Below are 56,964 nucleotides of genomic sequence, written 5' to 3' on the forward strand. Positions count from 1 at the left end.
GCGCCATCCCCGTAGATGATCCACCAATCTCCGGTGGGACTTGAGTCATTGGCCCATGCGCAAGTAAACACTGATAGGAGCGCAACCAATAGGAGACGACGTTGATTGTTTCCAGAATAAAAAGACATCGGTTGTTCAACTCCTTGAACTTGCGAAGTGGCTATCTAAGGCGTCAAGAAGCTAGCATCATGATGGGGGCAGTAACATAGAACAGATGTGCTAGTGGCATGTTGATGCCTAGGGGGGGGCGGATGCGCCGATTACATCCGTTTGGCCAAGGCATCTACGCAGCCCCAGAACGCTGGCCGCCGGCAGGCCAAGTTTTCAAATCGCACTACGGTACGCATGATCTATCGCTTCCAACAGTGCCTGGGGTGGACGGATACACATGAAAAAGCCCGCATTCGCGGGCCTTTTTCACTGCGTGTTACGGGCTACTTGAACAATCCGCCAATGGCGTTGATAGCATCCGCCGCCTTGTTGACGTTCTGCTGGCGTTGCGGGTTGGTGTCGACCTGCGCCTGGGTGTTGTAGGCAGAGTTGCTGCAGCTTTTGTTGGTTTGCGTGAGCGCCGCCTGGTAAGCGGTTGCGCGCAAGGTGTCGCCCTTGGCATTGGCGGCATTGATGTTTGCCTGCAGGTCGCGAACCTGTTGCTGGCAGGAGGCACTGTTGCTGTTATTGGCGTTGACGGTGCTGTTGTTGGCACCACCGAGGGCAGACGACAGCGCACCCGTGAGGGCACTCAGGTCGGCGGCGTGGGCGGGCAGGGTGAACAGGCTGAACAGGGCGGCGGCGGGTGCGAGTTTGGAAAGACGCATGGCAAACCTCAATGTTTTATTGCCTGCGCAACGCAGAAGTCCCGAGCTGGCGCAGAACAATATCCGTATAAGAGGTGCGCCCGGGCGGGAAAAATACTATTGGGTCGGTTATTGGCCTTCAATGTTGAAGTTCCATAAGTGTGAATCCTTTCACGTTGTACACGATGCATGGCTGCAGGAGTGTCATTACGCCACTATCTAAAGAAGGCTCCTGTGATTGCCCTATCAAATCGGAGAAGTTCTCCTCGCAGTGACGGAGTCATTCGAAGTTTGATGCCTGAAAAGGGTTTCGGCTTCATCCGAGGAACCCCGGCAATTTATCTAAACCAAGGCTCCCGAGCTCCGCGACGCTGAAGTGGTGTCTGCGCTTGCCCGGGGCTGGTTTGAGTCCAGCGCCACCGGGCAATTTTCAACGGGGCCTGCGGTTGGCCTGCATGTTCTTAACATCCTTTGGACCGCACTACGCGCCAGTTTGCCTGGCGGGCGTAATGGGCGCGATTCCAGGTAAACGGCAACAGCCCTCCATGCCGCACCAGCAGCAGAGTTAAAAGGCAGTGACGCACTGCTCAGCAGAAAAGCTGAGCCACCGAAAGCAAGCAAATTACCTGAACAAAGATTTGAGCTCTAATGGGGTGTTTCATCGCCGCGACCCTCCAGTACAGTTGCTGTTAAGAGAGAGATGGGTGTTATCAATCTTCCTTGGCTCGCCAAAGTCACTCGCAACTGTTCCTCTGAGTATAGTGCCTGCGCCGAATTCTTCACGTTTGATCCCCAGGCGTACGGTTTACAACTATCTGCCTGCCCCTATTGCACTTTTTTGCATTTCTCCTATCTATCTTTGTCGCAGCCCCGCCGATCCCCCGCGCGGGGCATGAGAACCAGATCGGGTGCCGATGGATCGCACGTTACTGTTATTCAAGATTCGATGGAGGCGCCAGCCACTGTGGCTGGCGGCAGTGTTAATGCTCTGTGTTGGCGGGTGTACGCAGCAGCAAGGGCAAGATATCGCCAAGCAGTTCAGCAATGGTAAACCCGATGAGTTTTTCCAGACGAGTGTCGATCGCATGGCCACCCTGGGCATGCGCGACAACTTGCAGAGCCTGTATTTGCTGATGAACAAGCTCTACCTGCGCAACCCCAACCAGTGGCGCCAGTCGGGTTACCCGGATGCGGTGAGCGCCGCGCGGGAAATACGCCAGGCCATTGAGCAGCGTCGCTCACTGCCGGCCCTTGGCGACCGCCGCGATTTGGCCGCGTTGAGTTATTCGCTGAGTCCGGAGTTCAAAGGCGACCGGGTCGGCGCCTTTATCTATGCCATCGGCAGCATGATTGTGACGGCCCACGGTGGCCGCACCGAGTTCTACATCACCGACTCGATCAACCCGCAGTTCGTCAGCAACGCCGCGCGCAATATCGAGAAGGCCACCTGGCTGCTCGGCAAGCGCCAGGATGCGAATGGCGTGCTGTTGCTGTTTTCCAACGAAATTTCGGAGGAGGGCAGCAACCTCAGCTTCGCCGTGGAGTTCGGCAAGATCGTCGCGCGCCTCGACCTGTTGACCCAGATGCTGGATGAACGCTACCGGCGCATTGGGCTCAATTACGCGCAGAGCCTGTTGCTGATGAATTTCCTGCCGGTGCAGTGATGCATTTCGTCGGCGTGGATTTAAGCCTCATCGCCAATGGCCGATGCAGGGGTAAGACCTGTCATGTGAGGAGCGTGTTATCAAACATCTAACCATTGAAGAGCTGGACGCGATCACAGAGATCGAAACCACTTCAAATATCTTGCGACTGACTTCGCGTTTGACCGGAATGCGCTTTTCAGCCATTTCCAAGATGACGGACACGCACTGGGTGGCGTGTGCGGTGCATGACGAGTTGCAGTTCGGGCTGGAGGCCGGCGACGAGTTGCTCGTGGAGGCCACGTTGTGTAACCAGTTACGCGCCAATCGCAAGTCGATCGTCATCGAGCATGCCAGTCGCGACCCGGTATTCTGGGAGCACCCGTTGCCCAAGGAGCATGGCTTCGAGAGCTATATCTCGTTACCCATCGTGTTCTCCGATGGCACTTTTTTTGGCACCTTGTGCGCGTTGGACGTGTTGCCCAGGCAGTTTGAAAACACCCAAATGCTCGAAATCCTGAGCATCTTTACGCGGCTTATCGGCACTACGCTGGAATTGCAGCGCAGCAGAGCCTGAACCCATCAAGGTGGTTTGCTGGGCTATGTCTCTTTTCTCTGTAGGAAACGGCCTATCTTGCATCCCGCCGCTTGAATCACCCCTCAGTGCGCAATAGCCTCGGACTTTTCCGAAAAAATGAGGCCCTCCCTTGGGTAAGCGAAAAACGGTTTGGCCGACAGACCGCGAAATACGCCTGCGCTTTATGCTCTTTGCCGTGATCGATGCCGCGAGTGTCCAGGGTGTTCCAGCGGAGCTGTTACTGCCCGCGCACGCACTGCTGCAAGGTTCGCCAACCGAAGCGCAGCTGCTGGGTGCCCTGGTTGAAATCCTCGGCGCCGAAGAAATGTACGGGTTCAGGTTTGCGCCGGGATCAGAAGCGCAAGAATTGCTGGACTTACTGGCGCAGCCTAGCGATTGAACGCCGTCGTTAGACCGTTTATTTCCATAAGATTGGACGACATGCCTGGATCGAATATCCATGACGTCGAATTGGCGCGTGTCACGGACATCCACGACGCGATAACAACGAAATGCCCACCATCACAGCCGGCACAGCTGTCTTGATCGACTAAGCTTCCCTCCGAACATCCGATCCTGCTGCTCTGTCGCCGTCTTGCGCCGCTGCCTGGCGTCTCTAGAATCGGCCCCAGAACTTACTCATTTCCTGTCGATTACGGAGTTTCGAACATGATGAATGCAATGCAGATGCCGATGAACACTTCCATGCCAATGATGCCGATGATGGGCATGCCGATGATGATGGCCACCATGAAATGCGAAATGGCCGCTGACGCCATGATGTGCACCATGAAGCCGGCGGCGGGCATGGACATGGCTCAGTTCAAGACCAACGCCGAAATGATGGCGATGATGATGAACTGCGGCATGCCGATGATGATGCAGTGCGCCAACATGTCGATGATGTGCATGTCCGCCGAAACCATGGCGATGATGTCGGGCATGAATATGCCGATGAACATGCCGATGATGTCGATGGGCATGATGATGCCGATGATGAAGTGCGTGATGGAGTGCACCCTGCAGGCTGACGGCATGATGTGCAAAATGATGCCGATGCCGGGCATGAGCATGGACATGATGAAAAACTGCTGCATGCTCATGAACAAAATGATGAACGACTGCGCGATGCCGATGATGATGAGCTGCAACGGCATGCCGATGATGTGCTGCACCTGCTGACAGGTAGCGCAATAAAAAACGCCCCGATGATTCGGGGCGTTTTTTTTTGCCGGGATTAATCCAGGCGTTCGGGGTAGGTGATCACCAGGAACGCCACGGCTTCGCTGTCCGCCGGGTTGCGGTAGCGGTGGGGCTGGTCGGCATAGAACAGGATCGAGTCGCCGGTGGAAAGCAGGTAGCGCTCATCGTTGACACTGACCTCCAGCACACCTTGCGCCACGACCAGGTTCTCCTGGATGCCGGGGCCGTGGCCTTCGGAGACTTCCTCGCCAAGCGCACGCAGGCGAATCTCGTAGAACTCCGACTGACGCGCCGTATCGTAGGGAAACAACGCGCGGCTGGTAAACGCGCCGTCGGCACTCACCAGGCGTTTGCTCTGGTGTGCCGGCAGCACCTCGACGCCTTCGAACGCGCGGTCCTCCAGGAACGCCGCGACCGACACCTTCAAGCCCTTGGCGATCTTGCACAGCACCTTGATCGACGGCACGCTGCGCCCGGATTCAATCTGCGCCAGCATCGCCCGGCTGACACCGCAGACACGCGCCAAGCCATCCAGTGACAGATGGCGTTTGCTGCGCAGGCGTTGCAGGTTATGCGCGACGCACAAGCTGATCACGTCGTCGTCAACAGTGGGTTTGGGCAGGGGTTCGGGTGGTTCGGGGAGCACGTGCAGGAAATTCATCGGCCTTACGCCCGGCGAGTATCGCTGGACGGTGTCGCCTGTGCGGTAAACACCGCCAGCCCGGCACGCGCCGCGTACATCGCCCACATCAGCTCAGCCGCGGCACGCGCCTGGCGGCGTTTGCGATGGAGCGTGAAGTCGATGACGGTGGCGGATGTTTGCATGGGGGCAGTCTCGTGCGGCGTGGTTGGTTCAGTGGCTCCACAGTAATGCCTGCCGGTTATTTCTTTAAATACTGAGTTTGCATGTGGTAATTCGATTTTGGACTTAACCCATAAATTGGGTCCGACACTGTTGTGGGAAGCGTCTGGTCCGTTAATAAGGCGTGACCTGGCGGGCGCGCCTGCCTTCCCAACACTGTTCGCGTGCCAGGCCCAGCCTGCCACGCCCCCGAATTCCAAGGACCTGCCTCGATGCTGCTGCGCCAACCTCCGCTCTTTTTTGCCGCCCTGACCTTCAGTTCGCTGGTGCAGGCCGAAGACCTGCAACTGGCCCCGGTCGAAGTCACCAGCAGCGAGGCGAGTGCTGGTGAAGTCGCCCAGGCACAACTCAAGAGCGTGCCCGGCGGCACCAATTTCATCGACATGAACAGCGTGCAGCAGGGGCGGGTGAGCACCAACGAAGATGTGTTCAAGTACCAGGCTGGGGTGTACGCCAAGGCGGCGAATAATGAAGGGGTGAAGCTGTCGATTCGCGGTTCCGGCCTCAATCGCAGCCCGGGTTCGCATGCCTCGGGGCTGTATGAAATGTTCGATGGCTTGCCGCTGACCGGCCCCGGCGGGACCCCCTATGAGCTCAAGGACCCCTTGTGGCAAAGCCGCGTCGAGGTGCTGCGCGGTGCCAATGGCTTTGACCAGGGCGCATTGGCCTTGGGCGGCGCGGTCAATTATGTGACCCGCACCGGCTACGATGCGCCCAAGCTGCAGCTGCGCTATGAGGCCGGCAGCCGTGGCTACGCCCAACGCGAGATCAGCTCCGGGCAAGTGCTGGGGGATGCCGACTACTACATCAGCCTCACCGACTCCGAGTCCGACGGCTACCAACGCCAGAGCGCTGCCTCGGGCAAGGGCGTGGCGGCCAACTTCGGCTACCGCTTCAACCCGGACCTGGAAACCCGTTTCTATTTCCGCTACCGCGAAACCACCAACGACACCCCCGGCAAACTTACCCGTGCGCAGATCAGCCACGACCCGCGTGCGGCCAACAGCCTTAACGCCGCCCGCGACTCCAAGCGCCTGCAACCGGGCTCGACCTGGATCGCCAACAAGACCACCCTGCACTTGGACGACAGCTCCCGCGTCGAAGTCGGACTGGCCTACCACGACTATCCGATGGACCTGCGTGAAGGCACCAACCGCCTGAAGGTTGCCTACACCGACATCAGCAGCACCCTCAATTACATTCGCCAGGACACGCTGTTCGGCCACGACAGCACCACCACAGTCGGCCTGCGCACCACCCAGGCGATGCCCAACAACGGCGCGTCGGAATATGTACGCACGCCCGCCGGCAATACGGCCACCTACGCACCCGGAACCAAGACCCGCGACTACAGCTACCTGGGCTCCGACACCGTGCTGCATATCGGCAACGACCTGGAGCTGGTCCCGGACCTGTGGCTGACCACCGGCCTTGCGGCGATCTACACCCGCCGCGAAACCCAGGTGACCTACCCCGAAGGCCAGGCGCCGCTGAGCCAGCATGACTGGGACTACGCCCCGCGCATCGGCCTGCGTTATGACTTCACCCCGCAATTGCAGGTGTACGGCAACCTGAGCCGTTCGGTCGAGCCGCCGCACGCCTGGTCGATGATCTGGGGTTCCAACAAATACTTCGGCCCAGGCAGCGGCCCGGCTACTGGCCTGCAGCGTGAAGGCGTCAGCCTGAAAAACCAGACCGCGACCACCCTGGAGGTCGGCGGCCGAGGCGAAGCGTGGATCGGCCAGTGGGACCTCGCGCTGTACCGTTCAGAAGTGCGCCACGAGCTGCTCAGTGTGGAAACCCAGGCCCAGACCTCTTCCAGCAATGCCATCATTGCCGAATCCAACGCCAGCCCCACCGTGCACCAGGGCGTGGAACTGAGCCTGCTCAGCCCGTTATGGGAAGGCGGCCGCAGCGGCCAGGTGGCCCTGCGCCAGGCCTACACCTTCAGTGACTTCCACTACCGCGACGACGACCGTTTCGGCGACAACAGCTTGCCGGGCATTCCCAAGCACTACTACCAGGCCCAACTGCGCTACAGCCACCCGACCGGTTTCTACACCAGCCTCAACACCGAGTATTCCTCGCGTGTGGCGGTGGACTACGCCAACTCCTACTACGCCGCGTCCTACACGACCTTGGGGGCGACCTTCGGCTACGAAGCGCCCAAGCAGGACTGGCAAGCGTGGGTCGACCTGCGCAACCTCACCAACCGGCGCTACGCCAACACCGTCACCCCCGGCTACGACGACAAAGGCCTGGACACGGCCCGCTCGACCCCGGCAGACGGTCGCGGCATATACACCGGCGTCTCGTGGAGCTGGCGTTAACCCGCCGCGACCGCCCCGCCGTGGTGAGCTTGTCGTGATGAATGCGCTTGTTGTGGCTGCCAGGCTTGTTGTGGGGGGGCGGGCTCGTTGTGATGACCGAGCTTGTTGTGATGATGAGCTTGGCTTGTTGTGGCTACCAGGCTTGTTGTGGCGAGCGGGCTTGCCCCGCGTTGGGTGGCGAAGCCGCCCCATTAAGACCCAACGCAATAAACCTGACACTCATCGCCAGCAGTGACAGGGGCTGCTTCGCAGCCCAACGCGGGGCAAGCCCGCTCACCACAAGGGGGCGGGGCCTGGCCCACTTGATCTCGGCACGAAGCCGTGTCACCGGCGGACCGTGAACGTAGCCTCAACCTGCAGCGACCGCCGCCTATGGTAAATAGGCTTATTGTGATGACGGGCTTGGCTTGTTGTTGCTGGCAGGCTTGTTGCTGCTGCCAGGCTTGTTGTGGCGAGCGGGCTTGCCCCGCGTTGGGTGGCGAAGCCGCCCCATTAAGACTCAACGCAATAAACCTGACACTCATCGCCAGCAGTGACAGGGGCTGCTTCGCAGCCCAGCGCGGGGCAAGCCCGCTCACCACAAGGGGCTGGGCATGGCCCATTTAATCTCTGCAGCGCGCCGTGGCACAGACGGAGCGTGAACGTAGTATCCACCTGCAGCGACCGCCGCCTGTGGTGAATAGGCTCATTGTGATGAAGGGCTTGGCTTGTTGTTGCTGCCAGGCTTGTTGTTGCTGCCAGGCTTTTTGTGGCGAGCGGGCTTGCCCCGCGTTGGGTGGCGAAGCCGCCCCATTAAGACTCAACGCAATAAACCTGACACTCATCGCCAGCAGTGACAGGGGCTGCTTCGCAGCCCAACGCGGGGCAAGCCCGCTCACCACAAGGGGCGGGGCCTGGCCCACTTGATCTCGGCACGGAGCCGTGTCACCGGCGGACCGTGAACGTAGCCTCAACCTGCAGCGACCGCCGCCTATGGTAAATAGGCTTATTGTGATGACGGGCTTGGCTTGTTGTTGCTGGCAGGCTTGTTGTGGCGAGCGGGCTTGCCCCGCGTTGGGTGGCGAAGCCGCCCCATTAAGACTCAACGCAATAAACCTGACACTCATCGCCAGCAGTGACAGGGGCTGCTTCGCCGCCCAGCGCGGGGCAAGCCCGCTCACCACAAGGGGGCGAAACTTTCCCTGGCGCATCGGGCAGGCGCTCTTGCTCCTACACCGATTTACTGGCATTGTTTGCGCAATTGGTAACTCTTCCCATTTGAGATCTTTTTGCGCATGCATGACATTCCGGCCGCGCTGGGCGATTCAGAGCGTCAGCAGACCCTTACGGCGATGTACAGCGAGCACCACGGCTGGTTGCACGGTTGGCTGCGCAAAAAACTCGGCTGCTCCCAGTATGCTGCCGACCTGGCCCACGACGCGTTTATCCGCGTGTTGATGCTTGCCGAACCGCAGAATATCAAGGAACCACGGGCGTTCCTGGCCACCACGGCAGGGCGGTTATTGATCGACGGCGCACGGCGTCGGCGCATCGAAAAAGCCTACATGGAAGCCCTGGTAATCCAATGCGAAGACGCCGGCATGCCCGACCCGGCCGCCATCCATGTGGCGCTGCAAGCGCTGGAGCGCATCGCCGAAATGCTCGCCGGCCTGCCGGCCAAGGCGCGAGAAGCCTTTCTGTTGAGCCGCCTCGACGGCCTGACCTACAGCGAAATCGCCACGCGCCTGGAGGTGTCCTCCAGCACCGTCAAAAACTACATCTCCAGCGCCCTGGTGCACTGCTACCACAGCCTGCATGCGGCAGATCCGCTGGCATGAACTCCGAACAGATCATTCAACAAGCGGCGAATTGGCTGACACGCCTGCACGACGAAGACGTCAGCGACGCCGAGCGCCAGGCATTCAACACCTGGTGCCAGGCCGATCCACGCCATGCGGTGGCTATCGAACGCATGCGCGTCCTGTGGGGCAGCCTCGATGCTGTGCCTGCGCAACCGGCACGCGTGGCACTCAACCGGGCCTTCGCCCCGCGGCGTCCGCGGGCTACTCAGGTGGTGGGGCTGCTTGGCGTCTTACTGTGCGGCTGGCTGGGCCTGGAACACCTGCCGGTATGGATGGCCGACCAGCGCACCGGCGTCGGCGAGCGTCGCCAGATCGCCCTTGAAGACGGCAGCCAGCTGCAGCTCAACAGCAATTCGGCAGTCGACGTGAAATTCGACGGCCACCAGCGCGTCATCGAGTTGTTGCAAGGCGAACTGTGGGTCGATGTCGCCAAGGACGCGCAACGGCCCTTCGTGGTGCGCACTGACCAAGGCACCGCGACCGCCCTGGGCACGCGTTACCTGGTCAAGCGTGCGCCGGACGGCACCACCGTGGTGACCGTGATCGAGTCCACCGTCGCGGTCAAAGGCCAGACCAATGAAGGGGTCAGCGTCACCGCCGGCCAGCGCTCGGTCCTCGACCATGGCCGCGCCCAACCGCCACAAGCCGTCGGCAACACCGACGCGGACGCCTGGACCCGTGGCCTGCTCAAAGTCAACGACCAGCCGCTGAGCGAGGTGCTGCAAACCCTGGCCAGTTACCGTCACGGCCTGGTGCGCTACGACCCGCAGGCCCTGCAGAACCTGCGCGTGTCCGGCGTATTCAAGCTGGACGACACCGCTGCGGCGCTCTCGGCCCTGGCCGACAACCTGCCGATTCAGGTGGAGTACTTCACCGACCTGCTGGTGGTGGTCAAGCCGCGCTAGCCTTCGTGCTGGCGCAGGCGCTTGTACAAGGTGTTGCGGCTCACCCCCAGCTCCCGCGCCAGGTGGGAAATATTCCCGCCGGCCGCTTTCAGGCGCTGGGCCAGGTCGATGCTGTCATCCAGGTACTCGCTGGTGGGCGGCGGCGCGGCGACATTCAGGTCGACAAAGAAATCATCTGGCAGGTGCTCCGGGCGAATCGGCTGCTCCTCAGCCATCGCCAACGCCACCTGCAACACACTGCTCACCTGGCGCAAATTGCCCGGCCAGGGGTGCTGCTCGAACAGGGCCAGCACCTCGGCACTGAGGCCGGCCCATTGGGTCGGCTCGCGATGTTGCTGCCACAGCTGTTGGAACAGCGCGCGCTTGTCGCTGCGTTCGCGCAGCGGCGGTAGCTCGAGGGTCAGGCCACCGATGCGGTAGTACAAATCCTCGCGAAAACGCCCGGCCTGCACCTGCTCGCGCAGCGCTCGGTTGGTGGCCGAGATGATGCGCAGATCCACCGGGAACAGCTCACTGCTGCCCACCGGCTGCACGCAGCGCTCCTGCAACACCCGCAGCAGGCGTGCCTGGGTCGGCAGCGGCATGTCGCCGATTTCATCCAGAAACAGCGTGCCCTTGTCGGCCTTGCGGATCAGGCCAATGCTGCCTTTTTGATTGGCGCCGGTAAACGCGCCTTTTTCGTAGCCGAACAGTTCCGATTCCACCAACTCGGCAGGAATCGCCGCACAGTTCACTGCGATAAATGCCTGCTGACTGCGGGAACTCGCCTGGTGCAGGGCCTTGACGAAAACTTCCTTGCCCACGCCGGTTTCGCCGTGGATCAGCAGCGGAATGTCCTTCTCCAGCAAGCGTTCGGCCTGGCGCACGGCCTTTTCCACGCGCGCATCGCCAAAGTGCAGGGTGTTCAGGCCAATGGCCGCCGGCTTTGGCGGCGTGGGTTGGCTGAACACCCGCGCCTGCACCGGCATTTGCTTGGGCCGTTTCAACAGGCACTGGAAACGGTTGCGTCCAGCCGCCTGCAGCGAAAACGGCAGGCCCTCGGGCTGATTGAGCAACTCCAGCAGCGAGACCTTGAACAAACTGTCGATCATCACCCGTGACAGATTGATGCCCAGCAGGTTGTCGGCGCGACGGTTGGCCGACAGCACCTGGCCGCTTTCATCGAAGATCAACAGGCCGGCCCATTGGCTGTCGAGGTTGCTCAGGCCGGTGTTGAAGGTCAGTTGAAAATGCTCGCCGCGAAACAGGTTGAGGATCAGCCGGTTTTCCACGGTCTGGCTCATCATCTTGACCATGCCCAGGGTGTGGGAGGGCGGCAGGTAGCTGTCGCTGGACACATCCAGTACCGCGATGATCTCGCGCTGCGCGTCGAAGATCGGCGCCGCCGAGCCGGTCATGAAGCGGTTGGCCTTGAGAAAGTGTTCGTCATGTTCGATATGCACCGCCTGCGCACAGGCCAGCGCAGTGCCGATGGCATTGGTGCCGCTGGAGCGCTCCATCCAACTGGCGCCGGCGCTGAACCCCCGGGCCAGCTTGGGTTCGATAAAACGCTGGGTGCCCCAACTGGTCAGCACCTGGCCCTGGTTGTCGGCCAGCATGATCAGGCAGTTGGAGTTGCTGAGGATGTTTTCGTAGTAGGGCAGCACCTCCTGATGGGTGGTCTGCACCAGGGAATGCTGGCTTTCGAGCAATTGGCTGATGCCCTCGGCAGGCAGCTGATCGAAGCTGGGCGTGCTCTGATGGTCCAGCCCAAACGCGCGGCAGCGGCGCCAGGATTCCTGGATAAGGGTGTCGTGAGCCAGTGGTTCGGCCATGGGGTGACCTGCATTTTTATTGTTATGGGGTGTTGCACAATCCAACCATTGAAACCGGGTCAAAATGTCCTGTGTTGGTGGTGAGAGTGTTGTTCAGAACTGTTCATTGTCAACCCCGTGACTGTTCAGTTGTTCACCTGGAGTGTTCAAACACGAACATCGGGTTTTCCCATTTCCTTACACATCAAGCCCTTGCCGTTTTGGCACGAAACTCGCTCTGACAACTGGCCAGATTCATTCCAATAATAAAAAGGTCGTGTCATGTCATTGACCCTGGAAAATGTCTCCCGCGTTGTCGAAGGCCAAACCTGGATCGACGACGCCAGCCTGCGTTTCGAAGCCGGCTCCTTCAACGTATTGCTCGGCCGCACACTCTCCGGCAAGACCAGCCTGATGCGCCTGATGGCCGGCCTGGACAAGCCCGACAGCGGCCGCATCCTGATGAACGGCGTGGACGTCACGCAAAAGCCGGTGCGCTTGCGCAACGTGTCGATGGTCTACCAGCAATTCATCAACTACCCGACCATGACGGTGTTCGAAAACATTGCCTCGCCGTTGCGCCAGGCCGGTGTTTCCAACGAGCTGATCCAGAGCAAGGTGCTGGAAACCGCGAGGATGCTGCGCATCGAGAAATTCCTCCAGCGCCACCCGCTGGAGCTGTCCGGGGGGCAGCAGCAACGCACGGCCATGGCCCGTGCGCTGGTCAAGGATGCCGAGCTGATCCTGTTCGATGAGCCGCTGGTCAACCTGGACTACAAGCTACGTGAAGAGCTGCGTCAGGAAATGCGCGAGCTGTTCAAGGCGCGGCATACCATCGCCATCTACGCCACCACCGAGCCCAACGAGGCCCTGGCCCTGGGCGGCACCACCACGATTCTTCACGAAGGCCGGGTGATCCAGAGTGGCAAGGCCGCCGAGGTCTACCACCAGCCGCAGACCGTGCTGGCCGCCGAGCTGTTTTCCGAACCGCCGATCAACCTGATGCCGGGGCGCATCAGCGGCAACGAGGTGAGTTTCGCCAATTTTGTGCACTTCCCGCTGAACGTCGACCTGCGCCCGATTGGCGAAGGCGAATTCCGCTTCGGCGTGCGCCCCAGCCATATCAGCCTGGTGCCGAGCAACGACGATGACCTGGAGCTGGCAGTGACCGTGGAAGTCGCCGAAATCAGCGGCTCGGAAACCTTCCTGCATGTGCGCAGCGAGCATTTCCTACTGGTGCTGCACTTGCCGGGCGTGCACGAGTACGACGTCGACGCGCCGATCCGCGTGTATATCCCCACCCATAAACTGTTTGTGTTCGATGCCCAGGGCCGTCTGGTCCAGGCTCCCGGACGCCGTGTCGCGAGGGTTGCCTGATGGCCGAGATCCATTTGCAGAACCTGGCGCACAGCTACAGCCCTACACCGACAGGGCCTGAAGACTACGCGATCCGGGAAATGAACCACGTATGGGAGCAGGGCGGTGCCTACGCCTTGCTCGGGCCCTCGGGCTGCGGCAAGTCGACCCTGCTCAATATCATCTCCGGGCTGCTCAGCCCGTCCGAGGGCCAGGTGCTGTTCGATCACAAGGTGGTCAACGAGCTGACGCCTGAACGGCGCAATATTGCCCAGGTGTTTCAGTTCCCGGTGGTGTACGACACCATGACGGTGTTCGACAACCTGGCCTTTCCTCTACGAAACCAGGGCATGGCCGAGGCGAAAATTCACAGCAAGGTGCAGGAAATTGCTGAGGTGCTCGACCTGCAAAACCTGCTGACCAAGAAAGCCCGCAACCTCACCGCCGATGAAAAACAGAAAGTCTCCATGGGCCGTGGGCTGGTGCGCGACGATGTGTCGGCGATCCTGTTCGATGAGCCGCTGACGGTGATCGACCCGCACCTCAAATGGAAGCTGCGGCGCAAGCTTAAACAGATCCATGAGCAGTTCAACATCACCATGGTCTACGTCACCCACGACCAGTTGGAGGCCTCGACCTTCGCCGACAAGATCGCAGTGATGTACGGCGGGCAGATTGTGCAGTTCGGCACGCCGCGTGAGCTGTTCGAGCGGCCGAGCCACACTTTTGTCGGCTATTTCATCGGCAGCCCTGGGATGAATCTGATCGAGGTGCAGGCCGAATCCGGCGGGGTGCGCTTTGCCGGTACTCATCTGCCCCTGTCCGCGGCACTGACCCAGCGTATTGCCGATACGGACTACAAGAAACTGCAGGTGGGCATCCGCCCGGAATTTATCCACGTGTGGGACGAGTACAACCCTGACGCCTTGCAGGCCGCTGTCACACACCTCGAGGACCTCGGCACCTACAAGATCATGACCCTTACGCTGGACGGTGCGCCCCTGAAAGTGCGTCTGGCCGAAGACAAACCGGTGCCTGAAGGCACGGCGTCCATCAGTTTCCCGGCGCAATGGCTGATGGTCTACGCCGACGATTACCTGCTGGAGGTGCTGCCATGAACAAGGTGCAGAACAACAAGGCCTGGTGGCTGGTGTTGCCGGTGTTCCTGCTGGTGGCGTTCAGTGCGGTGATCCCGATGATGACCGTGGTCAACTACTCGGTGCAGGACATCTTCGACCAGTCCAGCCGCTACTTCGTCGGCGCCGACTGGTACAAGCAGGTGCTGCTCGACCCGCGCCTGCATGACTCATTGCTGCGCCAGTTCATCTACTCGGCCTGCGTGCTGCTGATAGAAATCCCACTGGGCATCGCCATCGCCCTGACCATGCCGACCAAGGGGCGCTGGTCGTCGCTGGTGTTGATCATCCTCGCCATTCCGCTGCTGATCCCCTGGAACGTGGTCGGCACCATCTGGCAGATTTTCGGCCGCGCCGATATCGGCCTGCTCGGCTCGACCCTCAACGCCATGGGCATCAGCTACAACTACGCGGCCAACACCATGGACGCCTGGGTCACCGTGCTGGTGATGGACGTGTGGCACTGGACCTCACTGGTGGCGCTGCTGTGTTACTCGGGCCTGCGCGCGATTCCGGATGTGTACTACCAGGCGGCGCGGATTGATCGGGCCTCGGCCTGGGCGGTGTTCCGACATATCCAGTTGCCGAAGATGAAGAGTGTGCTGCTGATCGCGGTGATGCTGCGCTTCATGGACAGTTTCATGATCTACACCGAGCCTTTCGTGTTGACGGGTGGCGGACCGGGTAACGCGACTACCTTCCTCAGTCAGACGCTGACCCAGATGGCTGTAGGTCAATTCGACCTTGGCCCGGCGGCTGCGTTTTCCCTCGTGTATTTCCTGATCATCCTGTTGGTGTCCTGGCTGTTCTACACCGCCATGACCCACTCCGACGCCAACCGCTGAGGCCGCCAACATGAGCAAGAGAAAGCTGATTCCGCTGCTGATCTACATCCTGTTCCTGCTGGTGCCGATCTACTGGCTGCTGAACATGTCCTTCAAGAGCAACACCGAAATCCTCGGCGGCCTGACGCTGTTTCCGCAGGATTTCACCCTGGCCAACTACAAGGTGATCTTCACCGATCCCAGCTGGTACACCGGCTACCTCAACTCGCTGTACTACGTGAGCCTGAACACGGTGATTTCGTTGAGTGTGGCGCTGCCGGCGGCGTATGCGTTTTCGCGCTACCGCTTCCTCGGCGACAAGCACCTGTTCTTCTGGCTGCTGACCAACCGCATGGCGCCGCCGGCGGTGTTTCTGCTGCCGTTTTTCCAGCTGTATTCGTCCATCGGCCTGTTCGACACGCACATCGCCGTGGCCCTGGCGCATTGCCTGTTCAACGTGCCGTTGGCGGTGTGGATCCTGGAAGGCTTCATGTCCGGCGTGCCCAAGGAAATTGACGAAACTGCCTACATCGACGGCTACAGCTTTCCTAAATTCTTCGTGAAGATTTTTATCCCCTTGATCGGCTCCGGCATCGGCGTGACGGCGTTTTTCTGCTTCATGTTTTCCTGGGTCGAGTTGCTGCTGGCGCGCACCCTGACCTCGGTCAACGCCAAGCCCATCGCGGCGGTGATGACGCGCACGGTCTCGGCGTCGGGTATCGATTGGGGCGTGCTGGCAGCGGCGGGGGTGTTGACCATCCTGCCGGGCATGCTGGTGATCTGGTTTGTTCGCAACCACGTGGCCAAGGGCTTTGCCCTGGGCCGGGTCTAGAGGAATCGATGATGGAATGGATGGCCTGGACCACCCCCACCGCGCTGTTCTTTGGTGGTATCGCCCTGATTCTGGCGGGCATGACCACCTGGGAGCTGCGTTCGCCGAGCATCCCCCGGCGCGGTTTTCTGCCGATCAGCACCACCCGTGGTGATCGCTTGTTTATCGGTCTTCTCGGCAGCGCCTACCTGCATTTGCTGGTCATCGGCGTTACCGACTGGAGCATCTGGGTGGCGTCCGCGCTGTCCCTGGTATGGCTGTTGAGTGTGATGCGTTGGGGCTAGTACTCGCCCTGCAGGCGCCGGCAAGCCGGCGCCTGCAGGGATTGTGTTCGCAGGTCCCGTTTGAAACTAACCAGGAGGTCTCTATGTTCGATAAAAACAATAAGCTGCGACATAGCATTTCATTGGCCGCCGTATTGGCCCTCAGCGGTTTGAGCGCCACGGCCTGGGCCGATGCGTACGAAGATGCGGCGAAAAAATGGATCGGCAGCGAATTCAAACCGTCCACCCTCACGGCCGACCAACAGCTCGAGGAGCTGAAGTGGTTTATCAAGGCCGCCGAACCGTTCCGTGGGATGAAGATCAATGTGGTGTCGGAAACCCTTACCACCCACGAGTACGAGTCCAAGGTGCTGGCCAAGGCCTTCACGGAAATCACCGGGATCAAGCTGACCCACGACCTGCTGCAGGAAGGCGACGTGGTCGAGAAGCTGCAGACGCAGATGCAGTCCGACAAGAATATCTATGACGGCTGGGTCAACGATTCCGACTTGATCGGTACGCACTTTCGCTATGGCAAAACCGAATCGATCACTGACCTGATGGCCAACGAAGGCAAGGATTTCACCTCGCCGACCCTGGATATCAAGGACTTTATCGGCATCTCGTTCACCACCGCGCCGGACGGCAAGATCTACCAGCTGCCCGACCAGCAGTTCGCCAACCTCTACTGGTTCCGCGCCGACTGGTTCGAGCGTCCGGAGCTGAAAGCCAAGTTCAAGGAAAAATACGGTTACGACCTCGGCGTGCCGGTGAACTGGTCGGCCTATGAAGACATCGCCAAGTTCTTCAGCGAAGACGTCAAGGAAATCGACGGCAAGCGCATCTACGGGCACATGGACTACGGCAAGAAAGACCCATCCCTGGGCTGGCGCTTCACCGATGCCTGGTTCTCCATGGCCGGCGGCGGCGATAAAGGCCTGCCCAACGGCTTGCCGGTGGACGAGTGGGGCATTCGCGTGGAGGACTGCCATCCGGTGGGCTCCAGCGTGACCCGTGGCGGCGACACCAACGGCCCTGCTGCGGTATTCGCCACGCAGAAATACGTGGACTGGATGAAAGCCTACGCACCACCGGAAGCGGCGGGCATGACCTTCTCGGAATCTGGGCCGGTGCCTTCGCAAGGCAATATCGCCCAGCAGATTTTCTGGTACACCGCGTTTACCGCCGACATGGTCAAGCCGGGCCTGCCGGTAGTGAATGCCGACGGTACGCCGAAGTGGCGCATGGCGCCGTCGCCGGTCGGGCCTTATTGGGAAAAGGGCATGAAGAAGGGCTATCAGGACGTGGGTTCCTGGACGTTCCTCAAGTCGACCCCGGAGAAACAGAAACTCGCGGCCTGGCTGTATGCGCAGTTCGTGACTTCGAAGACCGTCTCGCTGAAGAAAACCATCGTTGGCCTGACACCGATTCGTGAGTCCGATATCAATTCCCAGGCCATGACCGACATGGCGCCCAAACTCGGCGGCCTGGTGGAGTTCTACCGCAGCCCGGCCCGCGTCGAGTGGTCGCCGACCGGCACCAACGTGCCGGACTATCCACGCCTGGCACAACTGTGGTGGAGCAACATCGCCGCCGCCGCCAGCGGCGAGAAAACCCCGCAACAGGCCCTCGACAACCTGGCCAAGGAGCAGGACGCGATCATGATGCGCCTGGAACGCTCCAAGGTGCAGCCGGTGTGCGGTCCGAAGATGAACCCCGAGCGTGACGCGCAATACTGGTTCGACCAACCGGGCGCGCCGAAACCAAAACTCGCCAACGAGAAACCCAAGGGCGAAACCGTGGCCTACGGCGATCTGCTCAAGCAGTGGGAGGCAGCGCGTAAATAAACGCTCCAGTTAGCGGATGTGGGGGCGGGCTTGCTTGCGGTAGCGGTGTGTCAGTCGCTGAATTGGGTGACTGATCCACCGCCTTCGCGGGCAAGCCCGCTCCCACATTTGGTGTGTATTTCAAGGCTGGAATCGAGTTGTACCATCTGCTCAAATGCCAGTGAGCACCTCGAATCCCAAGCCCAACAGCAATCAAAACTGTGGGAGCGGGCTTGCCCGCGAATGCGGTGTGCCAGTCGCTGAAAAGGGTGACTGATCCACCGCCTTCGCGGGCAAGCCCGCTCCCACATTCGGCGTGTATTCCAATGCTGGGATGGGGTTGTACCGTCGTCGAAACTGTTGTCGAAACGCCTCTAATCTCAAGCCCAAACACCAATCAAAACTGTGGGAGCGGGCTTGCTCGCGAAAGCGGTGTGCCAGTCGCTGAAAGGGTGACTGACCCACCGCCTTCGCGAGCAAGCCCGCTCCCACATTTGGCGTGTGTTCCAAGTCTGGAATCGGGTTGTACCACTCGCTCAAATGCCGCTGCAACATCTCGGCCGCCCGCCCCAACAGCAATCAAAACTGTGGGAGCGGGCTTGCCCGCGAAAGCGGTGTGCCAGTCGCTGAAAAGGGTGGCTGATCCACCGCCTTCGCGAGCAAGCCCGCTCCCACATTTTGGATGTATTTCAAGGCTGGAATCGAGTTGTACCATCTGCTCAAATGCCGTTGCAGCTCCTCGGCCTCCAGCCCCAACACCGATCAAAACTGTGGGAGCGGGCTTGCCCGCGAAAGCGGCTTGCCAGTCGCTGAAAAGGTTGGCTGACCCACCGCCTTCGCAAGCAAGCCCGCTCCCACAGTTGACCTTTATGTACCAGGAGCCCAGACCTGTTCCTCGACAAAGCGCCTGGCCAGGAATCCATACAGCAAATACCCGAACGCCAGCACCAGCATCGCGCCAAATACGGCCTCTTCGCCGCAGGCATAAATCGCGTACAGCGAGTACCCCACGGCTACCAGCACTACCAGCGTATTACGCGCCTGCACCGCTGCAGTGGCGCGTGCCTTGTGCATCATTACCAGCAAGCCGGTGAGGGCGGTCACGTAGGGCACCAGGTTGGTCACCACTGCCAGGTTCACCAGTTTGCTGAATTGCGCGCTGGCTGTTGGCGAGATGGTCGACAGGGCAATCAGGCTTTGCAGCGTCGCACACGCGAGCAGTCCGAGTACCGGCGCATTTGTCGCGCTGACCCGGCTGAAAAAGGCCGGAAACAGACGCTGGTCCGCTGACATCTTGGCCGTCTGCGCCAGGGTGAACTGCCAGCCCAGCAGTGAACCGATGCACGCCACCACGGCCAGCGCCATGATCACTTCACCCACCCAGGGCGTGAACATCTGCGCATACACCAAGGCAAACGGCGCCGAAGACTCGGCCAACTGCGCATTTGGCACGATGCCCTGGATCACCGCCGTCGACAGCACGTACACCAACGCCGCGCCCAGGGTGCCGAGCAGGCAGGCCAGCGGCACGGTGCGCTGGGGCTCTTCCACCGCGTCATAGCCTTGCGCCGCCGACTCCATGCCGAGAAATGCCCACAGCGTCAGCGGAATACTCGCACCGATGGCGTCCCACAGTTCCAGCTGATTAGGGTTCCAGGCCGCCACAAACACCTCGGCCTTGAAGTAGAACCAGCCGATCACACACAGCCCCACCACGGGAATGATCACGCCCCACACCGTCACTACCCCGATGCGCCCGGTCAGGCGCGGGCCGCCGAAGTTGGCCACGGTGGTCAGCCAGATCAGCGCCAGGCTGCCGATGAACAACGGCAGCGGCCCGCTGCCCAGCCACGGCACAAACGACGACAGATAACCCACGGCTGAAATAGCAATCGCCACATTGGCGATGATCAGCGACAGAAAATACAGAAACGAGCACAGGAAAAATCCCGACTTGCCGTGGGCCTCTTCGGTATACGCCGACATCCCGCCGGTGCGCGTACAGAACAGTCCGCACTGGGCAAAGCCATACGCGATGGCCATCGAGCCCACTGCCGTGATCACCCACGACAACAACGAAATCGCGCCCAGCTGCGCCATGCTCGCCGGCAACATGATGATGCCCGAGCCCATCATATTGATCGTGACCAGCGTGGTCAGGCCCAACAGGCTCATCTTTTTGCTTGGCTCGGGCATGGTCGTTCCTTGGATTGGCGGGGGAACACTGCCCCAGTGGTGAGGGGCACCTTGTGTAGAGGCAACTTACTGCGTTGCGTGGGCTTTGTGTATCAAGTGAGCTTTTTTTGTGCGGAGTAACGTTTTTCGGGTGCCCATTGGCTCGCCGAAACGCCCATCCCCGCCTCGGCGGGTGTACGGACTGGGCCATCTATAACCGCCGATCCGCCCCTTCTTAACCCCGATTGAATTTTCCGCACACCCCGATGCTCTGCACTGTTAGAAGCGTGTGGTTTTCAGCGCTCTTGTGGGGCTTCCTTGTTGGGAGGCCGGTTGCATCGGACTTTGCGGACACTGCCATCATGACGCTTTTTACAGCGCTGTCGGGCCAACCGGCCTCCCTTACCCAGCCGGGCCAGTGCCAGCGGGTGTATCAACAGCTGCATGGCGAAACTGCGGGTGCAGAAGAGGTCGCGCGGGCATTTATTCGCACGCAATTGGCACAGTTGCGCGACGTGCCCGGCGAGTTGCCCGAGGCGCCCGAGCAATTGCCCGCGTGGGTCGAGCAGCGCTGCGCCGAGGTGGCCCAGACTTATGCCGATTACCTGGAGCAACGCCAGCAAGGCCAGTCACGCCGCTATTTCCAGAACAAGGCCCATGCGTTGTACTTCCTGCAGCGCGTGGCGCCGACCAAACACGTCGACGGCGCCTGGCTCAACGGCCTGCTGCGCTATTGGCAGGACCCGCGTTTCGACGGCCTGCTCACCACCTACCTTGAAGAGTTGGGCGACGGTGAGGCGGCGCAGAATCATGTGCTGATCTACCGCAAATTGCTCAGCGAACACGATGCCGACAGCGACGCCGGCCTGGAAGACAGCCATTACCTGCAAGGCGCGCTGCAACTGGCGCTGGGGCTGTGTGCCGAGGAGTTCCTGCCGGAGATCATCGGCTACAACCTGGGCTATGAGCAGTTGCCCTTGCACCTGTTGATCACCGCGTACGAGCTGAGCGAGCTGGGCATCGACCCGTACTACTTCACCCTGCACGTGACCATCGACAACGCCAGCAGCGGCCACGCGTGCAAGGCCGCGCAGTCGGTGCTGAATTTATTGCCGCTGGGCGAGGGCAGGGCGGACTTCTATCGCCGGGTGGCCGACGGGTACCGGCTCAACGACCTCGGCCTGGGCACCACCGCGGTGATCAGCCGGTTCAATCTGCAGGACGAAGTGGTGGCGATGCTCGAACGCAAGCGCACGTTCGGCCAGCACATGCATTCGGACTACTGCCGCTTCGAGGGCCAGACCGTCAATCAGTGGCTGGCCCAGCCGGGGCAGATCGGCGCCTTTCTCCAGGCCCTGGAAGACAAGGGCTGGATCAAGCGCAACCAGGACCCGGCCGACAGTCGTTTCTGGCAATTGATCGAAGGCGCCGGCGCGGCGATGTTCGGCGTGTTCAGCGGCTACGAAAAACAGCTGCTGCATGACTGGATCGCCGGTGAGTGGGTCAGCAGCCAACGCGTGCCCCCGGTACGGCCAGGGCGCGGTAGCCGCTTCTCGCGCGAGCAGCACCGCCCGGCGGATCCGGACACCCAGGCGCTGGTGGATTCGCTGTGGAACCTGTCCGACGAGCAGCAGCTCCAGGCATTGATTCCCTGGCTGTCGGCGCGGCGCCATTGCACGCCTGCCGGTCTGTACGCCACCCGACGTTTTATCCAATTGCGCGCGCGCCTGCGCTGAGGTCCTTGCCCATGTCTGCACAACAACTCGCCGACCGCGCCTTGCTCAACCTGGGCCGGGGGTTGAAGGAGCACGGCTACCGGTTCATCACGCCGACGCCGTTGACCCATGAGCGGGTCTATCAACGCTTGCCCACGCCACTGGCGGTCGACCTGCGTGATGTCTTTGGCTGGTCGATGCCGTTTGACAATCAACTGTTGCCCGAAGCATTCCGGGAAGAGTTGCAGCAGGCCGATGTGATCGAGAAGCACGACGCGCTGTGGCGCAGCGCGGTGCGTTGGTCGAGCCTGGATGATCTGCTGCTGGCCCACTCGGCGTACCCCACCACACAATCGGATGCGGTGTTTTTCGGACCGGACAGCTACCGCTTCGCGCACCTGCTCGAAGCCCATCTGCAACAGCGCGGCGAGCCGATCACCCGCGCCGTGGACATCGGCTGCGGCGCCGGTGTCGGCGCGCTGGTGGTCGCCCGCGCGCGGCCCGACGCCGAGGTGCTGGCAGTGGACATCAACCCGCGTGCCTTGCGCCTCACGGCGGTGAACGCGGAGCTGGCGGGACTGGCCAACGTCAGTGCCTACCACAGCGATGTGCTGGGCAGTGTCGAGGGCGAATTCGACCTGATCGTCGCCAATCCGCCCTATATGAACGACGACCGTCAGCGCGCCTATCGGCATGGCGGCGGCGCGCTGGGTGAGCAACTGTCGGTGCGTATCGCCAGCGAATCACTCGGGCGCCTGGCCCTTGGCGGCAGCCTGGTGCTCTACACCGGCGTGGCGATCGTTGCCGGTGAAGACCCGTTTCTGGCGGCGGTCAAGCCGCTGCTTACCAGCGACGCTTTCGGTTGGACCTACCGCGAACTCGATCCCGATGTGTTCGGCGAAGAGCTGGGCAAACCGGGGTATGAGCGCGTGGAGCGAATTGCCGTGGTCGCGCTCACCGTCACCCGTTTGCGCTGACCACTCATCAGGTGTGGACGCACGCTGGAGGAACGCTCGCCGGCTCGACCGCCCTTATCTATAACCCCTTCAATGGCAGGAGTGCAGAGCATGCGAGCGATGACTTTCCAGGGAGCCCACAAGGTGCAGGTGGACACGGTTCCCGATCCGATCATTGAGCAGCCGGACGACATCATTTTGCGCGTCACTGCCACGGCCATCTGTGGCTCGGACCTGCACCTGTACCGGGGCAAGATCCCGACGGTGGAGCACGGGGATATCTTCGGGCACGAGTTCATGGGCATCGTCGAGGAAACCGGGCCGGCGGTGACGGCCGTGCAGCGCGGCGACCGTGTGGTGATCCCGTTCGTGATTGCCTGTGGTGATTGCTTCTTCTGCCAGCTCCAGCAGTTCGCCGCCTGCGAAACCACCAACGACGGGCGCGGCGCGATCTTGAATAAAAAGGCGATCCCGCCGGGAGCGGCGCTGTTTGGCTATAGCCGTTTGTACGGCGGCATTCCCGGTGGCCAGGCCGAGCTGGTGCGGGTGCCCAAGGCCAATACCGGGCCGTTCAAGGTGCCTGGCACCCTTGCGGATGAGAAGGTGTTGTTCCTTTCCGACATCCTGCCCACCGCCTGGCAGGCGGTGACCAATGCCGGCATCGGCGAGGGCTCAAGCGTGGCGATCTATGGCGCCGGCCCGGTGGGACTGCTCAGCGCCGCGTGCGCACAGATGCTTGGGGCCGCGCAGATCTTCATGGTCGACGACCACCCGTATCGCCTAGCCTATGCGCAGAAAACCTATGGCGTGATCCCGATCAACTTCGAGGACGACGATGACCCTGCCGACACCATCATCCGCCAGACTGCCGGTATGCGCGGCGTCGATGGCGTGGTCGATGCGGTCGGCTTCGAGGCCAAGGGCAGCACCACCGAAACCATCCTCACCACCCTCAAGCTCGAAGGCAGCAGCGGCAAGGCCTTGCGCCAGTGCATCGCCGCCGTACGCCGGGGCGGCACGGTCAGCGTGGCCGGGGTATATGCCGGGTTTATCCATGGCTTCATGTTCGGCGACGCGTTCGATAAAGGCCTGACTTTCAAGATGGGCCAGACGCATGTGCAGCGGTTCCTGCCGGAGCTGCTGGGGCACATCGAACTGGGGCACTTGAACCCGGAGGCGATCGTCACCCATCGTCTGTCGCTGGAGCAGGCGGCGCGCGGTTATGAGCTATTCGACAAGGCCGAGGAGGATTGCCGCAAGGTGATCCTGCTGCCGGGGATCGACGAGCGGCCATTGGTCGAGCCGCTGGAAGAACTCACGCCGGAGATTCGCGTGCAGGGCGTTCCCGGGTTCTAGGCGATCCCTTGCAGGAGCCGGCAAGCCGGCTCCTGCAGGGAGTTGGTCAGGCAGCAGCTTGTGGCTGCAGGCGCAACTCGCCGTCGACATCCTTGACCAAGCCGCTGGCCAGGAACAGCGGTGCCAGGCGCTTGTGCAACTGCGGTTCGACGAATTCCTTTACCGTGTCCAGCGCCAGCGCACCACTGAGCGGCAGCTCGGCCTTGGTGTACGACAGCCAGGCTTTCTTGAGCATCTGCAACACATCACTGCCGGCCGTCGAAGCGAAGCGGCGGTGGCTCGGTTTACCGTCGAAAGCGAACGAGTGCTGGAACTCATAGCCCGTCTCGTCACCGCCACTGGCCGTGCAGCGCACGCAGGTGCAGGGGCCGTCGCCGAACGCGCTGCGCAGGTAGGCGTTGAAGTCCACCACGGGTTTGAGTGACAGGCGTTTATCCACCTCGAACAGGTCCCCGGTCATTTTTTCGTCAGTGTTCAACGTCCATTTCCTCGCAGTCTGCGGCAGTTTTACAAAGCGCGGCACAATACCAGCCGCACGCCAATTTGGGGATTATTTGCATAACAATAGATCCCAATATTCTTTTGCTGTCTTAAAAACCGCCGCTACGCTCCAGCACCTTCCCGAAAACGCGGCAGCCCCCCATGACCTTCAAGCGTTCCCCCCTGACCCTCCTGGCGGCATCCCTCTCCGCCGCCACGGCCTTGCTCAGCCCCGGTGCGCAGGCCGAAGGCACCATCAGCATCGCCCAGCAATTCGGCATCGGCTACCTGATCCTCGACGTGGTGCGCGATCAGCACCTGATCGAAAAACACGGCAAGGAGCAGGGCCTGGATATCAAGGTGGAATGGAACAGCATATCCGGTGCCACCGCCATGAATGAATCGCTGCTGGCCGGCGCCCTGGATGTGGTCTCGGCCGGTGTGCCGCCGATGCTCACGCTGTGGGACCGCACCAAGGGCAAGCAGAACGTCAAGGCCATCGCCTCCCTCGGCTCGATGCCCAATTACCTGCTGACCAACAATCCCAACGTGAAGACCCTCAAGGACTTCACCGAGAAAGACCGCATCGCCGTGCCCGCTGCCGGCGTGGGCTTCCAGTCGCGTACCCTGCAGATCGAAACCGCCAAGCAGTTCGGCGACGCCAACTACAAGAAGTTTGATGACATCTCCATCAGCCTGGCTCACCCCGACGCCACGGCGGCGTTGATTGCCGGCGGTTCGGAGATCAACTCGCACTTCTCCAGCCCGCCGTTCCAGTACCAGGAGCTGTTGAATCCCAACGTGCACAAGGTGCTCAGTTCCTACGACATCCTCGGCGGCCAGGCCACGTTCAACGTGCTGTACACCACGCAGAAATTCCACGACGAAAACCCCAAGACCTACAAGGCGTTCTATGACGCACTGGCCGAGGCCGAGAAAATCATCAAGGCCGACAAACCGGCTGCTGCCAAGGCGTACATCCGCGTAGAGCAGTCGAAGTTGCCGCTGGACCTGGTCGAGAAAATCGTCCAGGACCCGGAAATCGACTTCACCATCGTGCCGCAGCGCACCTATATCTATGCCGAGAAATTGCAGGAGCTCGGAGTGCTGAAAAACAAGGCGGCGAGCTGGAAGGACTACTTCTTCGAAGAAGCCCATGGCGGCAACGGCAGCTGACCCGCCGAGACCCTGATGTCGAACGCCGCCAAATGTGGGAGCTTTAGCGAGGCCGCGAAAGCGGTGTGTCAGGCACAGCAGGACTGCCAATGCCGCCGCCTTCGCAGCCTCGCTAAAGCTCGACATCTCCCACAGTTGGGCGGAGTGGTAGCTGAAATTTCAACCACATAGCGAAACCGGCTCCTGCTCAAATCCCAGTCACACAGCCGCCCCCCTGCGGGAGCCGTCGAGCCCCGGCGAGGCCGCGAAGGCGGTGTGTCAGGCACAGAAGGACTGCCAATGCCGTCGCCTTCGCAGCCTCGCTAAAGCTCGACATCTCCCACAGTTGACCGGTGTTGTAGCTGAAATTTCAACCACGCAGCGAAACCCGGCGCTTGCTCAAGTCCCAGCCACACAGCCGCCCCCCCTGTGGGAGCCGTCGAGCTCCAGCGAGGCCGCGAAGGCGGTGTGTCAGGCACAGAAGGGCAGTCAGTGCCGCCGCCTTCGCAGCCTCGCTAAAGCTCGACATCTCCCACAGTTGACCGGTGTTGTAGCCGAAATTTCAACCACATAGCGAACCCGGCTCCTGCTCAAATCCCAGCCACACAGCCGCCCCCCCTGTGGGAGCCGTCGAGCCCCAGCGAGGCCGCGAAGGCGGTGTGTCAGGCACAGCAGGGCTATCAGTACCGCCGCCTTCGCAGCCTCGCTAAAGCTCGACATCTCCCACAGTTGGGCGGAGTGGTAGCTGGAATCTCAGCCACATAGCGAAACCTAGTGGTCGCTGGGATCCAGCTCACCCAGCGACACTCTGCAGAAACTGCAATCAGCAAAACCCGGTGCTTGCTCAAATCCCAGCCACACAGCCGCCCCCCCCTGTGGGAGCCGTCGAGCCCCAGCGAGGCCGCGAAGGCGGTGTGTCAGGCGCAGAAGAGCTGTCAGACCCACCGCCCTCGCAGTCGCGCTGTAACTCCACCGCTCCCATCGTTCAAATCGCGCTCTACATCGCGATCAAGCTGCGCTTGATCCAGTCATACAAGTCATTCCCCTCGCTCGACAATTCGCTGTTCGCCCGTCGGCACAGGTAGTACTGGCGGCCGTCGTTGACCTGCAGGTCGAACAGCTTCACCAACTCACCACTGGCCACATGTGGCTTCACCAGCGGCTCGCGCAGCAAGGCGCAGCCGAGGCCGGTGAGGGTGGCCGTGAGGGCCAGTTGGCCATCTTCCAACAGCAACCCATTGAGCGCCGTGGCGTCAACTTCGGCGGCTTCGAACCATTGGCCCCAGGTGCCGCGTTCTTCGTCGTGCAGCAGGGGCAGTTGGCTCAGGGCCTGCGGTGTGTCGATGGGGCCGTGTTGTGCCAGGAATGCGCGACTGCAATAGGGTGTGACTGCGCCGCAAATCAATGGCTCGCTGTGATAGCCCGGCCAGTGCCCGGTGCCGAAGCGGATCGACAGGTCGGCCGCGTCGCTGGGGTAGCTGCGGTGGTTGGCGTAGGTCACGTTGATGTCCAGCGCCGGGTGGTCCTTGAGGAAGTCGGCCAGGCGCGGGATGAACAGGTTGATGCCAAACAACGGGATCAGGCTGATGGTGACCTGGCGCGTGGCGCTTTTCTCGCGCACGTGTTCGGTGGCGCTGCGCAGTACCGCGAACGCCGAGCGAATCGCACGGTAATACTCGCGGCCTTCATCGGTAAGTACCAGGTTGCGGCCCTGGCGCAAGGTCAGCGGCTGCTGCAGGAAATCTTCGAGCAAGTGCAGTTGATGGCTGATCGCCGAGGCGGACACGTCCAGCTCGCGCGCGGCGGCATTCACCCCGCCATGGCGCGCAAACGCTTCGAAGGTGCGCACGGCGCGCAGGGGAGGGTCATTGGCTAACTGTTCTAATTTATTCATGTGTTGAATTAAATACCAACTCTTTGCGTAAATAAAGAGCCATAAATGCCGTAAATATGGCGCAAATAACCTGTTATCGCTTTGGTATAACCATATGACTTTCTGATATTTGATAAAAACAGAATAGATGCTTAGTGTGCCGCCCTTGTACGCACTGAGGTTCAGGGTCCTGATGGATGGGTTTATCCAACAACTGCTCAATGGCTTGATGACGGGCAGTCTCTACGCGCTGGTGGCCCTGGGTTACACCATGGTCTACGGCATTTTGCGCATCATCAACTTTGCCCATGGCGATGTGTTGATGATCGGCGCGCTGGTGGGCCTGTCGGTGATCCGCCTGGTGCAGGCCACCTGGCCGGCATTGCCGCCGGTGCTGGTGTTGCTGTTGGCCACGCTGGTCGCGATGGCGTTCTGTGCGCTGCTGGCCGTGGTGATCGAGCGCGTGGCCTATCGCCGCCTGCGCCACGCCCCGCGCCTGGCGCCGCTGATCAGTGGGATCGGCGTGTCGCTGCTGCTGCAGACCTTCGCCATGCTGGTGTGGACGCGCAACCCGCAGATGTTCCCGCAACTGCTGCCGCTGGAGCCCATCGAAGTGTTGGCCGGCGCTTCGGCGCACCCGGCGATCACCAACGCCACCGCGCTGACCACCATCGCCATCGCGTTGTCGGTGATGGTCGCGCTGCTGGTGCTGGTCGAGCGCACCCGCTTTGGCCGGGCCATGCGCGCCGTGGCAGAGAACCCGCAAGTCGCCAGCCTGATGGGCATCAACCCCAACCGCATCATCGTGCTCACCTTCGCCATCGGCGGTGCCCTGGCGGCGCTGGCCGGGGTGATGATGGCCAGCAACTACGGCAGCGCGCATTTCTACATGGGCTTCTTGCCGGGGATCAAGGCCTTTACCGCAGCGGTGCTGGGCGGTATCGGCAACCTCAAGGGCGCGATGCTCGGTGGCCTGCTGCTGGGGCTGATCGAGGCCCTGGGCACCGGCTATCTCGGTGCCGCCACCAACGGCGTGTTCGGCAGTAATTACCAGGATGTGTTCGCCTTTATCGTGTTGATCGCGGTGCTGGTGTTCCGGCCGTCCGGGCTGCTGGGCGAACGCTTGGCGACGCGCGCATGAGCCACTCTCTGAACGTCAACAAACGCGCGACCCTCGGCCTGCTGCTATTCGCCGTGGCCCTGGTGCTGGCGCCGTGGATCGTCGGGCATGCCGGCGGCAACACCTGGGTACGCACCCTGGATTTTGCCTTGCTGTACATCATGCTCGCCCTCGGGCTGAACATCGTGGTCGGCTACGCCGGGCTGCTGGACATGGGCTTTATCGCGTTCTACGCGGTGGGCGCCTACCTTGCCGCGCTGCTGTCGTCGCCGCACCTGTTGCAGCAGTTTCCGGCGCTGGTGGCGTGGCTGCCGGCGGGGATGCACACCTCGATCTGGCTGATCCTGCCATTGGGCGCTTTGCTCGCCGCCGGCTGCGGGGTGGTGCTCGGGGCGCCGACCTTGCGCCTGCGTGGCGACTACCTGGCCATCGTCACCCTCGGCTTTGGCGAGATCATCCGCATCCTGCTGCGCAACCTCGATCGCCCGGTGAATATCACCAACGGCCCCAAAGGCATTTCGCAAGTCGATCCGGTCAGCCTGCTGGGCGTGAACCTGGGGCGCACCCAGGAGCTGTTCGGCCTGCGCCTGCCGTCGGTGTACCTCTATTACTACCTGTTTGCCGCGTTGGTGGTGCTGATCCTGTTCGCCTGCATTCGCCTGGAGCGCTCGCGCATCGGCCGCGCCTGGGTGGCGATCCGCGAAGACGAAGAAGCGGCGCAGGCCATGGGCGTGAACACCGTGCGCCTGAAGCTGCTGGCGTTCGCGATTGGCGCCGCGTTCGGCGGCGTGAGCGGCGCGCTGTTCGCAGCGTTCCAGGGTTTTGTCTCGCCGGAATCGTTCACCCTCAATGAGTCCATCGCGGTGCTGGCGATGGTGGTGCTTGGCGGCATGGGCCATATCCCCGGGGTGATGCTCGGCTGCGTGCTGCTGGCTGCGCTGCCCGAAGCCCTGCGCGCGAGCATGGGCCCGCTGCAGCAGGCGCTGTTCGGCCAGGTGCTGGTCGACCCGGAAATCATCCGTCAGTTGTTCTACGGCCTGGCGCTGATCCTGGCGATGCTCTACCGACCTGCCGGGCTATGGCCCAAAGGAGTGGCACGATGAACGCACCGTTGTTGCAGATTGACCACGTCAACAAGCACTTCGGCGGCGTCGCGGCGCTGACCGACGTGAGCCTGAGCATCCAGTCCGGCGAAATCTACGGGCTGATCGGCCCCAATGGCGCCGGCAAGACCACCTTCTTCAATGTCATGACCGGCCTCTACACCCCGGATTCCGGGCGCTTCCAGCTGGACGGGCGCGAGTACCGGCCGACCAGCGTGCACCAGGTGGCCGAAGCCGGCATCGCGCGCACGTTCCAGAATATCCGCCTGTTCAATGCCATGAGTGCGCTGGAAAACGTCATGGTCGGGCGCCATGTGCGCACCCGCAACGGCCTGTGGGCCGCCTTGAGCCGCCATCGCCGCGCCCGTGATGAAGAGGCGCAAACCCGCGCGCATGCCCATCGTTTGCTCGCCTATGTGGGCCTGGCCGGCTTTGCCAACTACCGCGCCGACAGCCTGAGCTACGGCCACCAGCGCCGCCTGGAAATCGCCCGCGCGCTGGCCACCGAACCGCGCCTGCTGGCGCTGGACGAACCGGCGGCGGGCATGAACGCCAGTGAGAAAGTGCAACTGCGCGGCCTGCTGGAAAAAATCCGCGACGACGGCCACACGCTGTTGTTGATCGAGCACGACGTCAAGCTGGTGATGGGCGTGTGCGACCGCATCAGTGTGCTCGATTACGGCCAGGTCATTGCCGTCGGGCCACCGGCCGAGGTGCGTCAGCACCCGGCGGTGATCCAGGCCTATTTGGGAGCCAGTGCACATGTCTGAAGCCCTGTTGCACGTCGACGGTTTGCAGGTGCGCTACGGCGCGATCGAGGCGGTCAAGTCCCTGGACCTGCAGATCGCCGAAGGCGAACGCGTGACGCTGATCGGTGCCAATGGCGCCGGCAAGACCTCCAGCCTCAAGGCGTTGACCGGCCTGCTGCCGGCCGCCAAGGGCACGATCCGGTTTGCCGGGCGCTCGATTCGAGGCCAGGCACCGGACCAACTGCTGCGCCAGGGCATCGCCATGGTGCCGGAAGGGCGCGGGATTTTTGCGCGGATGAGTGTGCTGGAAAACCTGCAGGCCGGCGCTTTTGTGCGCCGCGACCACGCGCAGGTGCAGCGTGAAATGCGCCAATTGTTCGAACACTTCCCGCGCCTCGAAGAGCGCCTGCAGCAGTCTGCCGGGCTGCTGTCAGGCGGTGAGCAACAGATGCTCGCCCTGGCCCGTGCGCTGCTGTCGCGCCCGCGCCTGTTGATCCTCGATGAGCCGTCCATGGGCCTGGCGCCGATCATGGTCGAGAAGATCTTCCAGGTGATCGACGACGTCTGCCGCCAGGGCATGACGTTGTTGCTGGTGGAGCAGAACGCTCGGCTGGCGCTGCAGGTCACCGACCGCGCCTACGTGATGGACACCGGGCGCATCAGCCTTGTCGGTCCGTCCGCCGCATTGCTTGAACACCCCGAGGTGCGCAGCGCCTACCTCGGTGAATAGAACCCAACCATGACGCTACCGGACGCCCGGCGTGTTTCGACCCGCCCGAAAAGACACAGGAACGACTGATGAAGACTTTGAAGCAAACCGTATTGATAGGCCTGGCCCTGAGCAGCCTGGCAAGCGCCGTGGCCCAGGCCGACCAGACCGTGTTGATTGGCTTGGCGGGCCCGCTGACCGGCCCGTCCGCGCGGATCGGCAAAGACCTGGAAAATGGCGCGCAACTGGCCATCGACCGGGCCAACGCCCAGCACCCGAAGATCAACGGTGAAGCGGTGACTTTCAAGCTGGTGTCCGAAGACGACCAGTCTGACCCGCGCACGGCCGTGACCGTCGCCCAGCGCCTGGTGGATGAGGGCGTGGTCGGCGTGGTCGGTCACTGGAATACCGGCACCAGCATTCCGGCGGCGCGGGTGTACCACGACGCCGGCATCGCCCAGGTCGCGCCGGTGGCCACGGGGCATGCCTACACGCAGCAGGGTTTCGACACCAGTTTCCGCATCATGGGCCATGACGACGATGGCGGTCAGGTAGCCGGCGCCTATGCCTTGAATACGCTCAAGGCGCAGCGCATTGCCGTGATCGACGACCGCACCGCCTTCGGCCAGGGCCTGGCAGACCAGTTCGTCAAATCCGTCCAGGCCGGGGGCGCCAAGGTGGTTGCCCGAGAATATGTCGACGACAAGACCATCGACTTCAGCGCGGTGCTTACCAATATCCGCAGCCAGAACCCCGACCTGATCTTCTTCGGCGGCGTTGACGCCCAGGCCGCGCCGCTGGCCCGACGCATCAAGCAGTTAGGCATCAAGGCGCCGTTGATGGGTGCCGGCGGGTTTGTCAGCCAGACCTTCCTGCAACTGGCGCAGAACGAAGGCGAGGGCGTGATAGCCCTGGAGCCGGGCCTGGCGGTTGCACAGATGCCGGGTGGCAAGGCGTTCGAACAGGCCTATAAAGAACGCTACAAAACCAATATCGAACTGCACGCGCCGTTTGCCTACGACGGCGTCGGCGTGCTGGTGGCGGCGATTGAAAAGGCCGATTCGGTGGATCCGCAGAAGTACCTGCCGGTGCTGCGCGCCATCAGTTACCCGGGCGTGACCGGCACCATTGCCTTCGATGCCGAGGGTAACTTGAAGAAACCGTCGTTCACCGTTTACCAGGTCAAGGCCAATCAATGGCAGCCGGTAAGTGTGGCAGGCGGTCAATAACCGCCGACGTCTGGCCGGCGAACTGCTGGTGTGGTGAGTGGGCTTGTCCCGCGTTGGGTGGCGAAGCCGCCACAAAATCAGCTGCCGAGGTGTATCTAAGACAGCGCGGCGTGCTTATTGGGGCTGCTTTGCAGCCCAACGCGGGGCAAGCCCGCTCGCCACAGAAAAGCCTCTCAGTGTGGGGGCAATCAATAGGTTTTGTGGAGCTGACGGAGGCACACAATGAGCAATCTGGAAGGTGAACTGGGCATTCTTGCCCGGCGGCGGATCGAAGCCGAAATCATCAAGCCGATCTACGAGATCCTGGTGCGCGAGCAGGGCAAGGCCTTTGCCGCCGCCGTGATCGGCGAGGCCGTGGGCAACGCGGCGATTCAGGCCGGCAAGCATTTTGCCGCGCTGGAAGAGCAGGGCGCCGACCTCAAGAGTTTTGTCGAACTGCAAGTGTTGTGGGAAAAGGATGATGCGCTCAAGGTCGAGATCATCGCCAGCGATGCCGAGCACTATGACTACGACGTCAAGCGCTGCCGCTACGCCGAGATGTACCACGAGATGGGCCTGGGCGAGATTGGCCACTTGCTGTCGTGCAACCGCGACGAGTTGTTTATCGTCGGCTACAACCCGGACATCGAACTGACCCGCACCCAGACCATCATGGGCGGTGCGCACCACTGTGATTTCCGCTATCGGGCCAAACCCCATGAGTAACCTGGCGCGGGTCAATGGCGAACGCCTGTGGGCATCGCTGATGGAAATGGCGCAGATCGGCGCCACCGAAAAGGGCGGCGTCTCGCGCCTGGCGCTGACCGACGAAGACCGTCGTGGCCGCGACCTCTTCGTGCAGTGGTGCGAAGCCGCCGGCTGCACGGTGCGAGTCGACGCCATGGGCAATATCTTTGCGCGCCGCGCCGGCAAACATGACGACCTGGCGCCGGTGCTGACCGGCTCGCATGGCGACTCGCAACCCTTCGGCGGCAAGTACGACGGCATCTACGGCGTGCTCGCCGGTGTGGAAGTGCTGCGGACCCTGAATGACCTGGGCATCGAAACCGAGCGCCCCATCGAGGTGGTCAACTGGACCAACGAAGAAGGCTCGCGCTTCGCTCCGGCGATGATTTCTTCCGGGGTCTACGCCGGTGTGTTCGACCTGGAATACGGGCTGTCCCGCGCGGACAAGGCCGGTGTGACCATTGGCGAGGCCTTGCAGCAGATCGGCTATGCCGGGCCTCATCCGGTCGGCGGCCAGGCCGTGCATGCCGCGTTCGAACTGCATATCGAACAAGGCCCGATTCTCGAAGCCCAAGGCATCACCATCGGCGTCGTCACCGGCGCCCAGGGCCAGCGCTGGTATGAAGTCGAATTGAGCGGGCGCAGCGCCCACGCCGGCACCACGCCGATGGACCATCGCCTGGATGCGCTGCTCGGTTTTGCCCGGGTGGTCGAGGCCGTCAATGGCCTGGGCCTGGAGCAGGGCGCCGAAGGACGGGCGACGGTGGGCATGGCGAACATCTTCCCCAACTCGCGCAACGTGGTGCCGGGGCGGGTGTTTTTCAGCGTGGAGTTTCGCCACCCGGACGAAGCGGTGCTGGCGCGCCAGGACCAGCAATTGCGCGACGCCGTGGCACGCATCGCCGCGGAGATTGGCTTGCAGCACAGCGTGAAGCAGATTTTCCAATACGCGCCGATTGCCTTTGACGCTGACTGTGTCGAGGTGGTCCGGGCCTGCGCGGAAAAGCTCGGCTACAGCCAGCGGCCGATGATCTCCGGCGCCGGGCATGACGCCTGCTACGTGAACCAGGTAGCGCCGACCGCGATGATCTTCGTGCCCTGCGTGGACGGGCTCAGCCACAACGAGGCGGAAGAAATTTCCCCCGAATGGTCGACGGCGGGGGCGGACGTGTTGCTCCAGGCGATCCTGGCCAAGGCCTCTGCCTAGCAGACCATTCAATGTCAAAATGTGGGAGCGGGCTTGCTCGCGAATACGCTGGATCAGCCACTGCATAGGTCGACTGACACACCGCTTTCGCGAGCAAGCCCGCTCCCACATTTGGATTTCCTTCACCTCATGGTCAGCGAAAGAACTCACCGGGCGTCGCATCAAACTGCTGTCGAAACGCATTGATGAATGCCGAGGTGGACTCGTATGCCTGGCAGGTACATGCAATGTAAAAATGTGGGAGCGGGCTTGCCCGCGAATACGCTGGATCAGCCACTGCAGAGGTCGACTGACACACCGCTTTCGCGGGCAAGCCCGCTCCCACATTTGGATCTCCTTCACCTCATGGTCAGCGAAAGAACTCACCGGGCGTCGCATCAAACTGCTGGCGAAACGCATTGATGAATGCCGAGGTGGACTCGTATGCCTGGCAGACACATGCAATGTCAAAATGTGGGAGCGGGCTTGCCCGCGAATACGCTGGATCAGCCACTGCAGAGGTCGACTGACACACCGCTTTCGCGGGCAAGCCCGCTCCCACACTTGGATCTCCTTCATCTTATAGTCAGCGAAAGAACTCACCGGGCGTCGCATCAAACTGCTGTCGAAACGCATTGATGAATGCCGAGGTGGACTCGTATGCCTGGCAGATACATGCAATGTCAAAATGTGGGAGCGGGCTTGCCCGCGAATACGCTGGATCAGCCACTGCAGAGGTCGACTGACACACCGCTTTCGCGGGCAAGCCCGCTCCTACACTTGGATCTCCTTCACCACATAGTCAGCGAAAGAACTCACCGGGCGTCGCATCAAACTGCTGGCGAAACGCATTGATGAATGCCGAGGTGGACTGGTATGCCTGGCAGATACATGCAATGTCAAAATGTGGGAGCGGGCTTGCCCGCGAATACGCTGGATCAGCCACTGCAGAGGTCGACTGACACACCGCTTTCGCGGGCAAGCCCGCTCCCACATTTGGATCTCCTTCACCTCATGGTCAGCGAAAGAACTCACCGGGCGTCGCGTCAAACTGCTGGCGAAATGCATTGATGAATGCCGAGGTGGACTGGTATGCCTGGCAGATACACGCAATGTCAAAATGTGGGAGCGGGCTTGCCCGCGAATACGCTGGATCAGCCACTGCAGAGGTCGACTGACACACCGCTTTCGCGGGCAAGCCCGCTCTCACATTTGGAGCTCCTTCACCTCATGGTCAGCGAAAGAACTCACCGGGCGTCGCATCAAACTGCTGTCGAAACGCGTTGATGAATGCCGAGGTGGATTCGTAGCCACAGCCCAGCGCCACATCCGTCACCCGCTCGCCTTGCTCCAGGGCGGGCAGGGCGGTCAATAGCCTCAGGCGCTGGCGCCAGGCCCGGAACGTCAGGCCGGTGTCCCTCAAGAACAAACGGCTGAGGGTTTTCTCGCTGACCCCCAGCTTCTGGCTCCACTGCCCCAGGGTAGTCTGCTGTTCCGGGTGCAGGTTGAGGCTGCGGTAGATCTGGCGCAGGCGCGGGTCGTGGGGCAACGGCAGCATCAGGTCGACCTGCGGCGCTGCCGCCAGTTGGTCGAGCACCACCTGGGCCAGCCGACCGTCCGGGCCATCCTCGGCGTACTCCACTGGCAGTTCACTGAAGCTGCGGATCAACTCACGCAACAGGTTGCTCACCTCCAGCACCTGGCAACGCTCGGCTGCCCAGGTGGTGACGCTGCAATCGAGGTACAAACTGCGCATCTCCGTGTGCGGCGAGCTGAATACCCGGTGCGGCATGCCCGCTGGGATCCACACCGCGCGTTGCGGCGGGGCGACGAAGCGGCCGACGCTGGTCTGGATCTCCAGCACCCCGGAGATCGCGTAGGACAATTGCACCCACGGGTGGCTGTGCCGGCGCGTCAGTGCGCGGTTGGGCAGCGATTCGGTACGGCCATACACCGGCCGTGGCAGGCTGGAAAGCCCGGGCACGCTGCGGCGCACGGTGTTGGCATGTCCTTTAGGCGGCATTTACTGGCTCATTGGCGTTAGTCGGTAACAGGTCGTTACGTTAGAGTCGCGATGACGCTCTTGGCAACCCCCGGAAGATCCGCTTATGACTCGCCCTCGTTTTCTGCCCGACAACTTCACCCTGACGCTGATCGCCACGGTGATCCTCGCCTCCCTGCTGCCCGCCAGCGGCCAGACTGCCGTGGCCTTCGGCTGGGTCACCAACCTGGCCATCGCGCTGCTGTTCTTCCTGCATGGCGCCAAGCTGTCGCGCCAGGCCATCGTGGCCGGTGCGGGGCACTGGCGCCTGCACTTGCTGGTGTTCAGCCTGACCTTCGTACTGTTTCCGCTGCTGGGCCTGGCGCTCAAGCCGCTGCTCTCGCCGCTGATCGGCAAAGACCTGTACATGGGCATGCTCTACCTTTGCGCCTTGCCGGCCACGGTGCAATCGGCGATTGCCTTCACCTCGCTGGCGCGCGGCAATATCCCTGCGGCGATCTGCAGCGCGGCGGCCTCCAGCCTGTTCGGCATCTTCCTCACGCCGTTGCTGGTGACCTTGCTGCTCAACGTGCATGGCGACGGCGGCTCCACGGTCGATGCGATCCTCAAAATCAGCGTGCAATTGCTGCTGCCGTTTGTCGCCGGGCAGATCGCCCGCCGCTGGATCGGCGCGTGGGTGGGCCGCAATAAATCCTGGCTGAAGTTCGTCGACCAGGGCTCGATCCTGCTGGTGGTGTACGGCGCGTTCAGCGAAGCGGTCAACGAAGGCATCTGGCACCAGATCCCGCTGTGGGAACTGGGTGGCCTGGTTGTCGCCTGCTGCGTGTTGCTCGGCCTGGTGCTGGTGGCGTCGACGCTGTTGGGCAAGGCCTTTGGTTTCAACCAGGAAGACCGCATCACCATCCTGTTCTGTGGCTCGAAGAAGAGCCTGGCGACCGGCGTACCGATGGCCCAGGTGCTGTTCGCCGGGGCGACCATGGGGGTGCTGATCCTGCCGCTGATGCTGTTTCACCAGATCCAGTTGATGGTCTGCGCGGCGCTGGCCCAGCGCTATGCCAAGCGCCCGGAAAGCATTCCCGAGATGATGGGACAGGTGGATCCTTGATCTAGCGCAAACCTTTGGACGCGGCGCCTCAAGTTAACGCTCGGGCAGACGACTTAGTGGGTAAGAGCCCAATAAGGAGTGTCGACATGAGCGTCAAGCGTCTTTCGGTAATGGCAGGCCTCCTGGGTATCTGGGCGAGTACGTGCGGCGCCGCGCAGATCGTGGGGCAGGGCAGCATTGAGTTCCACGGCAGTATCGTCGAAGGCGGGTGTGCGACAAATACGCACAGTGGCGCGGTGATGGAATTGCACGAGTGTGCCGTCGCCAGCCGCGGCAGCCACTTCGATGTACGCGGTGTGGCGCCGGTGGCCAGTGTCGACGCGGCCCACGTGCTGCTGGTCGCGGACAGTGGCAACGGGCGGTATTACGACCAGCGCTATGTGCTCGTCGATGGCGCCGGCAAGCCGATCCGGTCGGGGAACTACGTGGTGACCATGACCTTACCGTGACCCCGCTGAGGGTATTTTGAGGGGGATGGGCGTCAACAGCCGGCCGAGAAACCTATAGAATGCTCCGCGGCGGCGCTTGTCCTGGGTGGCCGCTTGATCATCGCCAGAGTACCTCGCCCTTCAATGAGCATTTCAGCCGCAACCCCCCAAGCCAACTGGCAACCGGTCATCGCCCTGGCGCTGGCCGCGTTTGTGTTCAACACCACCGAATTCGTGCCCGTGGGGCTGCTCAGCGCCATTGGCGCCAGCTTCGACATGCCCATCGCCAGTGTCGGCCTGATGCTCACCATCTATGCGTGGATCGTGTCGCTGACCTCGCTGCCGGTGATGCTGCTGACCCGCAACGTCGAGCGGCGCAAGTTGCTGATCGTGCTGTTCGGCATGTTCATCGCCAGCCATATTCTTTCCAGCGTGGCCACCAGCTTCGGCATCCTGATGCTCAGCCGGGTCGGCATCGCCTTGTCCCATGCGCTGTTCTGGTCGATCACCGCGTCCCTGGCCGTGCGCCTGGCGCCGGAAGGCAAGCAGGTGCAGGCGCTGGGCTTGCTCGCCACCGGCACCTCGCTGGCGATGGTACTGGGCATTCCGCTGGGCCGCCTGCTCGGCGAAGCCATGGGCTGGCGCACGACCTTCCTGGTCATCGGCGCCTTCGCTGCTGCCCTGGTGTTCTGGCTGGCGCGCACCTTGCCGCCGTTGCCGAGCCAGAACTCCGGCTCCCTGCGCAGCCTGCCGCTGCTGTTCAAGCGTCCGGCGCTGGTGGCGCTGTACGTGCTCACGGCCATGACCGTCACCGCGCAATTCACCGCCTACAGCTATATCGAACCCTTCGTCGAAGGTGTAGCCGGCATGAGCGGCAGCGCGGTCACCCTGATCCTGCTGGTGTTCGGCGGCGCGGGCATCATTGGTTCGCTGCTGTTCAGCCTGGTGCACCGCTTCAACCCTCACGTGTTCGTGGTCGGCGCGGTGTTCCTGCTGGCGGCGTGCCTGTCGCTGCTGCTGCCGTTGAGCGGCGCCGAATCCTACCTGGTGATCCTCAGCGTGTTCTGGGGCATGGCGATCATGGGCTTCGGCCTGGCCATGCAATCCAAGGTGCTGGTCCTTGCGCCGGACGCCACCGACGTGGCGATGGCGATGTTCTCCGGCATCTACAACATTGGTATCGGCGGCGGTGCGCTGATGGGCAGCTGGGTCGGCAGCCACTTCGGCTTTGCCTGGATCGGCGCGGCGGGCGGTTTGCTGGCGGCGGTGGCGTTGATCGGTTATTGCCTGGCGATTCGTCGGTTCGGCACGGGTGTGCCCGCAACCCCGCGGTAAAACGCTAAAACCAGACAAGTCTTACAGGGCGCCATGATGCCCATTGCTACCGTCGCCCAGGACCGCCCACGTCCTGTGGTGACGGCACCTGAACAGCAATGGAGTCACTTGTGCAAAGACGTTTGACCGCAGAATTCCTCGGAACCTTCTGGCTGACTTTCGGCGGATGTGGCAGCGCCATTCTGGCGGCTGCGTTCCCTGGGTTGGGGATTGGCTTCGCCGGCGTGTCACTGGCGTTCGGCCTGACCGTGTTGACGATGGCCTACGCGGTGGGCGGTATCTCCGGTGGGCATTTCAACCCGGCGGTGACCCTCGGCCTCTGGGCAGGGCGCCGTCTGTGCGGGGGGAAAGTGCTGCCCTATATCGCGGCGCAAGTGGTTGGGGCCATTGCGGCTGCAGCAGCGCTGTATGTGATCGCCAACGGCCAACCCGGTTTCGAGATGGGCGGCTTTGCTGCCAACGGCTACGGCGAGCTGAGCCCGGGCCTGTTCGACATGAAGGCTGCACTGCTGGCCGAAGTGATCGCTACGTTCTTCTTTGTGCTGATCATCATGCGCGTGACCGCGCCGGGCGCGCCCGCAGGCTTTGCGCCGATTGCCATCGGCCTGGCGCTGACCCTGATTCACCTGGTCCTGATCCCGGTGACCAACACCTCGGTCAACCCCGCGCGCAGCACCGGCCCGGCGTTGTTCGCCGGCGGTGAGTACATTGCGCAGTTGTGGTTGTTCTGGCTGGCGCCGATGGTCGGCGGGGTATTGGGGGCATTGGCAGCTCGTGGCCTGACGGTAAATACACCCCAGAGTTGATAGCTGCCGCCCCAGGCGCGGTCAGGCCACCGGGATCAGCGGGTCAGCCGCCGCCAGCGCGGTGGCCCGATCAGCAGCGGGTGGGTAGATCCACACGGTGTTGATCTGCTGTTTAAGCTCCTTGGCTTCCTGGCCCACCAGTTTGAGCTGACGATCCCAGCCCTCTGTGTACACCGCGCCCCAGGCACCGAGGTCGAGGCAGGTGACGTATTTGGGCTGGCTGTAGGTCATCGGGGCCACACCGATCAGGTCGGCGGCGACGTTGTTGCCGGCGTAGCGGCCCAGGGCAATGGCGTGCTGGCAGGACATGCTGGCGAAGTGACCCAGGTCATCGGTGGCGGCGTAGGCCACATCACCGGCGGCAAAGACATCGGCCAGGCCCTTGACCTTGAGGTTGCCGTCCACATGCAGGCGGCCCTGGGGATCAAGGGTGCCGCTGACCTGTTCGGTCAGCGGGTTGGCGCGAAAGCCGATGGTCCAGATCACGGTACTGGACTCAATGCGTTCCCCATCGGCCAGGGTCACGCCGCCGGCATCCACCGCGGCCACTGAGGTATTCAATCTCCATTCCAGGCCCAGGTGTTCGCTGGCTTCGACGATGGACGGACGAATACCATCGCCCATGGAAGCCGCAATCTGCGGGCCGCGGTCCACCACGATCACACGAATATTGGCGTTGTCACCCAGTGCTTCGCGCAGGCGTGCCGGCATTTCGGTCGCGGTCTCGATCCCGGTAAACCCGCCGCCGGCCACCACCACAGTGTTACGTGCCGGGCTATCGGGCAGCTTGTTCAACCCCTTGATGTGCGCTTCGAGGCGCGTGGCATCTTCGATCTGGTCCACATCGAACACGTGCTGGATGCCTTCCATCTGTGGCCGATTCAGACGGCTGCCAGCGGCTAGAACCAGGCGATCGTACCTGAGGGTGGTGGCTATGCCAGCCGCATTGCGGTAGGTCACCTGCTTGCCATTTTCATCGATGCGGTCGGCGGCGCCCTCGATGAAGTCCACGCCGACCGCCGCAAACAACGGCCCCAGCGGTGCTTGCATGGCATGCACATCGGCTTCGTAGAAACGTGGACGAATACGTAGCGCCGGCTGTGGGGCCAGCACGCTGATCTGCACGTCATGGCGGTCATGTTTATCCAGCAGGCGTGCGGCGCTCAAGGCGCTCCAGACACCGCCGAAGCCGGCGCCGATGATAAGGATGTGCTGCTTCATGGGGATGCTCCAGGGACCAGGTCGATACGATTGCTCAAGGTGCAATGCGTTACCGGCCTACTTTAAGAGCGGCGTTGTTTGTCGGGTAGGACACAAAACCCTGAATTACTGCCAACCGGCCTGCTGTCAGCGGGAAAAGCGCGCGCGGTAGTCGCGAGGGGAAATCGACAGGTGGCGATGGAAGGTGTAGCGCATCCGTTCTTCATCGCCAAAGCCACACAGGTGCGCGACTTGGTCGATGTTGCGCTGGGAGTCTTCCAACAGGCGTCGTGCCGCCTCCACGCGAAACAACTCGATGGCCTTGGCCGGGGTGCGCCCGGTTTTTTGCTTGTAGACCCGGGCGAAATTGCGCGGGCTCATGCGGCTTTGTTCTGCCAGGCGCTCCACCGTAAGCTCGCTGTCGCTGAGGTTATCGGCGATCCACAGGTGCAAGGCGTCGAAACCCGCAGTGTCATCGGTCTGCGCTTGCAGCAGTTGGCTGAACTGGGCCTGGCCACCGGGCCTTTTGAGAAACACCACCAGCTCCCGCGCCACTTGCAGGGCGACGTGACGCCCGCAATCGGCCTCGACCAACGCCAGCGCGAGGTCGATACCGGCACTCACGCCTGCCGACGTCCACACATTGCCTTGCTGGACAAAGATCGCATCCATGTCCACTTCGATGCTCGGGAACCCGCGCTTGAGCATGTCGCACATCGCCCAGTGCGTGGCAGCGCGCCGGCCTTGGAGCAAGCCGGCCTGGGCCAGCAGGAACGTGCCGCTGCACACCGAAGCCGTGCGCCGGGCCTGGGTAGATGCATGACGCAGCCAGTCCACCAGGTCGGTGTTGGCGGCCATCGCCTGTTGAATGGCGGGGGCGCCGGGTACGATCAAGGTGTCGAGGGTGGCGGGGTCAAATTGCGCCAGTGGCAGGGTATCGACGCTCAAGCCTTCGGCTGTTGGCATCAAGCCACCCGCCAGGCTGGCGGTGTGCATCACATAGCCCGGCAGGCCACGCTCGACCATGGCCTTGGTGGCCGCCCAGAACACGGTCTGGGCGCCGGTCAGGTCGAGCAGGCCCATTTGCGGGTAGGCCAGGAACACCAAGGTGCGCGACTGGCCGAGCGGCTGGACGGGGGTCATAGCGCCGACAACACCGCCTCCAGTTTTTCCTGGTCCCGCGCAAACTGGCGAATGCCTTCTGCGAGTTTCTCAGTGGCCATCGCGTCTTCGTTCGAGGCCCAGCGGAACTGTGCCTCGGTCAACTGCAGGCGCGCTTCGCCGTCGGCGCCCGGGGTGAGTTTGCGTGCCAGCGGGCCCTGGTCTTCATCAAGCTTTTGCAGCAGTTCCGGGCTGATGGTCAGGCGGTCGCAACCGGCCAGTTGTTCGATCTGGCTGAGGGTGCGGAAGCTGGCGCCCATCACCACGGTCTTGATGCCGTTGGCCTTGTAGTAGTTGTAGATGCGCGTGACCGACTGCACGCCGGGGTCTTCGGCACCGGTGTAGTCCAGCCCGGTGTTCTTGCGGTACCAGTCGTAGATGCGGCCCACAAACGGCGAGATCAGAAACACGCCGGCGTCGGCACAGGCAGCCGCCTGGGCGAAGGAGAACAGCAGCGTCAGGTTGGTCTGGATACCGGCCTTTTCCAGGCGCTCGGCAGTGCGGATGCCTTCCCAGGTCGAGGCCAGCTTGATCAGCACGCGATCGCGACCGATGCCGGCCTGGTCGTAGAGGGCGATCAACTGGTTGGCCTTGGCCCACAGCGCGTCTTCGTCGAATGACAGGCGCGCGTCGACCTCAGTGGAGATGCGCCCCGGAATTACCTTGAGAATCCCTGCACCCACCGACACCGCGAAGTGGTCGCCGGCCAGGCCCACATCCCCTTTGGCATGGCTCACGGCGCGGCGCAGCAGGTCGGCGTATTCCGGGATGGCGGCGGCCTTGAGCAGCAGCGAAGGGTTGGTGGTGGCGTCCACCGGGCGCAGGCGGCTGATGGCTTCCAGGTCCCCGGTGTCGCAGACCACGGTGGTGAATTGCTTGAGTTGTTCGAGCTTGGACGTCATGAGCGGCAGTCTCCAAAAGAGGTTATTGGTTGAGGGCCTGTGCGGTATCCAGGTCGGTAATCAGGATGTCCAGGTAGCCGCCCTTGAGCGCGCCACGAATCGCCTGGACCTTGTTCAGCCCGCCGGCCAGGCCCAGCACGCGGTGGATGCTGCGCAGCTTGGGCAGCGCCACCGACACCACGAACTCTTCATCTTCTTCCAGTACCGGCTTGCCCTGGGCGTCGAAGTAGCGCAGGCAGATATCGCCGACGGCACCGCGCTCGGCCAGCAGGCGCAGCATGTCTTCGGTGTAGTAGTTGCCGCTGTTGCGCAGCAGTTGCGAAGGCTCCAGGTCGCCGATGCCGACGATGGCCAGGGTGATGCTGTCAAAGCGTTGCAGCACTTCCTTGACCTCTTCCATCTGCACGATGCGCTGCTTGCTCTCCACCGATTGCTCGATGCTTTGCGAGGGCAGCAGGAACGCCGGGCAGTTGAGCAGGGTGGCCAGGCGCTGGGTCAGCAAGGTCGCTTCAAACGCGCCTTTGTTACCGACGCCACCCAACAGTTGTACCACTTCCTGGGCGCCTTGTTTGCCCGGTTGTGCATGCAGGTGGCCGACCATGGCGCGAATGGTGCTGCTCCACGACGAAATGCCGATGTGATCCTGCGGCGACAGGCTGGTCTCCAGGTAATGCGCGGCGGCCGAGCCGATGGCCTGCTTGATGCTTTCGTCATTGCCCGGTTCGGTGGCTTCGACCACGATCACCCGACGCACGCCATAGCGGCGCTGCAACTGGGTTTCCAGCTCCAGGTGCAGGCCTTGCAGGCGCATCACGCTGATCTTCACCACGCCTTCCTGCAGCGCCCGACGCAGCGCGCGGCTGATAAAGGATTGGGACAGGTCGAGCTGTGCGGAAATCTCGGACTGCTTGAGCCCTTCTTCGTAATAGAGGCTCGCGATCTTGGTGATCAGGCGCTGTTCTTCGATTTGGCTCATGAAGGCCTCAGTGGTGACATCAATGCGGGTGAGGATACCAAACCCTTACGACATGATCAGGCCGCCGTCGATATTGATCGCCTGGCCGGTCAGGTAGGCGGCATCGTCGGAGGCCAGGAACGCCACCAGGCCTGCCACATCCGAGGGTTTGCCGGCACGGCGCAGGGGGATGTTCTTGACCCATTCGGCCATCAATTCGCCTTTGCCGTAGCGTTTTTCCTCGGTGCTGAGGATCTCGCCCCACACGCGGTCGTTGTAGTCCCACATTTCGCTTTCGATGATGCCGGGGCAAAACGCGTTGACCGTGATGTTATGCCGTGCCAGTTCCAGCGCCAGGCTCTGGGTGATGCCGATCACGCCCATTTTGCTCGCGGCGTAGTGCGGCGTATAGATGAACCCCTGGCGGCCCTGGCCGGACGAGGTGTTGATCAGCCGCCCGCTGCCTTGCTTGACCATGTACTTGGCCGCTTCCCGGCAGCCCAGCCACACGCCGGTGGTGTTGACCTGCAGCACCTTGTCGAAGTCGGCGCGGGGCATTTTGTCGTAGTGGTCGATGGTGATGATGCCGGCGTTCTGCACCGACACGTCGATGCTGCCAAAGCGCGCGTGGCCTTCGCGGTAGAGCTTTTCAATGTCGTCTTCACGGGTGACGTCGATGGCCAGGGCCAGGGCGTCGACCTTGTATTCCCGGGCCAGTTGGTCGGCGGTGAAGGTCACGCGTTCCAGGTCATTGGAAGCCAGTACCAGGTTGGCGCCTTCCTGGGCGAAGCGCTCGGCAATGCCGGCGCCGATGCCACGGCAGGCGCCGGTGATCACGATGGTTTTACCGCTGAAACGTTGCGACATCACAAGACTCCTTACCAGCAGACGAAACCGCCATCGACCAGCAGGTCGACACCGGTGCAGAAAGACGAGGCCCGGCTGACCAGGAAAATCGCCGGGCCGACCATTTCTTCCACGCTGGCCATGCGGCCCATGGGCGTGGTCTGTTCAAAAATCTTCACCTGGTCGGCGACTTCCGGGCGCGAGTTCATCGGCGTCGCGGTGTAGCCGGGGCTGATGCAGTTGACCCGCAGGCCCTTGTCGGCCCATTCCATCGCCAGGCTTTTGCTCAGGTGAATCACCCCGGCCTTGGAGGTGTTGTAGTGCGCCTGCAGCAAGCCGCGGTTGACGATGCTGCCGGACATCGAGGCGATATTGACGATGGCGCCTTTGCCGCGCGGCAACATGACGGCGGCCTGGGCCTGGCAACTGAGGAAGATGCCCGTGAGGTTGATGTCCAGGGTGGTCTGCCAGCGCTGCAGCTCGAGGTCTTCGGCGGCCTGGGCGTTGGCGATACCGGCGCAGTTGACCGCCACGCTCAGCGGGCCGAGTTCGGTTTCGGTGCGAGCGACAGCGGCGTCCAGCGCGGCGCGCTCGGTGACGGTGCCGCTCAGGGCCAGGGCACGACGGCCCAATGCCTGGATGCGTTCTACGGTGCTGGCAATACCGGGGCTGCCGGGCAGGTCAAAACACGCCACATCGGCGCCGGCCTCGGCCAGCCCGACGGCGATGGCCTGTCCGATCCCGCTGCCTGCACCGGTGACAAAAGCGACTTGGCCCTGAAGACTGAAAAGTTGCATGGATGACTCCGTTATTCATGGTTATCAATACACCCCGCCTCGATCTGTCATTGGGGTGTGTCTGATTCAACGCGGGTGCCTGAGGGTGGGGCTGCTGCGCAGCCCAACGCGGGGCAAGCCCGCTCACCACAAGGGTCGCGCTTTTACCGTTGGATAGATGTCACTGTCGGCACCGCTGACGAAGGCGGCCTGGCCCTGAAGACTGAAAAGTGGCATGGATGACTCCCTTACTAATGGTTAGCAATACACCCCCGCCCCCCCTGTGGTGAGCGGGCTTGCCCCGCGTTGGGCTGCGAAGCGGCCCCTCGATCTGCCACCGGGGTGTGTCTGATTCAACGCAGGGGCCTGAGGGGGGCTGCTGCGCAGCCCAACGCGGGGCAAGCCCGCTCACCACAAGGGGCGCGCTTTTACCGTTGGATAGATGCCACTGTCGGTCCCGGTGACGAAGGCGACCTGGCCCTGAAGACTGAAAAGTGGCATGGATGACTCCCTTATTCATGGTTGGCAATACACCCCGCCCCCCCCTGTGGTGAGCGGGCTTGCCCCGCGTTGGGCTGCGAAGCGGCCCCTCGATCTGCCACCGGGGTGTGTCTGATTCAACGCAGGGGCCTGAGGGGGGCTGCTGCGCAGCCCAACGCGGGGCAAGCCCGCTCACCACAAAGGGTCGCGCTTTTACCGTTGGATAGATGCCACTGTCGGCACCGCTGACGAAGGCGGCCTGGCCATGATTACTGAAAAGCTGCATGGATGACTCCCTTACTCATGGTCGGCAATACACCCCCGCCCCCTGTGGTGAGCGGGCTTGCCCCGCGTTGGGCTGCGAAGCAGCCCCTCGATTCGCCACCGGGGTGTGTCTGATTCAACGCAGGGGCCTGAGGGGGGCTGCTGCGCAGCCCAACGCGGGGCAAGCCCGCTCACCACAAAAAGGGTGGCGCATCCATAGTTCGTGGTCATGCGGTGGCCATTTCCATCACCGAAACCGGTGTGGCCTCGCCACGTTCCAGAATCCCCATCTGTCGCCCCCGGCTCATTACCATCACCCGATGGGACAGCCCGAGCACTTCGTCCAGGTCGGAACTCACCACAATCACAGCCATGCCCTTGGCTGCCAGGTCCGCGATCACTTCATAAATCGCCGCGCGTGCACCCACGTCGATGCCGCGCGTGGGCTCGTCGAGGATGAACACCTTGGGATTGCGTGCCAGCCATTTGGCAATGATCACCTTCTGCTGGTTACCCCCGGACAGGCTGGATATCCGCGACTGCGGTGCCCCTTTAACACCCAGGCGCGCCACCGCCGTGCGCGCGAATTCGCGCAGCGGGGCAGGGAACACCCAACCGCGTTTATCCAGCAGGTCGGTGTTGCCGTAGATCAGGTTGTCTTCGATCCGATGCTCCACCACCACGCCTTGCTGCTTGCGGTCTTCGGGCACCAGCACCACGCCGGCCTGGATTGCCTCGAACGGCGAGCGCAGCTGGCGGACTTCACCGTCCAGCACCATATGGCCTTGGATATCCCGGGCCGCACCGGCGATGGTGCGCACCAGTTCGGTCCGCCCGGCGCCGACTACCCCGGCAATGCCGAACACCTCGCCGGCGCGCACGCTGAAGTCGATGCCGTGCAAGGCAAATTCGCGGCAGGTCAACTCCTTGACCTGCAGCATCACCCGCGCCTGGGGGGCCTGCAGCGTCGGGAAAATCCGCTCCAGGCTGCGTCCGACCATCTGCTCGACCAACTCACGCACCGGCACCTGGGCCGTGGCGTGCAGGGCGATCTGGCGACCGTCGCGCAGCACCAGCACGCGGTCGGCGATGCGCGCGATTTCTTCCAGGCGATGACTGATATAGATAAACGACACGCCCTCGGCCTTGAGCCGTTCCACCTGCTTGAACAGCAGCTCGGTTTCGTCGCCGCCCAATGCCGCGGTGGGCTCGTCGAGGATCAACAGGCTGGCCTTGAGGGTCAGCGCCTTGGCGATTTCCACCAGTTGCTGGGCCGCCACGCTCAGGCCTTCGACCTTGCGCGACGCCGGCACCTTGAGCCCCAGGCGCTCGAGCTGAATCTGCGCCTGCGCCTCCATGTACTCGCGGTCGACCCGCCCGTGACGCATGGGCAGGCGGCCGACGAAGATGTTTTCGGCGATCGACAGTTGCGGCAGCAGACGGATTTCCTGGTGGATCAGGCCGATCCCCGCACCCAGCGCGGCACCCGGTGATGCCGGCGCGTAGGGTGCGCCGAGCCAGGTCATGCTGCCGCCGGCCTCGGGTTGCACCAGGCCGGCGATGATCGACGACAAGGTCGACTTGCCCGCGCCGTTTTCACCGAGCAGGGCCAATACCTCGCCAGGGCGAATATCCACGTTGACCTGCGACAGCACCTGCACCGGCCCGTAGGCCTTGCTGATATTGCGCAGGCACAGCACCGCGTCAGGTTGAGCGGTGTCCAGAGCGGCTGCTTGCATGACGACCTCCGAGGCTTACGGGTGCTGTTGCAGGAACGGCGCGACGTTGTCTTTGGTGGTCAGCACGGTGGGCAGCAGTTGTTCCTTGGGCACGTCTTTGCCAGCCTTCAGGTCAATTGCCGAGGCCACGGCCAGGCGCCCCATTTTCTGCGTCTGCTGGGTCATGGTCGCGTTGAGCACACCACTTTCCACGGACTTGAGCCCGGCGACGTCGCCGTCAAAACCGACTACCACGACTTTGTGATCGAGGTTGCCGACTTTCACTGCCTGGGCCGCGCCCAATGCCATGGCGTCGGCGCGCCCGAAGAATACGGTGATGTTCGGGTCACGCTGGAGCAGGTCCTGGGCCACCGCGAAGCCTTTGTCCTGAGCCCATTCGGCGGGTTGCTGGGCGACCACCTTGAGGTCCGGGAAGGCTTTGAGGCCTTGTTCAAAGCCTTTGGCGCGGTCGTTTTCCGGCGTGGTACCGAGCTGGCCTTGCAGGATCGCAATGCGCCCCTTGCCGTCGGTGATCTTGCCCACGTACTCGGCCAGGGTCTTGGCGCCGGCCACGCTGTCGCTGGCGATAAACGTGTCGCCGGGTGCGTCGGGGGCGTTGCGGTCGACGGCGATCACCGGGATGCCGGCGGCCTTGGCGGCTTTGACCGGCACACCGGCGGCAGTAGCACCGGCCGGAATGTAGATCAGCACGTCGATCTGGCGGGTGATCAGGTCTTCAATCTGGCTGACCTGGGTCGAGGAGTTGCCCTGGGCGTCCACGGTGATCACCTTGATCCCCTTGGCCTTGCCCTCGGCTTCCACCGACTGCTTGATCTGGTTGAAGAAGTCGGCCTGCAGGTTGGCCACGGCCAGGCCGATGGTCAGGTCCTTGGCCCAGGTGGTGCCGGCGGCGCTGAGGGTCGCGGCAGCCAGGGCAGTGGCGATTAGCAGTTTCTTGGGGCTGAACATGTCGGTGACTCCTGGTTTTATTGTTGGAGGGTGTCAACTGTCGAACAGGTTTAACGGGCAGTGCTGGAGCGGCGTCGCAGGGTGTCGATGGTCACGGCGAGGGCGATGACCACGCCGATCACCACTTGTTGAATGAAGGGCGAAACGCCAAGCAGGTTGAGGCCATTGCGCAGCACGCCAATGATCAGCACCCCCACGAGGGTGCCACCGATACTGCCGACGCCACCGCTGAGGCTGGCGCCGCCAATTACCACGGCGGCGATGGCGTCCAGTTCCAGGCTCAGGCCGGCGCTGGGTTGGGACGAGTCGAGGCGGGCAGCCAGGGTCACGGCGGCAATGCCGGCGAGGGCACCGCTGATGGCGTACACCCAGAGCGTGATCGCGCGCACCTTGATGCCCGACAGGCGCGCCACTTCCGGGCTACCACCCATGGCGTACAGGTTGCGGCCGCCGGCACGAAAGCGCAGGAACACCCACGCCACCACCAGCATCACCAGGAACAGCCCGACGGTGGCCGAGAGAAAACCGAAATGCCGCACCGTCGCCAGGCTGGTGAACCAGTCCGGGTAACCGACGATCTGCCGGCCTTCGGTGAGGATATTCGCCAAGCCGCGGGCCACCGACATCATGGTCAGCGTGGCAATGAACGGCGGCAACTTGGCGTAGGTGATCAAGCCCCCGGAGACCAGCCCGGCCAGCATGCCGCTGGCAATTGAAATCGGGATGGCGAAGCCCAGCGGCACCGCCTGGTCCTGATAGAGCCAGCCGAGCATCATCATCGAGAAGGCCAGCACCGAGCCGACCGACAGGTCGATGCCGCCGATCACGATCACCGCCGTCATGCCGATCGCCAGGATGCCCAGCACCGTGACCTGATCGAGAATGTTCAGGCCATTGCGCAACGAGAAGAAGAATTCGGAGCTGAAGGAGAAGACCAGCACCAACAGCACTAGCCCGATCAACGGGCCGCCGATATTGCTGGGCAGCAGTTTCACCAGCCGTGGGCGGTGGGGCGGCTTGAGTTCGGCCGGGTGCTGGACAATCGCTTTGGCGTCCACAGTGTTCTCCTGATTTATTTTTTTTGGAGTGCTTTCAGGTCGCTTGAATATTTATGCGTGCCTGACTGTTAATTCAGATTCCAGTGCCACTGCGTCAAAGTCAAGCGCTTAATTTTTCATGTGTGCCTCTAAACCGCAGCTTTTATACGCCTCAAAGCCACGGGATAGATAACCCCGGGTGGGATTTTCGCCGTCTGTCCGAGCGGCTTTTGCGCGACTTATTTCATTTTTCAGCGAATCACTCACTTGACCTGCTGGCGGATCGGCGTCTAAATAGAAATATATTGTCACTGCTGAATAAATATTCAAAACAGCTTTCGGCACTTTCACCTCGCGTGGTCAGCCCACAGGAGCCGCTGCATGAATGCCTTCCAGTACGACGCCCACCAGATCAAAGAACAGGCCCGCCTGATCCGGCGCCACGTGATCCGCCTGAATGCCGACTCACCGGCCGGCGGGCACACCGGGGCTGATCTGTCGGAAACCGACATCCTCGCCACGCTGTATTTCCGCATCCTCAATACCGGCCCGGAACGCACCGAAGACCCTGAGCGCGATATCTATATCCAGAGCAAGGGCCATGGCGTCGGCGGTTTGTATTGCTGCCTGGCGCAGGCGGGCTACATCCCGACCGACTGGTTGCCTACCTACCAGCACTTCAATTCGCACTTGCCGGGTCACCCGGTGCGGCAGAAAACCCCCGGTATCGAACTCAACACCGGCGCCCTCGGCCATGGTTTGCCGGTGGCGGTGGGGTTGGCGTTGGCGGCGAAAATGTCCGGCAGCAAAAAGCGCATCTACGTGCTGACCGGCGACGGCGAGCTGGCTGAAGGTTCCAACTGGGAAGCCGCAATGGCGGCGGCCAAGTACGGCCTGGATAACCTGTTTGTGATCGTCGACAAGAACAAGCTGCAGCTGGCGGGGTTGACTGCCGAGATCATGCCGCTGGACCCGCTGGATGTGAAATGGGCCGCCTTCGGCTTTCGTGTCAGTGAGTGCGACGGCAACGACGTCGGCCAGTTGATCGACGCCCTCGAAGACATGCAGACCCACACCGGCGCGCCCCAGGTGCTGATCGCCCACACCATTAAAGGCAAGGGCGTGTCGTTTATCGAAGCCCGTCCCGAATGGCACCACCGCGTGCCCAAGGGTGACGAAATCAATGCGGCACTGGAGGAGTTGAGTCATGGCGAGTGAACATCTGGCGAGCGTCATGGTGCAGGCGTTTATTGATGCGGTCGATGCAGGGCTGGACGTGGTGCCCGTGGTCAGCGACTCCACCTCCACGGCCAAGATCGGCCCGTTTTCCCAGCGCTTTCCCGAGCGCCTGATCAACGTCGGCATTGCCGAACAGTCGCTGGTCAGCGTCGCGGCGGGCCTGGCGCTGGGTGGCAAGATTGCCGCCACCTGCAACGCGGCGCCGTTTCTGATCTCGCGCGCCAATGAGCAGATCAAGGTCGACGTCTGCTACAACCAGGCCAACGTCAAGATGTTCGGCCTGAATGCCGGCACCAGCTATGGTCCGCTGGCCAGCACCCACCACAGCCTTGACGATATTTCGGTGATGCGTGGCTTTGGCAATGTGCAGATTTTCGCGCCGGCCGACGCGATCGAGTGCCGCCAGATCGTCGATTACGCGCTGCGCTACCACGGCCCGGTGTACATCCGTCTCGATGGCAAAGCCTTGCCGGATGTGCACGGCGCCGATTACCAATTCGTGCCGGGGCAGGTGGATATCCTGCGCCAGGGCGCCGATGTGAGCATCGTCGCCCTGGGGTCGGTGGTGCACGAGGCAGTGGATGCCGCGGCGTTGCTGGCGGAACAGGGGATCCAGGCGCAGGTGATCAATCTGTCGTCGATCCGGCCGCTGCAGCGTGACGTCCTGCTCAGTGCTTTGAGCGGCACCCACGCGGTCATCACCGTGGAAGAACACAACATCAACGGCGGCATCGGCAGCCTGGTTGCCGAAGTGCTGGCCGAGGCCGGGCTGGGTATCGCGCTGATCCGCCTGGGCATCGGTGACGGCGAATACGCCGCCGCCGGCGCCCGTGAACCGACCCGCGCCTTGCATAACATCGACGCGGCTGGGATCGTGGCGGCTGCCACTCGGTTGCGGTGACCCCCATGAATAACCACACTCCGCTGATCCTGGCGATAGACGAAGGCACCAGCAACGCTAAGGCGGTGCTGGTCAACGCGCTCGGGCAGGTGATTGCCCGCGGCTCGCGGCCGTTGAGCGTCAGCCATCCGCAGGCCGGGTTTTCCGAACAGGATCCGCTGTTCATCTGGCACAGCACCCTGGCTGCGATTGAAGAATGCCTGGCCCAGGTGGATCGTCCGATCACCGCCTTGGCCATCAGCAACCAGCGCGAATCGGTGGTGGCCTGGGACAGGCGCACGGGCGAGCCGGTGTCGCCGTGCATCAGTTGGCAATGTCGACGCTCCACCGCGTTGTGCGCCCAGCTGCATGAGCAGGGGCATGAAGCTGTGATCCTGGAAAAAACCGGGCTGGCGCTGGACCCGATGTTCTCCGCCGGAAAGTTTCGCTGGATTCTCGACACCCTTGAAGACGGTCACGCCCGCGCGGCTGCCGGCGAGATCTGCCTGGGTACCGTCGACAGCTGGCTGCTGTGGAAACTCAGCGGCGGCCAGGTGTTCGCCACCGACTATTCGAATGCCGCGCGCACCCAGCTGTTCAACCTGCACACCTGCGCCTGGGACCCTGAGTTGCTGGCGCTGTTCGACATTCCTCTGGCGGCCCTGGCGCCGATCCGCCCGAGCGCGGGTTTCTTTGCCGAGACCGTCGCGCTGGGCGGCTTGCCTGCGGGCATCCCGGTGATGTCGATGATCGGCGATTCCCACGCCGCGCTGTACGGGCAGGGCGGTTTTGCCCCGGGCTTGGTCAAGGCCACCCTCGGCACCGGTTCTTCGTTGATGACGCCCATGAAGGGGCCGATCGCGTCCACGCACGGTCTTTCGACCACGCTGGCCTGGCATGACGGCAGCCAAGCCACCTTTGGCATGGAAGGCAATATCGTGCACACCGGCGCGGCGGTGCAATGGGCCTCGCGCCTGGTGGCGGGTGAGTCGCTGGATGCGTTGACTGAACAGGCCGCGCAACTGCCGGACAATGGCGGCGTGTACTTTGTGCCGGCGCTGTCCGGGTTGGGCGCGCCGCACTGGAAGGCCGATGCGCGCGGGTTGATCTGCGGGCTGACCGAAGCGACGTCTGGTGCGCATATCCTGCGTGCTTCGCTGGAGTCCATCGGCTATCAGATTCGCGATGTGTTCGAGGCGATGCAGCAGGACATTGGCAGTCCGCTCAAGGAGTTGTGGGTCGACGGCGGCGCCACGCGCAACCGCTGGCTGATGCAGTTCCTGGCCAACCTGCTGCAACGCCCGGTGGTGCGCAGCCTATCGCCGGAAGTCTCGGCGCTGGGCGCGGCGCACCTGGCCGGACGAGCCTTGGGAGTGTGGGCGAGCGATGCAGCGCTGGCGCAATTGGAGCGACAGCGCGAGCGGTTCGAGCCGCAGGATGACCCGGCGATGGCAGGTCGTTACGCCGAATGGAAAAAGGCCCTGGCCCGCACACTGCTCTAAGGGTGTATGCAGCTCAAAAATGTGGGAGCGGGCTTGCTCGCGAATGCAGTCTTTCAGTCGAAGATGTATTCGTTGAACCACCGTTTTCGCGAGCAAGCCCGCTCCCACAGTTGATTGAGTCACTGCTTGGAGAGGGTATGGAGATCAAAAGTGTGGGAGCTGGCTTGCCAGCGATAGCGGTGGTTCAGCAATGAAGAGGTGGCTGACGGGTCGCCATCGCAGGCAAGCCCGCTCCCACAGTTGATCGAGTCACAGCGTGTAGGGTGTATGCAGATCAAAAATGTGGGAGCTGGCTTGCCAGCGATAGCGGTGGTTCAGTAATGAAGAGGTGGCTGACGGGGCGCCATCGCAGGCAAGCCAGCTTCTACAGTTGATCAAATCACGGCTTGGACAGGGTATGGAGATCAAATTGTGGGAGCGGGCTTGCTCGCGAATGCAGTCTTTCAGTCGAAGATGTATTCATTGAACCACCGCTTTCGCGAGCAAGCCAGCTCCCACAGTTAGACCGTGCCCGGCCTCAGGGCTTCCAGGTCTGTACATCCTTGGCGTCTACCGCCTTGGGCAGCAAGCCGGCCTTGAAGAACGCATCGGCAATCTTCTGCTGCTCACCCAACTGATCGAGCGTCACCGGTTGCACCTGATAACTGCGGTGCGCATTGGCCGCTTCTACGGTGGCCACGTCCAGGTTGCCCCACAACGGGCCGAGGATTTTCGCCGCGTCCTGCGGGTTTTTCTTCACCCACTCGCCGGTTTTCTCCAGCTGCGCGTACACCACTTTCAACACCTGCGGATGCGCCTTGGCGTACGGCGTCCCGGTCAGGTAGTAACGCTTGTAACTGGCCAGCCCGGCGCCGTCCGCCAAGGTGCGTGTCGGCAATTGACGCTGCACGCTGGTCAGGAAGGGTTCCCAGGTGACCCACGCATCCACCTTGTTGTTCTCGAACGCCGCGCGACCATCGGCCGGCGACAGGTACGCAGGCTCGATATCCGAGAAGGCCAGCCCCGCCTTGGCCAGCGCCGCGATCAGCAAATAGTGGGTGCCGGCCGCCTTGGTCACCGCGATTTTCTTGCCTTTCAAATCCGCCAGTTGCTGGATCGGCGAATCCTTGCGCACCACGATGGCCTGGGCCGAAGGCGAGGGCGCTTCCTGGGCGAAGTAGGTGAGTTTGGCCTGGGCCGCCTGGGCGAAGATCGGCACGGTATCCGCCACATCGGCGCTGATGTCGACGTTGCCCACGTTCAGCGCTTCGAGCAGCGGCAGGCCGCTGGGGAACTCGTGCCAGCTCACATCAATGTTGTCGGCCTTGAGGGCTTGTTCCAGGGTGCCCTGGGTTTTCAGCAGGGTGATCAGGGTCGAGGATTTCTGGTAGCCGATGCGCAGGGTTTCCTGGGCTTCGGCGCTGATGGCAACGGAAAAGGCCAGCAACCCTAAAACGACGGCGAGGGGACGGCGAATGGACATGGCGAGCTCGATCTTCAGCGAAATATCGCCAAGCATAAAGTTCTAAAAACTATTCGATAAATACTCTTTCGATCTTAGCTTAGGGCGCTTTTCGCACAGTCCTGCGAATTCGGCATAACCATAGAATTATAGAGTTCTTTCATAATTGCTCGTCATTAATATAATCAAGTTCGCTTATTTGCCAGGCCTTATGCCGCGTTTTGGCATATGCAGCTTCTTTCACTTCTTCTATGCCAAGGCCTTTTCATGACGTTCAAAAAACTCATTCTCGCCGCCAGCCTGCTGTTTGCCGCAGCGGCGGCCCATGCCGAGCAGACCCTGGATATCAGCTACCAGCGCTCATCCACCCTGTGGATCCTGCTCAAGCAAAATGGCCAGCTGGAACAGCGCCTCAAGCCGCTGGGGTTCACGGTCAACTGGCATGAATTCAGCACCGGTCTGCTCAGCTCGTTGAACGCCGGCAGCGTCGACCTGCATGCCGATGTGGCCGACGCCTTCGCCTTGTTCACCCAGGCCGCCGATGCGCCGCTGATTTACTACGCGCAGGAAAACGCGTCGCCCGGCGCGCAGGCGATCATCGTGCAGGATAAATCGCCGATCCACAGCGTTGCCGACCTCAAGGGCAAGACCGTCGCCGTGTCCAAAGGCTCGGGCAGCAATTTCCTGCTGATCAGTGCGCTGAAAAAAGCTGGGCTGACCCTTGCCGATATCACCCCGCGTTACCTCGAAGCCCCCGACGGCGGCGCGGCGTTCGCCAATGGCAGCGTGGACGCCTGGGTGATCTGGGACCCGTTCTACGCGACCCAGCAACTCGACCACCACGCGCGCGTGATTGCCGACGGCAGCGACGGCCTGGCCAATTACAACCGCTTCTACCTGGCCACGACCCGGTTCGCGAAGGCGCATCCGGACGTGTTGCAAGTGACGTTCGACACCCTGCGCGAGACCGGCCAATGGGTCAAAGCCCATCCCAAGGAGGCCGCTGAAATTCTCGGTCCGCTGTGGGGCAACATCGCTCCGGCCACGGTGGAGCGCGCCAACAGCCGACGCAGCTACGACATCATCCCGGTCAAGGTGGACAACCTCGCCGAACAGCAACGCATCGCCGATTACTACTACGCCGCCAAGCTGATTCCCAAGCCGCTGAAAGTCTCTGATATCACCGTGTGGACGCCGA

General features: G+C 62.2%; 51 protein-coding genes (2 of these 51 cut by a window edge). 32 read left to right on the forward strand and 19 right to left on the reverse strand.

The window, feature by feature from the left end; translation table 11 throughout:
• Together C9990_RS12475 and C9990_RS12480 are read right to left on the reverse strand one after the other, a co-directional pair.
• Positions 1 to 128, reverse strand: the beginning of a protein-coding gene (locus tag C9990_RS12475) for a hypothetical protein (protein ID WP_106803458.1). The gene continues 430 nt to the left of window position 1, outside the view; only the first 128 of its 558 coding nucleotides appear in the window; it begins with the start codon at positions 126 to 128; its stop codon lies off the left edge, out of view.
• Positions 129 to 434: 306 nt separating this feature from the next.
• A complete protein-coding gene (locus C9990_RS12480; RefSeq protein ID WP_106803459.1) occupies positions 435 to 818 on the reverse strand; it encodes a DUF1090 family protein in 384 nt (127 codons plus the stop codon).
• Positions 819 to 1,711: 893 nt separating this feature from the next.
• On the opposite strand from C9990_RS12480, the gene C9990_RS12485 reads away from it, so the two are divergent.
• From C9990_RS12485 to C9990_RS32740, 4 genes are all read left to right on the forward strand, one after another.
• Positions 1,712 to 2,461: a hypothetical protein gene (locus tag C9990_RS12485; RefSeq protein WP_065907416.1), complete on the forward strand. Its 750-nt coding sequence runs from the start codon at positions 1,712 to 1,714 to the stop codon at positions 2,459 to 2,461.
• 79 nt (positions 2,462 to 2,540) lie between these two features.
• Positions 2,541 to 3,017 carry a GAF domain-containing protein gene (locus tag C9990_RS12490; RefSeq protein WP_065907414.1) on the forward strand — a complete coding sequence of 159 codons (477 nt, stop codon included), beginning with the start codon at positions 2,541 to 2,543 and terminating at the stop codon, positions 3,015 to 3,017.
• A 130-nt stretch (positions 3,018 to 3,147) separates the two neighbouring features.
• Entirely contained in the window at positions 3,148 to 3,417 is a 270-nt protein-coding gene (locus tag C9990_RS12495; RefSeq protein ID WP_106803461.1) for a hypothetical protein, read from the forward strand.
• 269 nt (positions 3,418 to 3,686) lie between these two features.
• Positions 3,687 to 4,199, forward strand: coding sequence for a hypothetical protein (locus tag C9990_RS32740; protein ID WP_083221464.1), 513 nt, complete (start codon positions 3,687 to 3,689; stop codon positions 4,197 to 4,199).
• Positions 4,200 to 4,254: 55 nt separating this feature from the next.
• Here C9990_RS32740 and C9990_RS12505 read toward each other — a convergent pair whose 3' ends face one another.
• Both C9990_RS12505 and C9990_RS32455 read right to left on the reverse strand, forming a co-directional pair.
• Positions 4,255 to 4,881 carry a helix-turn-helix domain-containing protein gene (locus tag C9990_RS12505; RefSeq protein ID WP_106803462.1) on the reverse strand — a complete coding sequence of 209 codons (627 nt, stop codon included), beginning with the start codon at positions 4,879 to 4,881 and terminating at the stop codon, positions 4,255 to 4,257.
• 5 nt (positions 4,882 to 4,886) lie between these two features.
• Entirely contained in the window at positions 4,887 to 5,045 is a 159-nt protein-coding gene (locus tag C9990_RS32455; RefSeq protein WP_168167070.1) for a hypothetical protein, read from the reverse strand.
• A 249-nt stretch (positions 5,046 to 5,294) separates the two neighbouring features.
• On the opposite strand from C9990_RS32455, the gene C9990_RS12510 reads away from it, so the two are divergent.
• From C9990_RS12510 to C9990_RS12520, 3 genes are all read left to right on the forward strand, one after another.
• Positions 5,295 to 7,412 (forward strand): TonB-dependent receptor domain-containing protein, encoded by a 2,118-nt coding sequence (locus C9990_RS12510; protein ID WP_106803463.1) that lies wholly within the window; start codon positions 5,295 to 5,297, stop codon positions 7,410 to 7,412.
• Positions 7,413 to 8,686: 1,274 nt separating this feature from the next.
• Positions 8,687 to 9,229: a sigma-70 family RNA polymerase sigma factor gene (locus C9990_RS12515; protein WP_065907399.1), complete on the forward strand. Its 543-nt coding sequence runs from the start codon at positions 8,687 to 8,689 to the stop codon at positions 9,227 to 9,229.
• A complete protein-coding gene (locus C9990_RS12520) occupies positions 9,226 to 10,158 on the forward strand; it encodes a FecR family protein (protein WP_106803464.1) in 933 nt (310 codons plus the stop codon). Before C9990_RS12515 ends, C9990_RS12520 begins: the two co-directional genes overlap by 4 nt.
• Here the strand turns inward: C9990_RS12520 and C9990_RS12525 are convergent.
• On the reverse strand, positions 10,155 to 11,972 hold the full coding sequence (locus tag C9990_RS12525) for a sigma-54-dependent Fis family transcriptional regulator (RefSeq protein ID WP_106803465.1): 1,818 nt from the start codon (positions 11,970 to 11,972) through the stop codon (positions 10,155 to 10,157). The two genes, C9990_RS12520 and C9990_RS12525, sit on opposite strands and share 4 nt — an antisense overlap.
• 261 nt (positions 11,973 to 12,233) lie before the next feature.
• Between C9990_RS12525 and C9990_RS12530 the strand changes: the two genes are divergently transcribed.
• The 6 genes from C9990_RS12530 (at position 12,234) to C9990_RS12555 (ending at position 18,209) form a co-directional block, all read left to right on the forward strand.
• Positions 12,234 to 13,328: an ABC transporter ATP-binding protein gene (locus tag C9990_RS12530; protein ID WP_065907391.1), complete on the forward strand. Its 1,095-nt coding sequence runs from the start codon at positions 12,234 to 12,236 to the stop codon at positions 13,326 to 13,328.
• Positions 13,328 to 14,425 (forward strand): ABC transporter ATP-binding protein, encoded by a 1,098-nt coding sequence (locus C9990_RS12535; protein WP_106803466.1) that lies wholly within the window; start codon positions 13,328 to 13,330, stop codon positions 14,423 to 14,425. Before C9990_RS12530 ends, C9990_RS12535 begins: the two co-directional genes overlap by 1 nt.
• Positions 14,422 to 15,288 carry a carbohydrate ABC transporter permease gene (locus C9990_RS12540; RefSeq protein WP_005789024.1) on the forward strand — a complete coding sequence of 289 codons (867 nt, stop codon included), beginning with the start codon at positions 14,422 to 14,424 and terminating at the stop codon, positions 15,286 to 15,288. The genes C9990_RS12535 and C9990_RS12540 overlap by 4 nt, the downstream gene beginning before the upstream one ends.
• A gap of 10 nt (positions 15,289 to 15,298) precedes the next feature.
• Positions 15,299 to 16,099, forward strand: coding sequence for a carbohydrate ABC transporter permease (locus tag C9990_RS12545; protein WP_003232361.1), 801 nt, complete (start codon positions 15,299 to 15,301; stop codon positions 16,097 to 16,099).
• 11 nt (positions 16,100 to 16,110) lie between these two features.
• On the forward strand, positions 16,111 to 16,383 hold the full coding sequence (locus C9990_RS12550) for a DUF2160 domain-containing protein (protein ID WP_003232363.1): 273 nt from the start codon (positions 16,111 to 16,113) through the stop codon (positions 16,381 to 16,383).
• Positions 16,384 to 16,466: 83 nt separating this feature from the next.
• A complete protein-coding gene (locus tag C9990_RS12555) occupies positions 16,467 to 18,209 on the forward strand; it encodes an ABC transporter substrate-binding protein (RefSeq protein ID WP_106803467.1) in 1,743 nt (580 codons plus the stop codon).
• Between the two features lie 846 nt (positions 18,210 to 19,055).
• On the opposite strand, the gene potE is transcribed toward C9990_RS12555, so the two are convergent.
• Positions 19,056 to 20,384: a putrescine-ornithine antiporter gene (gene potE / locus C9990_RS12565; protein WP_106803469.1), complete on the reverse strand. Its 1,329-nt coding sequence runs from the start codon at positions 20,382 to 20,384 to the stop codon at positions 19,056 to 19,058.
• Between the two features lie 341 nt (positions 20,385 to 20,725).
• On the opposite strand from potE, the gene C9990_RS12570 reads away from it, so the two are divergent.
• The 3 genes from C9990_RS12570 (at position 20,726) to C9990_RS12580 (ending at position 24,390) form a co-directional block, all read left to right on the forward strand.
• Positions 20,726 to 22,099: an iron-containing redox enzyme family protein gene (locus C9990_RS12570; RefSeq protein ID WP_106803470.1), complete on the forward strand. Its 1,374-nt coding sequence runs from the start codon at positions 20,726 to 20,728 to the stop codon at positions 22,097 to 22,099.
• An 11-nt stretch (positions 22,100 to 22,110) separates the two neighbouring features.
• Positions 22,111 to 23,055 (forward strand): class I SAM-dependent methyltransferase, encoded by a 945-nt coding sequence (locus tag C9990_RS12575; protein WP_106803471.1) that lies wholly within the window; start codon positions 22,111 to 22,113, stop codon positions 23,053 to 23,055.
• Between the two features lie 90 nt (positions 23,056 to 23,145).
• Positions 23,146 to 24,390 (forward strand): zinc-dependent alcohol dehydrogenase, encoded by a 1,245-nt coding sequence (locus C9990_RS12580; RefSeq protein ID WP_106803472.1) that lies wholly within the window; start codon positions 23,146 to 23,148, stop codon positions 24,388 to 24,390.
• Positions 24,391 to 24,436: 46 nt separating this feature from the next.
• Here C9990_RS12580 and C9990_RS12585 read toward each other — a convergent pair whose 3' ends face one another.
• Positions 24,437 to 24,868 (reverse strand): hypothetical protein, encoded by a 432-nt coding sequence (locus tag C9990_RS12585; protein WP_106803473.1) that lies wholly within the window; start codon positions 24,866 to 24,868, stop codon positions 24,437 to 24,439.
• A 164-nt stretch (positions 24,869 to 25,032) separates the two neighbouring features.
• Between C9990_RS12585 and C9990_RS12590 the strand changes: the two genes are divergently transcribed.
• Entirely contained in the window at positions 25,033 to 26,046 is a 1,014-nt protein-coding gene (locus C9990_RS12590) for an ABC transporter substrate-binding protein (protein WP_106803474.1), read from the forward strand.
• 976 nt (positions 26,047 to 27,022) lie between these two features.
• Here C9990_RS12590 and C9990_RS12595 read toward each other — a convergent pair.
• On the reverse strand, positions 27,023 to 27,919 hold the full coding sequence (locus C9990_RS12595; protein WP_106803475.1) for a LysR substrate-binding domain-containing protein: 897 nt from the start codon (positions 27,917 to 27,919) through the stop codon (positions 27,023 to 27,025).
• Between the two features lie 172 nt (positions 27,920 to 28,091).
• Between C9990_RS12595 and C9990_RS12600 the strand changes: the two genes are divergently transcribed.
• From C9990_RS12600 to C9990_RS12630, 7 genes are all read left to right on the forward strand, one after another.
• The gene (locus C9990_RS12600) at positions 28,092 to 29,039 is read left to right on the forward strand and encodes a branched-chain amino acid ABC transporter permease (protein ID WP_106803476.1); all 948 of its coding nucleotides are present in this window, start codon (positions 28,092 to 28,094) and stop codon (positions 29,037 to 29,039) included.
• Positions 29,036 to 30,121, forward strand: a complete 1,086-nt coding sequence (locus tag C9990_RS12605; protein WP_106803477.1) for an ABC transporter ATP-binding protein — start codon at positions 29,036 to 29,038, stop codon at positions 30,119 to 30,121. The genes C9990_RS12600 and C9990_RS12605 overlap by 4 nt, the downstream gene beginning before the upstream one ends.
• Positions 30,118 to 30,891, forward strand: a complete 774-nt coding sequence (locus tag C9990_RS12610) for an ABC transporter ATP-binding protein (RefSeq protein ID WP_106803478.1) — start codon at positions 30,118 to 30,120, stop codon at positions 30,889 to 30,891. Before C9990_RS12605 ends, C9990_RS12610 begins: the two co-directional genes overlap by 4 nt.
• Positions 30,884 to 31,600: an ABC transporter ATP-binding protein gene (locus C9990_RS12615; RefSeq protein ID WP_065907359.1), complete on the forward strand. Its 717-nt coding sequence runs from the start codon at positions 30,884 to 30,886 to the stop codon at positions 31,598 to 31,600. The genes C9990_RS12610 and C9990_RS12615 overlap by 8 nt, the downstream gene beginning before the upstream one ends.
• Positions 31,601 to 31,668: 68 nt before the next feature.
• Positions 31,669 to 32,808: a branched-chain amino acid ABC transporter substrate-binding protein gene (locus C9990_RS12620; RefSeq protein WP_106803479.1), complete on the forward strand. Its 1,140-nt coding sequence runs from the start codon at positions 31,669 to 31,671 to the stop codon at positions 32,806 to 32,808.
• 222 nt (positions 32,809 to 33,030) lie between these two features.
• Positions 33,031 to 33,513, forward strand: a complete 483-nt coding sequence (locus C9990_RS12625) for an L-2-amino-thiazoline-4-carboxylic acid hydrolase (protein WP_106803480.1) — start codon at positions 33,031 to 33,033, stop codon at positions 33,511 to 33,513.
• Positions 33,506 to 34,741 (forward strand): Zn-dependent hydrolase, encoded by a 1,236-nt coding sequence (locus C9990_RS12630; protein WP_106803481.1) that lies wholly within the window; start codon positions 33,506 to 33,508, stop codon positions 34,739 to 34,741. The genes C9990_RS12625 and C9990_RS12630 overlap by 8 nt, the downstream gene beginning before the upstream one ends.
• A 1,213-nt stretch (positions 34,742 to 35,954) precedes the next feature.
• Here the strand turns inward: C9990_RS12630 and C9990_RS12660 are convergent.
• Complete coding sequence (locus tag C9990_RS12660; RefSeq protein ID WP_065907354.1) at positions 35,955 to 36,743, reverse strand: helix-turn-helix domain-containing protein; 789 nt, start codon at positions 36,741 to 36,743, stop codon at positions 35,955 to 35,957.
• A gap of 85 nt (positions 36,744 to 36,828) precedes the next feature.
• Here C9990_RS12660 and C9990_RS12665 point away from each other — a divergent pair, with 85 nt between their 5' ends.
• The 4 genes from C9990_RS12665 (at position 36,829) to aqpZ (ending at position 40,396) form a co-directional block, all read left to right on the forward strand.
• The gene (locus C9990_RS12665) at positions 36,829 to 37,827 is read left to right on the forward strand and encodes a bile acid:sodium symporter family protein (protein ID WP_065907352.1); all 999 of its coding nucleotides are present in this window, start codon (positions 36,829 to 36,831) and stop codon (positions 37,825 to 37,827) included.
• An 86-nt stretch (positions 37,828 to 37,913) separates the two neighbouring features.
• Positions 37,914 to 38,276, forward strand: coding sequence for a type 1 fimbrial protein (locus C9990_RS12670; RefSeq protein ID WP_106803484.1), 363 nt, complete (start codon positions 37,914 to 37,916; stop codon positions 38,274 to 38,276).
• 123 nt (positions 38,277 to 38,399) lie between these two features.
• Positions 38,400 to 39,590: a sugar transporter gene (locus C9990_RS12675; protein WP_065907348.1), complete on the forward strand. Its 1,191-nt coding sequence runs from the start codon at positions 38,400 to 38,402 to the stop codon at positions 39,588 to 39,590.
• Positions 39,591 to 39,688: 98 nt separating this feature from the next.
• On the forward strand, positions 39,689 to 40,396 hold the full coding sequence (gene aqpZ / locus C9990_RS12680; protein WP_106803485.1) for an aquaporin Z: 708 nt from the start codon (positions 39,689 to 39,691) through the stop codon (positions 40,394 to 40,396).
• A 21-nt stretch (positions 40,397 to 40,417) separates the two neighbouring features.
• On the opposite strand, the gene C9990_RS12685 is transcribed toward aqpZ, so the two are convergent.
• The 9 genes from C9990_RS12685 to C9990_RS12725 form a co-directional block, all read right to left on the reverse strand.
• A complete protein-coding gene (locus tag C9990_RS12685; RefSeq protein ID WP_106803486.1) occupies positions 40,418 to 41,617 on the reverse strand; it encodes an NAD(P)/FAD-dependent oxidoreductase in 1,200 nt (399 codons plus the stop codon).
• Positions 41,618 to 41,743: 126 nt separating this feature from the next.
• Positions 41,744 to 42,739: a GlxA family transcriptional regulator gene (locus C9990_RS12690; protein WP_106803487.1), complete on the reverse strand. Its 996-nt coding sequence runs from the start codon at positions 42,737 to 42,739 to the stop codon at positions 41,744 to 41,746.
• Positions 42,736 to 43,659, reverse strand: coding sequence for a transaldolase (gene tal / locus C9990_RS12695; RefSeq protein WP_106803488.1), 924 nt, complete (start codon positions 43,657 to 43,659; stop codon positions 42,736 to 42,738). Before tal ends, C9990_RS12690 begins: the two co-directional genes overlap by 4 nt.
• Positions 43,660 to 43,681: 22 nt before the next feature.
• Complete coding sequence (locus tag C9990_RS12700) at positions 43,682 to 44,635, reverse strand: sugar-binding transcriptional regulator (protein ID WP_065907327.1); 954 nt, start codon at positions 44,633 to 44,635, stop codon at positions 43,682 to 43,684.
• A 45-nt stretch (positions 44,636 to 44,680) separates the two neighbouring features.
• Positions 44,681 to 45,481, reverse strand: a complete 801-nt coding sequence (locus tag C9990_RS12705; protein ID WP_106803489.1) for a glucose 1-dehydrogenase — start codon at positions 45,479 to 45,481, stop codon at positions 44,681 to 44,683.
• A gap of 11 nt (positions 45,482 to 45,492) precedes the next feature.
• Positions 45,493 to 46,257 (reverse strand): SDR family oxidoreductase, encoded by a 765-nt coding sequence (locus C9990_RS12710; protein ID WP_106803490.1) that lies wholly within the window; start codon positions 46,255 to 46,257, stop codon positions 45,493 to 45,495.
• A 950-nt stretch (positions 46,258 to 47,207) separates the two neighbouring features.
• Positions 47,208 to 48,719: a sugar ABC transporter ATP-binding protein gene (locus tag C9990_RS12715; RefSeq protein WP_065907319.1), complete on the reverse strand. Its 1,512-nt coding sequence runs from the start codon at positions 48,717 to 48,719 to the stop codon at positions 47,208 to 47,210.
• A gap of 15 nt (positions 48,720 to 48,734) precedes the next feature.
• Positions 48,735 to 49,667 (reverse strand): sugar ABC transporter substrate-binding protein, encoded by a 933-nt coding sequence (locus C9990_RS12720; protein WP_106803491.1) that lies wholly within the window; start codon positions 49,665 to 49,667, stop codon positions 48,735 to 48,737.
• A gap of 50 nt (positions 49,668 to 49,717) precedes the next feature.
• The gene (locus C9990_RS12725; RefSeq protein ID WP_012724867.1) at positions 49,718 to 50,725 is read right to left on the reverse strand and encodes an ABC transporter permease; all 1,008 of its coding nucleotides are present in this window, start codon (positions 50,723 to 50,725) and stop codon (positions 49,718 to 49,720) included.
• Positions 50,726 to 51,085: 360 nt separating this feature from the next.
• Between C9990_RS12725 and C9990_RS12730 the strand changes: the two genes are divergently transcribed.
• The 3 genes from C9990_RS12730 to C9990_RS12740 are packed head-to-tail and all read left to right on the forward strand — an operon-like array spanning position 51,086 to position 54,325.
• On the forward strand, positions 51,086 to 51,922 hold the full coding sequence (locus tag C9990_RS12730; protein WP_065907316.1) for a transketolase: 837 nt from the start codon (positions 51,086 to 51,088) through the stop codon (positions 51,920 to 51,922).
• Positions 51,912 to 52,844, forward strand: a complete 933-nt coding sequence (locus tag C9990_RS12735) for a transketolase family protein (RefSeq protein WP_106803492.1) — start codon at positions 51,912 to 51,914, stop codon at positions 52,842 to 52,844. The genes C9990_RS12730 and C9990_RS12735 overlap by 11 nt, the downstream gene beginning before the upstream one ends.
• A gap of 5 nt (positions 52,845 to 52,849) precedes the next feature.
• Entirely contained in the window at positions 52,850 to 54,325 is a 1,476-nt protein-coding gene (locus C9990_RS12740; RefSeq protein WP_106803493.1) for an FGGY family carbohydrate kinase, read from the forward strand.
• 517 nt (positions 54,326 to 54,842) lie between these two features.
• Here C9990_RS12740 and C9990_RS12745 read toward each other — a convergent pair.
• A complete protein-coding gene (locus tag C9990_RS12745; protein WP_106805641.1) occupies positions 54,843 to 55,787 on the reverse strand; it encodes an aliphatic sulfonate ABC transporter substrate-binding protein in 945 nt (314 codons plus the stop codon).
• A gap of 246 nt (positions 55,788 to 56,033) precedes the next feature.
• Here C9990_RS12745 and C9990_RS12750 point away from each other — a divergent pair, with 246 nt between their 5' ends.
• Positions 56,034 to 56,964, forward strand: partial view of an aliphatic sulfonate ABC transporter substrate-binding protein gene (locus C9990_RS12750; RefSeq protein WP_106803494.1) — the 5' portion only. The gene runs 8 nt beyond the window's last position; only the first 931 of its 939 coding nucleotides appear in the window; it begins with the start codon at positions 56,034 to 56,036; the stop codon falls past the right edge of the window.

The organism is Pseudomonas sp. S5D5, from assembly GCF_003013355.1.
In the GTDB taxonomy this organism is placed as follows: Bacteria; Pseudomonadota; Gammaproteobacteria; order Pseudomonadales; family Pseudomonadaceae; genus Aquipseudomonas; species Aquipseudomonas aylmerensis.

Excerpts from the sequence above, each read along its gene's own strand:
- C9990_RS12690 (WP_106803487.1), bottom strand. The coding sequence starts at position 42,739 with ATGACCCCCGTCCAGCCGCTCGGCCAGTCGCGCACCTTGGTGTTCCTG.
- C9990_RS32455 (WP_168167070.1), bottom strand. The coding sequence starts at position 5,045 with ATGCAAACATCCGCCACCGTCATCGACTTCACGCTCCATCGCAAACGC.
- C9990_RS12580 (WP_106803472.1), top strand. The coding sequence starts at position 23,146 with ATGCGAGCGATGACTTTCCAGGGAGCCCACAAGGTGCAGGTGGACACG.
- C9990_RS32740 (WP_083221464.1), top strand. The coding sequence starts at position 3,687 with ATGATGAATGCAATGCAGATGCCGATGAACACTTCCATGCCAATGATG.
- tal (WP_106803488.1), bottom strand. The coding sequence starts at position 43,659 with ATGACGTCCAAGCTCGAACAACTCAAGCAATTCACCACCGTGGTCTGC.
- C9990_RS12715 (WP_065907319.1), bottom strand. The coding sequence starts at position 48,719 with ATGCAAGCAGCCGCTCTGGACACCGCTCAACCTGACGCGGTGCTGTGC.
- C9990_RS12665 (WP_065907352.1), top strand. The coding sequence starts at position 36,829 with ATGACTCGCCCTCGTTTTCTGCCCGACAACTTCACCCTGACGCTGATC.
- aqpZ (WP_106803485.1), top strand. The coding sequence starts at position 39,689 with ATGGAGTCACTTGTGCAAAGACGTTTGACCGCAGAATTCCTCGGAACC.
- C9990_RS12720 (WP_106803491.1), bottom strand. The coding sequence starts at position 49,667 with ATGTTCAGCCCCAAGAAACTGCTAATCGCCACTGCCCTGGCTGCCGCG.
- C9990_RS12740 (WP_106803493.1), top strand. The coding sequence starts at position 52,850 with ATGAATAACCACACTCCGCTGATCCTGGCGATAGACGAAGGCACCAGC.
- C9990_RS12600 (WP_106803476.1), top strand. The coding sequence starts at position 28,092 with ATGGATGGGTTTATCCAACAACTGCTCAATGGCTTGATGACGGGCAGT.
- C9990_RS12545 (WP_003232361.1), top strand. The coding sequence starts at position 15,299 with ATGAGCAAGAGAAAGCTGATTCCGCTGCTGATCTACATCCTGTTCCTG.
- C9990_RS12555 (WP_106803467.1), top strand. The coding sequence starts at position 16,467 with ATGTTCGATAAAAACAATAAGCTGCGACATAGCATTTCATTGGCCGCC.
- C9990_RS12590 (WP_106803474.1), top strand. The coding sequence starts at position 25,033 with ATGACCTTCAAGCGTTCCCCCCTGACCCTCCTGGCGGCATCCCTCTCC.
- C9990_RS12735 (WP_106803492.1), top strand. The coding sequence starts at position 51,912 with ATGGCGAGTGAACATCTGGCGAGCGTCATGGTGCAGGCGTTTATTGAT.
- C9990_RS12630 (WP_106803481.1), top strand. The coding sequence starts at position 33,506 with ATGAGTAACCTGGCGCGGGTCAATGGCGAACGCCTGTGGGCATCGCTG.
- C9990_RS12535 (WP_106803466.1), top strand. The coding sequence starts at position 13,328 with ATGGCCGAGATCCATTTGCAGAACCTGGCGCACAGCTACAGCCCTACA.
- C9990_RS12605 (WP_106803477.1), top strand. The coding sequence starts at position 29,036 with ATGAGCCACTCTCTGAACGTCAACAAACGCGCGACCCTCGGCCTGCTG.
- C9990_RS12505 (WP_106803462.1), bottom strand. The coding sequence starts at position 4,881 with ATGAATTTCCTGCACGTGCTCCCCGAACCACCCGAACCCCTGCCCAAA.
- C9990_RS12520 (WP_106803464.1), top strand. The coding sequence starts at position 9,226 with ATGAACTCCGAACAGATCATTCAACAAGCGGCGAATTGGCTGACACGC.
- C9990_RS12745 (WP_106805641.1), bottom strand. The coding sequence starts at position 55,787 with ATGTCCATTCGCCGTCCCCTCGCCGTCGTTTTAGGGTTGCTGGCCTTT.
- C9990_RS12615 (WP_065907359.1), top strand. The coding sequence starts at position 30,884 with ATGTCTGAAGCCCTGTTGCACGTCGACGGTTTGCAGGTGCGCTACGGC.
- C9990_RS12675 (WP_065907348.1), top strand. The coding sequence starts at position 38,400 with ATGAGCATTTCAGCCGCAACCCCCCAAGCCAACTGGCAACCGGTCATC.
- C9990_RS12620 (WP_106803479.1), top strand. The coding sequence starts at position 31,669 with ATGAAGACTTTGAAGCAAACCGTATTGATAGGCCTGGCCCTGAGCAGC.
- C9990_RS12525 (WP_106803465.1), bottom strand. The coding sequence starts at position 11,972 with ATGGCCGAACCACTGGCTCACGACACCCTTATCCAGGAATCCTGGCGC.
- C9990_RS12510 (WP_106803463.1), top strand. The coding sequence starts at position 5,295 with ATGCTGCTGCGCCAACCTCCGCTCTTTTTTGCCGCCCTGACCTTCAGT.
- C9990_RS12575 (WP_106803471.1), top strand. The coding sequence starts at position 22,111 with ATGTCTGCACAACAACTCGCCGACCGCGCCTTGCTCAACCTGGGCCGG.
- C9990_RS12610 (WP_106803478.1), top strand. The coding sequence starts at position 30,118 with ATGAACGCACCGTTGTTGCAGATTGACCACGTCAACAAGCACTTCGGC.
- C9990_RS12570 (WP_106803470.1), top strand. The coding sequence starts at position 20,726 with ATGACGCTTTTTACAGCGCTGTCGGGCCAACCGGCCTCCCTTACCCAG.
- C9990_RS12540 (WP_005789024.1), top strand. The coding sequence starts at position 14,422 with ATGAACAAGGTGCAGAACAACAAGGCCTGGTGGCTGGTGTTGCCGGTG.
- C9990_RS12550 (WP_003232363.1), top strand. The coding sequence starts at position 16,111 with ATGGAATGGATGGCCTGGACCACCCCCACCGCGCTGTTCTTTGGTGGT.
- C9990_RS12660 (WP_065907354.1), bottom strand. The coding sequence starts at position 36,743 with ATGCCGCCTAAAGGACATGCCAACACCGTGCGCCGCAGCGTGCCCGGG.
- C9990_RS12700 (WP_065907327.1), bottom strand. The coding sequence starts at position 44,635 with ATGAGCCAAATCGAAGAACAGCGCCTGATCACCAAGATCGCGAGCCTC.
- C9990_RS12685 (WP_106803486.1), bottom strand. The coding sequence starts at position 41,617 with ATGAAGCAGCACATCCTTATCATCGGCGCCGGCTTCGGCGGTGTCTGG.
- C9990_RS12625 (WP_106803480.1), top strand. The coding sequence starts at position 33,031 with ATGAGCAATCTGGAAGGTGAACTGGGCATTCTTGCCCGGCGGCGGATC.
- C9990_RS12730 (WP_065907316.1), top strand. The coding sequence starts at position 51,086 with ATGAATGCCTTCCAGTACGACGCCCACCAGATCAAAGAACAGGCCCGC.
- C9990_RS12595 (WP_106803475.1), bottom strand. The coding sequence starts at position 27,919 with ATGAATAAATTAGAACAGTTAGCCAATGACCCTCCCCTGCGCGCCGTG.
- C9990_RS12670 (WP_106803484.1), top strand. The coding sequence starts at position 37,914 with ATGAGCGTCAAGCGTCTTTCGGTAATGGCAGGCCTCCTGGGTATCTGG.
- C9990_RS12530 (WP_065907391.1), top strand. The coding sequence starts at position 12,234 with ATGTCATTGACCCTGGAAAATGTCTCCCGCGTTGTCGAAGGCCAAACC.
- C9990_RS12710 (WP_106803490.1), bottom strand. The coding sequence starts at position 46,257 with ATGCAACTTTTCAGTCTTCAGGGCCAAGTCGCTTTTGTCACCGGTGCA.
- C9990_RS12515 (WP_065907399.1), top strand. The coding sequence starts at position 8,687 with ATGCATGACATTCCGGCCGCGCTGGGCGATTCAGAGCGTCAGCAGACC.
- C9990_RS12480 (WP_106803459.1), bottom strand. The coding sequence starts at position 818 with ATGCGTCTTTCCAAACTCGCACCCGCCGCCGCCCTGTTCAGCCTGTTC.
- C9990_RS12485 (WP_065907416.1), top strand. The coding sequence starts at position 1,712 with ATGGATCGCACGTTACTGTTATTCAAGATTCGATGGAGGCGCCAGCCA.
- C9990_RS12705 (WP_106803489.1), bottom strand. The coding sequence starts at position 45,481 with ATGTCGCAACGTTTCAGCGGTAAAACCATCGTGATCACCGGCGCCTGC.
- potE (WP_106803469.1), bottom strand. The coding sequence starts at position 20,384 with ATGCCCGAGCCAAGCAAAAAGATGAGCCTGTTGGGCCTGACCACGCTG.